The sequence below is a fragment of the Polymorphobacter multimanifer genome, assembly GCF_014205635.1.
GTDB lineage: Bacteria > Pseudomonadota > Alphaproteobacteria > Sphingomonadales > Sphingomonadaceae > Sandarakinorhabdus > Sandarakinorhabdus multimanifer.
Map to the genome: position 1 here is coordinate 1 of NZ_JACIIV010000024.1, position 53,428 is coordinate 53,428.

At 65.2% G+C, this 53,428-nt stretch carries 47 protein-coding genes, 1 tRNA gene and 1 pseudogene; 32 read left to right on the forward strand and 17 right to left on the reverse strand.

What is annotated here, in order from left to right:
- Positions 1-91: 91 nt before the first annotated feature.
- On the reverse strand, positions 92-2,377 hold the full coding sequence (locus tag FHS79_RS14590) for a TonB-dependent receptor plug domain-containing protein (RefSeq protein ID WP_184201697.1): 2,286 nt from the start codon (positions 2,375-2,377) through the stop codon (positions 92-94).
- A gap of 219 nt (positions 2,378-2,596) precedes the next feature.
- Here FHS79_RS14590 and FHS79_RS14595 point away from each other — a divergent pair, with 219 nt between their 5' ends.
- From FHS79_RS14595 to FHS79_RS14675, 17 genes are all read left to right on the forward strand, one after another.
- On the forward strand, positions 2,597-3,187 hold the full coding sequence (locus FHS79_RS14595) for an RNA polymerase sigma factor (RefSeq protein WP_341534467.1): 591 nt from the start codon (positions 2,597-2,599) through the stop codon (positions 3,185-3,187).
- Entirely contained in the window at positions 3,147-4,199 is a 1,053-nt protein-coding gene (locus tag FHS79_RS14600) for a FecR family protein (RefSeq protein ID WP_341534468.1), read from the forward strand. Before FHS79_RS14595 ends, FHS79_RS14600 begins: the two co-directional genes overlap by 41 nt.
- Positions 4,200-4,205: 6 nt before the next feature.
- Positions 4,206-5,540 carry an MFS transporter gene (locus FHS79_RS14605; protein WP_243452924.1) on the forward strand — a complete coding sequence of 445 codons (1,335 nt, stop codon included), beginning with the start codon at positions 4,206-4,208 and terminating at the stop codon, positions 5,538-5,540.
- Positions 5,541-5,632: 92 nt separating this feature from the next.
- Positions 5,633-6,811 carry a sensor histidine kinase gene (locus tag FHS79_RS14610; protein ID WP_184201703.1) on the forward strand — a complete coding sequence of 393 codons (1,179 nt, stop codon included), beginning with the start codon at positions 5,633-5,635 and terminating at the stop codon, positions 6,809-6,811.
- Positions 6,798-7,190: a response regulator gene (locus FHS79_RS14615; protein WP_207792370.1), complete on the forward strand. Its 393-nt coding sequence runs from the start codon at positions 6,798-6,800 to the stop codon at positions 7,188-7,190. Before FHS79_RS14610 ends, FHS79_RS14615 begins: the two co-directional genes overlap by 14 nt.
- A 72-nt stretch (positions 7,191-7,262) precedes the next feature.
- Complete coding sequence (locus tag FHS79_RS14620) at positions 7,263-8,480, forward strand: peroxiredoxin family protein (protein WP_184201707.1); 1,218 nt, start codon at positions 7,263-7,265, stop codon at positions 8,478-8,480.
- Complete coding sequence (ung, locus tag FHS79_RS14625) at positions 8,480-9,172, forward strand: uracil-DNA glycosylase (RefSeq protein ID WP_184201709.1); 693 nt, start codon at positions 8,480-8,482, stop codon at positions 9,170-9,172. Before FHS79_RS14620 ends, ung begins: the two co-directional genes overlap by 1 nt.
- Positions 9,173-9,231: 59 nt before the next feature.
- Positions 9,232-9,666 (forward strand): hypothetical protein, encoded by a 435-nt coding sequence (locus tag FHS79_RS14630; RefSeq protein WP_184201712.1) that lies wholly within the window; start codon positions 9,232-9,234, stop codon positions 9,664-9,666.
- 84 nt (positions 9,667-9,750) lie between these two features.
- Entirely contained in the window at positions 9,751-10,713 is a 963-nt protein-coding gene (gene mdh / locus FHS79_RS14635; protein ID WP_184201715.1) for a malate dehydrogenase, read from the forward strand.
- Entirely contained in the window at positions 10,710-10,970 is a 261-nt protein-coding gene (locus FHS79_RS14640) for a hypothetical protein (RefSeq protein ID WP_184201718.1), read from the forward strand. Before mdh ends, FHS79_RS14640 begins: the two co-directional genes overlap by 4 nt.
- A gap of 49 nt (positions 10,971-11,019) precedes the next feature.
- Positions 11,020-11,238, forward strand: a complete 219-nt coding sequence (locus FHS79_RS14645; protein WP_184201721.1) for an antitoxin — start codon at positions 11,020-11,022, stop codon at positions 11,236-11,238.
- A gap of 164 nt (positions 11,239-11,402) precedes the next feature.
- Positions 11,403-12,602 carry an ADP-forming succinate--CoA ligase subunit beta gene (sucC, locus tag FHS79_RS14650; RefSeq protein WP_184201724.1) on the forward strand — a complete coding sequence of 400 codons (1,200 nt, stop codon included), beginning with the start codon at positions 11,403-11,405 and terminating at the stop codon, positions 12,600-12,602.
- Entirely contained in the window at positions 12,602-13,486 is an 885-nt protein-coding gene (gene sucD, locus FHS79_RS14655; RefSeq protein ID WP_184201727.1) for a succinate--CoA ligase subunit alpha, read from the forward strand. Before sucC ends, sucD begins: the two co-directional genes overlap by 1 nt.
- Before the next feature lie 116 nt (positions 13,487-13,602).
- Positions 13,603-16,431, forward strand: coding sequence for a 2-oxoglutarate dehydrogenase E1 component (locus FHS79_RS14660; protein WP_184201730.1), 2,829 nt, complete (start codon positions 13,603-13,605; stop codon positions 16,429-16,431).
- A gap of 2 nt (positions 16,432-16,433) precedes the next feature.
- The gene (gene odhB, locus FHS79_RS14665) at positions 16,434-17,705 is read left to right on the forward strand and encodes a 2-oxoglutarate dehydrogenase complex dihydrolipoyllysine-residue succinyltransferase (RefSeq protein ID WP_184201733.1); all 1,272 of its coding nucleotides are present in this window, start codon (positions 16,434-16,436) and stop codon (positions 17,703-17,705) included.
- Positions 17,706-17,754: 49 nt separating this feature from the next.
- Entirely contained in the window at positions 17,755-19,146 is a 1,392-nt protein-coding gene (lpdA, locus tag FHS79_RS14670; protein ID WP_207792371.1) for a dihydrolipoyl dehydrogenase, read from the forward strand.
- 1 nt (position 19,147) lies between these two features.
- A complete protein-coding gene (locus FHS79_RS14675; protein ID WP_184201736.1) occupies positions 19,148-19,747 on the forward strand; it encodes a trimeric intracellular cation channel family protein in 600 nt (199 codons plus the stop codon).
- Here FHS79_RS14675 and sppA read toward each other — a convergent pair.
- The 3 genes from sppA to FHS79_RS14690 form a co-directional block, all read right to left on the reverse strand.
- Entirely contained in the window at positions 19,732-21,630 is a 1,899-nt protein-coding gene (sppA, locus tag FHS79_RS14680) for a signal peptide peptidase SppA (RefSeq protein ID WP_184201739.1), read from the reverse strand. The genes FHS79_RS14675 and sppA overlap by 16 nt on opposite strands.
- Before the next feature lie 103 nt (positions 21,631-21,733).
- Positions 21,734-22,768, reverse strand: coding sequence for a DUF3011 domain-containing protein (locus FHS79_RS14685; protein ID WP_184201742.1), 1,035 nt, complete (start codon positions 22,766-22,768; stop codon positions 21,734-21,736).
- Positions 22,769-22,817: 49 nt separating this feature from the next.
- Entirely contained in the window at positions 22,818-23,684 is an 867-nt protein-coding gene (locus tag FHS79_RS14690; protein ID WP_184201745.1) for a DUF815 domain-containing protein, read from the reverse strand.
- Between the two features lie 97 nt (positions 23,685-23,781).
- On the opposite strand from FHS79_RS14690, the gene yajC reads away from it, so the two are divergent.
- The 3 genes from yajC to secF are packed head-to-tail and all read left to right on the forward strand — an operon-like array spanning position 23,782 to position 26,706.
- Positions 23,782-24,135: a preprotein translocase subunit YajC gene (yajC, locus tag FHS79_RS14695; protein WP_184201748.1), complete on the forward strand. Its 354-nt coding sequence runs from the start codon at positions 23,782-23,784 to the stop codon at positions 24,133-24,135.
- Positions 24,136-24,140: 5 nt separating this feature from the next.
- Entirely contained in the window at positions 24,141-25,721 is a 1,581-nt protein-coding gene (gene secD, locus FHS79_RS14700; protein WP_184201751.1) for a protein translocase subunit SecD, read from the forward strand.
- A gap of 10 nt (positions 25,722-25,731) precedes the next feature.
- Entirely contained in the window at positions 25,732-26,706 is a 975-nt protein-coding gene (gene secF, locus FHS79_RS14705) for a protein translocase subunit SecF (RefSeq protein ID WP_184201754.1), read from the forward strand.
- 175 nt (positions 26,707-26,881) lie between these two features.
- Here the strand turns inward: secF and FHS79_RS14710 are convergent, their stop codons facing one another.
- Positions 26,882-27,847 (reverse strand): NAD(P)H-dependent flavin oxidoreductase, encoded by a 966-nt coding sequence (locus FHS79_RS14710; RefSeq protein ID WP_184201757.1) that lies wholly within the window; start codon positions 27,845-27,847, stop codon positions 26,882-26,884.
- Positions 27,848-27,990: 143 nt separating this feature from the next.
- Between FHS79_RS14710 and FHS79_RS14715 the strand changes: the two genes are divergently transcribed.
- From FHS79_RS14715 to FHS79_RS14725, 3 genes are all read left to right on the forward strand, one after another.
- Positions 27,991-28,067: transfer RNA gene (locus tag FHS79_RS14715), tRNA-Met, on the forward strand.
- A 39-nt stretch (positions 28,068-28,106) separates the two neighbouring features.
- Positions 28,107-28,568 carry a YHS domain-containing (seleno)protein gene (locus FHS79_RS14720; protein WP_184201760.1) on the forward strand — a complete coding sequence of 154 codons (462 nt, stop codon included), beginning with the start codon at positions 28,107-28,109 and terminating at the stop codon, positions 28,566-28,568.
- Between the two features lie 89 nt (positions 28,569-28,657).
- A complete protein-coding gene (locus tag FHS79_RS14725) occupies positions 28,658-29,605 on the forward strand; it encodes an alpha/beta fold hydrolase (protein WP_184201763.1) in 948 nt (315 codons plus the stop codon).
- Between the two features lie 24 nt (positions 29,606-29,629).
- Here the strand turns inward: FHS79_RS14725 and FHS79_RS14730 are convergent, their stop codons facing one another.
- Positions 29,630-30,232, reverse strand: coding sequence for an HD domain-containing protein (locus FHS79_RS14730; protein ID WP_207792372.1), 603 nt, complete (start codon positions 30,230-30,232; stop codon positions 29,630-29,632).
- A 79-nt stretch (positions 30,233-30,311) separates the two neighbouring features.
- Entirely contained in the window at positions 30,312-31,304 is a 993-nt protein-coding gene (locus tag FHS79_RS14735; RefSeq protein WP_207792373.1) for a helix-turn-helix transcriptional regulator, read from the reverse strand.
- Between the two features lie 416 nt (positions 31,305-31,720).
- On the opposite strand from FHS79_RS14735, the gene FHS79_RS18970 reads away from it, so the two are divergent.
- Both FHS79_RS18970 and FHS79_RS14745 read left to right on the forward strand, forming a co-directional pair.
- Positions 31,721-32,035: a histidinol dehydrogenase gene (locus FHS79_RS18970; protein ID WP_243452925.1), complete on the forward strand. Its 315-nt coding sequence runs from the start codon at positions 31,721-31,723 to the stop codon at positions 32,033-32,035.
- Positions 32,032-32,796 carry an SDR family NAD(P)-dependent oxidoreductase gene (locus FHS79_RS14745; protein ID WP_184201766.1) on the forward strand — a complete coding sequence of 255 codons (765 nt, stop codon included), beginning with the start codon at positions 32,032-32,034 and terminating at the stop codon, positions 32,794-32,796. The genes FHS79_RS18970 and FHS79_RS14745 overlap by 4 nt, the downstream gene beginning before the upstream one ends.
- On the opposite strand, the gene FHS79_RS14750 is transcribed toward FHS79_RS14745, so the two are convergent.
- From FHS79_RS14750 to FHS79_RS14790, 9 genes are all read right to left on the reverse strand, one after another.
- Positions 32,793-33,344 (reverse strand): SAM-dependent methyltransferase, encoded by a 552-nt coding sequence (locus FHS79_RS14750; protein WP_184201769.1) that lies wholly within the window; start codon positions 33,342-33,344, stop codon positions 32,793-32,795. The two genes, FHS79_RS14745 and FHS79_RS14750, sit on opposite strands and share 4 nt — an antisense overlap.
- Positions 33,341-34,657, reverse strand: a complete 1,317-nt coding sequence (locus FHS79_RS14755; protein WP_207792374.1) for an APC family permease — start codon at positions 34,655-34,657, stop codon at positions 33,341-33,343. Before FHS79_RS14755 ends, FHS79_RS14750 begins: the two co-directional genes overlap by 4 nt.
- Positions 34,658-34,802: 145 nt before the next feature.
- Complete coding sequence (locus FHS79_RS14760; protein WP_184201772.1) at positions 34,803-35,486, reverse strand: SOS response-associated peptidase; 684 nt, start codon at positions 35,484-35,486, stop codon at positions 34,803-34,805.
- Between the two features lie 110 nt (positions 35,487-35,596).
- Entirely contained in the window at positions 35,597-36,481 is an 885-nt protein-coding gene (locus FHS79_RS14765; protein ID WP_184201775.1) for a YsnF/AvaK domain-containing protein, read from the reverse strand.
- Between the two features lie 2 nt (positions 36,482-36,483).
- Positions 36,484-36,912 carry a DUF2382 domain-containing protein gene (locus FHS79_RS14770; protein WP_184201778.1) on the reverse strand — a complete coding sequence of 143 codons (429 nt, stop codon included), beginning with the start codon at positions 36,910-36,912 and terminating at the stop codon, positions 36,484-36,486.
- A gap of 146 nt (positions 36,913-37,058) precedes the next feature.
- Complete coding sequence (locus FHS79_RS14775) at positions 37,059-38,906, reverse strand: alpha/beta fold hydrolase (RefSeq protein ID WP_184201781.1); 1,848 nt, start codon at positions 38,904-38,906, stop codon at positions 37,059-37,061.
- A gap of 164 nt (positions 38,907-39,070) precedes the next feature.
- Positions 39,071-39,298: a hypothetical protein gene (locus tag FHS79_RS14780; RefSeq protein WP_184201784.1), complete on the reverse strand. Its 228-nt coding sequence runs from the start codon at positions 39,296-39,298 to the stop codon at positions 39,071-39,073.
- Positions 39,299-39,302: 4 nt separating this feature from the next.
- Positions 39,303-40,802, reverse strand: coding sequence for a hypothetical protein (locus FHS79_RS14785; RefSeq protein ID WP_184201787.1), 1,500 nt, complete (start codon positions 40,800-40,802; stop codon positions 39,303-39,305).
- Between the two features lie 112 nt (positions 40,803-40,914).
- A complete protein-coding gene (locus tag FHS79_RS14790) occupies positions 40,915-41,583 on the reverse strand; it encodes an alpha/beta hydrolase (protein ID WP_184201790.1) in 669 nt (222 codons plus the stop codon).
- Between the two features lie 556 nt (positions 41,584-42,139).
- Here FHS79_RS14790 and FHS79_RS14795 point away from each other — a divergent pair.
- From FHS79_RS14795 to FHS79_RS14830, 7 genes and pseudogenes are all read left to right on the forward strand, one after another.
- On the forward strand, positions 42,140-42,877 hold the full coding sequence (locus FHS79_RS14795) for a PEP-CTERM sorting domain-containing protein (RefSeq protein ID WP_184201794.1): 738 nt from the start codon (positions 42,140-42,142) through the stop codon (positions 42,875-42,877).
- Between the two features lie 3 nt (positions 42,878-42,880).
- A complete protein-coding gene (locus tag FHS79_RS14800) occupies positions 42,881-43,477 on the forward strand; it encodes a L,D-transpeptidase family protein (protein WP_341534469.1) in 597 nt (198 codons plus the stop codon).
- Positions 43,478-43,742: 265 nt separating this feature from the next.
- Positions 43,743-44,855 (forward strand): annotated as a pseudogene (locus FHS79_RS18975) (PQQ-dependent sugar dehydrogenase).
- Positions 44,856-44,927: 72 nt separating this feature from the next.
- Positions 44,928-45,305: a hypothetical protein gene (locus tag FHS79_RS14815; RefSeq protein ID WP_184201800.1), complete on the forward strand. Its 378-nt coding sequence runs from the start codon at positions 44,928-44,930 to the stop codon at positions 45,303-45,305.
- Between the two features lie 49 nt (positions 45,306-45,354).
- The gene (locus tag FHS79_RS14820; RefSeq protein ID WP_184201803.1) at positions 45,355-47,079 is read left to right on the forward strand and encodes an adenylate/guanylate cyclase domain-containing protein; all 1,725 of its coding nucleotides are present in this window, start codon (positions 45,355-45,357) and stop codon (positions 47,077-47,079) included.
- A 142-nt stretch (positions 47,080-47,221) separates the two neighbouring features.
- On the forward strand, positions 47,222-49,210 hold the full coding sequence (locus tag FHS79_RS19360) for a tetratricopeptide repeat protein (protein ID WP_184201806.1): 1,989 nt from the start codon (positions 47,222-47,224) through the stop codon (positions 49,208-49,210).
- 98 nt (positions 49,211-49,308) lie between these two features.
- A complete protein-coding gene (locus FHS79_RS14830; protein WP_184201809.1) occupies positions 49,309-50,103 on the forward strand; it encodes a PEPxxWA-CTERM sorting domain-containing protein in 795 nt (264 codons plus the stop codon).
- Between the two features lie 112 nt (positions 50,104-50,215).
- Here FHS79_RS14830 and FHS79_RS14835 read toward each other — a convergent pair whose 3' ends face one another.
- Positions 50,216-53,092: a TonB-dependent receptor plug domain-containing protein gene (locus FHS79_RS14835; RefSeq protein WP_184201812.1), complete on the reverse strand. Its 2,877-nt coding sequence runs from the start codon at positions 53,090-53,092 to the stop codon at positions 50,216-50,218.
- Between the last annotated feature and the right edge of the window lie 336 nt (positions 53,093-53,428).

Below are 53,428 nucleotides of genomic sequence, written 5' to 3' on the forward strand. Positions count from 1 at the left end.
ATCAACTCAGGCTTCGTAAGCTGCTCAAGTTCCTCGCGATTCATGGATAGTGTGAATCATAGACGCGACCCCTTGGCAAGGGGGTGGGTAATTACCCGAAAACCGGTTGGCCGCCTACTGTGGCAGTGGCGTTCTGGAAGCTGTCAAACCGCCCGAAGCGATTAACGCGCGTGTTGAGACTCCAGTCACCAATGCGGGTGAAATTAGCAATCAGAAGCTTTGTGCGGGGCAGGTTTGTGGTCAGGTTGGATTGCGCCCGCCGATCAAAGAGCACAAAGCCCGCTCCGAGTGACTGGAGTTGGGACGGGTTGTCAGCAATGCGGCGGATATCAGTTTGATTGTAATTATAGCCGATGTTCCACGCCATTTCTCCATCGCTACCCAAATTATGGCGATAAGTGGCGACGATATCCAAACCACGCGTCCGCGTATCAATTGCGTTGGCATAATATTGGCCACTTATTTCTGGCGAAAGTCCATTTGCAACGAGTATGGCAGATACCGCCGCGCCGGTTAGCGTGCTGGTGATGGTAATCCGATCACGCACATCGATCTGGTAGCCATCAATAGTGATTGTCAACGCTGCCAATGGCGTCAGCACCACCCCCAATGAGAAATTGGTCGACTCCTCGGGCTGGAGCGGGATCGCACCGAGCGCAATCGCTGAGGGCGAATTGACCGGGAGGGTCTTGATCTGCAGCAGATCGAGCACCCCGTTGACAGTGCGGAATTGCCCCGTTGTCGAGGCATAAAGTTGCTGCGCTACCGATGGCGCGCGGAAACCCGTCGAGACGGCGCCGCGGACGCTTATCCAATCTGTCAGTTCCTGCCGTGCTGTAATCTTCCCAATCAGCGTATCGCGGCTGGCATCATCATAATGTTCATAGCGTAACGCCCCCGAAATTGTTGTCCGAGTCGTTGGATCCCACGCCAGATCGACATATGCGGACAAATTGTTGCGCGAGAGCGAACCCGCATCGGCGGGTGTGAAGCCGCTCGCACCCTGCGCGCCGGGCGCGGGGCGGATCGTTACACCGTTTGCCACATAGGTGTAGTTTCCGGCCTGATAAGACTCGAGTTGACCTTCAGAAACTGCATACCGCTCACGGCGATGTTGCAGCCCGGTCGATACCTGCAGCTTGCCGCTCCCCACTTCGAAGCTGCGCGTGAAATCGAGTGAATTGATCCACTCGTTCGAGCGCAGCGCGCCGACCGAAAACTCGGTTGGGCTCGTTGGCCCAAGCGACGCGTTGATCGAATCATAGGCACTCTGACGAGCACGGTTTTGGCCATATACGCTAGAAAGGTCCCAATCCCAGCCGCTAACTTGACCACGCAGCCCCACAGCGAGCTCGAAATCCTCTTCCTGGATCAGAAGCGTTGGCCGGAGACCATTGGGATAGACTTCGGGCAGCGACGCCGCATTGTTGGGCGCGCGAAATGTCTGTGTCAGGTCTGACCGACGCTGGCTGAAGGTTCCGAACGAATAGAGCTCCACTCCCCCGAAATCATACTCGAGATTGTGGCCGACATTGAAGCCGCGCACCGGAAAGTTGCCAAACTGGGTGGTAACGAGCCGGTCGATCGTCGCCTCGCGCGGATCGCGCTGGCCGTTCACCGTGCGATAAAGGTTGATATTGGGGCTGATCGGCACGGCGCGGTTGGAAAGCTCCTGCTGGCGCGCCGAGAGGAACAGGTCGAGAAAGCCCCGGTCGCCGAGACTGGTGCCGATATTTGCGTTGAGGATGTAATTCTCGCCGTCCGACCGGTCGAAGTTTTGGCCGGCACTGAAATTGATCTGCCCGCCCTCACGGTCCGACTTGAGAATGAAGTTGATCACACCGGCAATGGCGTCCGAACCATATTGCGCCGCCGCGCCATCACGCAGCACTTCCACTCGGCCGATCGCCGATTGCGGGATGAGATCGAGATCCACCGGCACCGCGCCATTATAAAGCGCCGAAACGGCGTTGATCAGCGAGGTTTTGTGACGACGCTTGCCGTTGACCAGGATCAGCGTCTGATCTGGATTTAGTCCACGCAGGCCGCCGGTCTGGATAATCGTCGACGTGCCGCCACCGGCGCGCTGCGGCGCGTTGAACGACGGCACCAGCAGATTGAGGGCGGCGATGGTGCCGAAACGGCCGGTGCGCTCGAGCTCGGGGGCGGAGATGACATCGATCGGCGTCGGGCTCTCGGCGACGGTGCGCGCGACGCCGCGGGTGCCCGTCACGATCATTTCCGCCTCGTTCAGAGGCGCCGGATCGGCAGCGGCGACCTGCGTGGGCTGGGTTTGCGCTGCTGCCGAACCTGATGCGAGCACGAAGGCCAGCACCGCAAGACTCGCCGCTGCATTGCGATAATCGATCGTCGGCATGAACGCCCCCTTTTGTCTTCCCACACCCGTCTCAACGAGCGAGTTGAAGGTTTCTGCCAATCCACCACCCGGTTCGCGTGATTTTTTTTCACAGATGCACAATCAGACGTTTCGAACGTTGCGGCTGGACAAGCGACATGACTTGATGTTCCATTACGTTTCGATGACGCAGTTCGATACGGCAGGGCAGGCCTGCCGATGGGCGATGGAGGGGGTGGCTTGAGCAACAACCACGATCCCAGGGTCGCAGGGGCGCAGGTCCGCGCACGGCTCGACTGGTTCAAGGGCCAGGTCCTGCCGCACGAGGCAGCGCTTCGGGCACGTCTGCGCCGGATCATGCCCCGCCGTGCCGATCTCGACGATATCGTAGCCGAAGCGCTTGCCCGGGCCTTCGCCACCGAAGACTTCGCGCGGGTGACTGGCGGCCGCGCCTGGCTTTTCCGCATCGCCCGCAACCTGATCATCGACCAGGCGCGGCGCGACAAGATCATCTCCTTCGAACAGCTGGCGGATTTCGACCTGATCGCGTCGGACGTGAACACCGAGGCGCGGCTGGAAGCACGCGATGAATTGCGGCGACTCGAGGCGATTGTCGATACCCTGCCTATCCAATGTCGCAGGGCGTTCATTTTGCGCCGTATCTACGATAAACCTGTGGCGGAGATAGCAGAAGAGATGGGCTTGTCCGTCTCTACTGTCGACAAGCACATTGCCCGGGCCACCGCCAAGGTGATGGTCGCAATCGGTGAGTTCGAGGAATTTCGCGTTGGTGGCTCGCTACAGCAGGATCGACGAGCGCGAGAGGCTTGAAGACGAAGCGGCGCGGCGGTTCCTCGCGGCGCGGGCATCGGGAAGCGACGACGACTGGGCCGAGGCCTATGCGTGGATTGCCGAGCATCCGGCGCATGGCGTGGCCTTTGCCAAGGCCGAGGCGGCATGGGAGATCAGCGGGCGGCTGAAGGAAGTGGCGCCGCGGATCGACCCCGAGGCGATTGCCGGGCCGGCGGGTCGCTTCGAGGCGGTGGTGGGCCGCCGCCAGGTGATCGCGGCGATCTTTGCCACGGCGTTCATCGGCACGGCGGCGACGGTGGCGGTGCAGAAGGCCAGTGCGGTGGTGCGATACCGGACCGCGGTGGGCGAGGCGCGGCGGTTTCGGCTCGAAGATGGGTCGAGCATCTTTCTCAACACCAATTCGGCGGTGGAAATCGCCATTCGCGAGCGCTCGCGCTTCGTGCGGCTGCTGCGCGGCGAAGCAAGCTTCATTGTGGCGGCCGACCATCCGGCGCCGCTGGTGATCGATGCGGAGGGCACCACGCTGCAGGCCAGGGGCGGCGGCTTCAATGTGCGGCTGCGGCCCGATGTGCTCGAGCTGACGGTCGTCGACGGGATGGTGCGGGTGGCGGGGCTGGAGGGTGCCGGTTCTGAAGGCAGAGGGGATGTCCGGGTGGTGGCGGCGACGCAGGGGGCGGCGATTCGCGGCGGTTCGGTGGCGATGACCGCCCTGTCGAGCATGCAGGCGGCGCGGCGGCTGGCGTGGCAATCGGGCATTGTCGAATTTCGCGGCGAGACGCTGGCGCAAGCGGTGGACGAATTCAACCGCTACCGGGTGAGCCCGCTGGTGATCGGCGACCCCGAGATTGCGTCGGTGCGGGTGGAAGGGCGGTTCCGGGTGGGGGCGTCGGACCAGTTCATCGGGCTGCTTTCGCCGGGGCTGGGCATTCGGCAGGTGGTGGGGGCCGACCGGTCGGTGCTGCTGCTGAGGGCGCCGGGTTTTGCCCCCGATTTGTCCGAGGATGGCAGAAACCTCGCGCTGGATCGTTGAACGGGCATGGACAAGATGCTCGATGCCGACCTGCCCGTTGCTGGCTCCGACCTTGCAGGTGCCGCGAAGGGGGGCATCAAGGTGGGGCGGCTGCGGTCGATCTTCGGCGGGTCGCTCGGCAATCTGGTCGAATGGTATGACTGGTATGTCTATTCGGCGTTCACGCTGTATTTTGCGCCGAGCTTCTTTCCCTCCGACGACAGCACGGCGCAGCTGCTCAATGCCGCCGCCATCTTTGCCGTGGGCTTTCTGATGCGGCCGCTGGGGGCCTGGATCATGGGGATGTATGCCGACCGGCGGGGTCGCAAGGCGGGGCTGACATTGTCGGTGATGCTGATGGGCGGCGGATCGCTGCTGATTGCGGCGACGCCGACCTATGCGATGATCGGTGCCTGGGCGCCGGCGATGCTGCTGTTTGCGCGGCTGCTGCAGGGGCTTTCGGTGGGCGGCGAATATGGGGCGAGCGCCACCTATCTTTCGGAAATGGCGCAGCGCGACCACCGCGGCTTCTTTTCGAGCTTCCAGTACGTGACCCTCATCGCCGGGCAGTTGCTGGCGCTGAGCGTGCTGCTGCTGCTGCAACTGACGATGCCGGTGGCGATGCTGGAGGACTGGGGATGGCGGATTCCCTTCGCGATCGGCGGAGTGCTGGCGTTCAGCGTGTTCTACCTGCGCCGCCGGCTTTCGGAGACGCCGCAGTTCGAGGCGGCAAGCGCCGATCCCGGTCGGCGGGCTTCAAGCGGCACCGCGCTGTTCCGCCATCATCCGCGGCAGGTGGCAGTCGTGATCGCGTTGACCGCCGGGGGCACGCTCGCCTTTTATACCTACTCGACCTACATGCAGAAATTCCTCGTCAATTCGGCCGGCTTCGGGCGCGAGACAGCGACGGGCATCATGGCGGCGGCGCTGTTCGTGTACATGCTGCTGCAGCCGGCGGCGGGCTGGCTTTCGGACCGGGTGGGGCGCAAGCCGCTGCTGATCGGCTTCGGGGTGGCGGGGATGCTGTTCACCGTGCCGATCTTCATGGCGCTGGAGACGGTGTCCAACTCCTTCCACGCCTTTCTGCTGGTGCTGGCCGCACTTGTGATCGTGACCGGATACACCTCGATCAATGCCGTGGTGAAGGCCGAGCTGTTTCCCGCGAACATCCGGGCACTGGGGGTGGCACTGCCCTATGCGCTGGCCAATACGGTGTTTGGCGGCACCGCCGAATATGTGGCGCTGACCTTCAAGAGCTGGGACCTGGAGCGCGGCTTCTACTGGTATGTGGCAGCGACGATCGGCATGTCGCTGATCGTCTATATCCGCATGTCCGAGACGAAGGGCGGTGTGAAGGACTGAGCAGCGACCATGGGGGTGATTGCGGGGTTGCAGCGACATGGGGACGCGGCCATGCGTGCACGTTCACGGCGTGACACCATTCGAGGCACACCATGCTCGACTATCTGAACAACATGCTCGGCAAGACCGGGCTACCGCCGCATGGCTTTTGCCTGTTCTGGGACGAGGAGCTGGTGTGGACGCATGTGATTGCCGATCTGGTGATCGGGCTTTCGTACTTCTCGATTCCGGTGGTGCTGGCGCTTTTCGTGCTGCGGCGGCAGGACCTGGATTTCGGCTGGGTGGCCTGGATGTTCGTGGCGTTCATCCTGGCCTGCGGGGCGACGCACTTCTTCTCGATCCTGACGCTGTGGGTGCCGGCCTATGGCGTGCAGGGGCTGCTCAAGCTGTTCACGGCCGGCGTCTCGCTGCTGACGGCGATGGCGCTGTGGCCGCTGCTTCCCAAGGCGCTGGCGCTGCCCTCCCCGGCGCAACTGCGCGCCGCCAATGACTCGCTGACGGCGCGGATTGCCGAGCGCGACGTGGCGCTGGCAGCGCTCAACCGCGAGATTGCCGAGCGATCGCGGGTGGAGGAGCTGCTCCGCCAATCGCAGAAGCTGGAGGCGGTGGGACAGCTGACCGGCGGCATCGCGCATGACTTCAACAATCTGCTGACGATCGTGATGACCAATCTGGACCGTGCGGCGCGGCTGGCCGAGGATCCGCGGCTTGCGCGACCGCTGGCGCATGCGATGGAGGGTGCGGAACGCGGGGCGCGGCTGACCCAGCAGCTGCTCGCCTTTTCGCGCAAGCAGCCGCTGGCGCCGAGCGCGCAGGACCTCAATCGGGTGATCCTGGGCATGACCGACCTGCTCGACCGCACGCTGGGCAGCGGCATCGAGGTGGCGCTCGATCTGGATGACGCGCTGCCGCTGGTGGTTGTCGATCCGGTCCAGGCCGAGAATGCGCTGCTCAACCTGGCGATCAATGCCCGTGATGCGATGCCCGGCGGCGGCACGCTGACCTTCTCGACCCGCGCCGAGGCCGGGCGGGTGGTGCTGACGGTGGCCGACACCGGCGTGGGGATGCCGACGGCGGTGCGCGACCGGGCGCTCGAGCCGTTCTTCACCACCAAGGGCGTGGGCCAGGGCAGCGGGCTGGGGCTGGCACAGGTTTACGGCTTTACAACACAATCGGGCGGGGAGATTGAACTGGAAAGCGCCGAACATGTCGGGACGCGGATCATGATCACGCTTCCGGCGGTCGAAGGGAATTGGAATGGGGATGGATGAACAGCTGACGGTGCTCATCGTCGAGGACGAGGCGCTGGTGATGATCATCGCCCAGGAAGAGCTCGAGGATGCAGGCTTTTTGGTGCTGACGGCGTGCGATGCCGATGAGGCGATGCGCCATCTGGAAAGCGATGCGCGGATCGATGTGCTGTTCACCGACATCCGCTTTCCGGGCGCGCTCGATGGCTGGGCGGTGGCGCAGCGAGCGCGGGCCTTCCGGCCGGGGATCCGCGTTGTCTATGCCACCGGCTACAGTGCCTCGCGGCCCGACTCGGTGCCGGACAGTGTGCTGTTCATCAAACCCTATCGGCTTTCGGACATCATCGATGCCATCAGGCGGCTCGGCGAGCCGGGGCTGCGCGACAACCAGGATGCGTGAAGCGCTGCTTGGCGGGGGGCAAGGGCTTCTTTGTCGCCTTGCAGCAGGGGGTTTGGCATGGGGCTTGGCATGATGAACAGATTTCGCATTCTCCTGGCGCCGTTGCTGGTGCTGTTTTCGGTGGTGGCGCTGGCGCCGGCCGCGGCGGCCGGGCTCGACGGCAAGTGGCGGGTGACGCTCGACCATCCAGGTGGCGAATTGCCGTTCGGCGTGGAAGTGGGCCGGGTGCGCGGCAAGCCGGCGGCATGGCTGATCAATCCGCCCGAGCGGCTGGCAGTGGAGGCGGTGAGCGTGCAAGGCAACACGCTGGTGCTGGGCTTCCCTTCGTACAATGCGAAGCTGACGCTGACGCTGGGCGCCGATGACAGGCTGACGGGCACCGCGGATTTCGTGCGCGCCAATGGCCCGGTGCAGTTGGCCGCCAGCGGCACGCGCGGCGCGTGGCGCTTCGCACAACGGCCGGTGAAGGCCGCGGCGGATTTGACCGGGCGCTGGTCCCTGGTGCGGGGGCCGCGCGGCGAAAAGGGGCTGGCGCAGCTTCGCCAGCAGGGCAATTCGGTGACCGGATCGATCCAGTTTCCGAGCGGTGATGTGCGCTATCTGGCGGGAGATATCAGCGGCAATACGCTGAAGCTTTCGCACTTCGACGGCTCGACCTCGGGGCTGTGGGTGGCGAAGCTGGTGGGTGGCAAGCTTGATGGCGAAGTGTTTTATGCGACCTCGCGCAGTGCCACCTCGTGGAGCGCCGAGCGCGCCAAGGGCGCCGATCTGGAAGCTGTGATGGTGGAGAAGCCGGTGTCCGACCGGCTTGCGTTCAGCTTCCCCGATACCAGCGGCAAGATGGTCTCGCTGAGCGACCCGCAGTTCAAGGGCAAGGTCGTCGTGATCACGCTCGGCGGCGCCTGGTGCCCGAACTGCCATGACGAAGCGAAATTCCTCGGGCCTTATGCCAAGGCGAACAAGAAGAACGGGCTGGAGGTGATCAGCCTCAACTTCGAATATGGCGACGACCAGGCACGCGCATTCCGGCAGATGGACAGCTTTGCCAAGCGCTACAACCTTGCCTATCCGCATCTGCTGGCGGGCCAGCCCACACCCGAAAGCTCGGCAAAGGCGCTGGGGGCGCTGGGGCCGATCAAGGTCTATCCCTCGACGATCTTCATCGGGCGGGATGGCCGGGTGCGGGAAGTGCATGTGGGGTGGGCGGGTCCGGCGACGGGTGCGCTCAATGCCAAGGCGAAGAAGGATTTCGACCTTTACGTGCGCAAGCTGCTCGCCGAAAAGGCCTGATGGCAGAAGCATCGCAGGCGAAGTTGCACGAAAGCTGGCGGGAGCCGCTGGCGGAGACGCTGGCCGGCCCGCGGATGGCGGCGCTGCGGGCGTTTCTGCTCGCCGAGCGCGCGGCGGGGAAGCGGGTTTTTCCGCGCGGGGGCGAGTGGTTTCGTGCCCTTGATCTGACGCCGCTCGACAAGGTGCGCGTGGTGATTCTGGGGCAGGACCCCTATCATGGCGAGGGGCAGGCGCATGGGCTGGCGTTCAGCGTGCGGCCGGGGGTGCGGGTGCCGCCGAGCCTTGTGAACATCTACAAGGAGCTGCAGAGCGACCTTGGCATCGCTCCGGCACGGCACGGGTTTCTGGAGCATTGGGCGAAACAGGGCGTGCTGCTGCTCAACAGCGTTCTGACGGTGGAAATGGCGCGCGCGGCAAGCCACCAGGGCCAGGGTTGGGAGGCGTTCACCGATGCGGTGGTCCGGCTGGTGGCGGCGCGGCCACAGCCTGCTGCATTTCTGCTTTGGGGGAGCCATGCGCAGAAGAAGGCGGGGTTTGTCGATGAAAGCCGGCATCTGGTGCTGAAGGCGCCGCACCCCTCCCCGCTTTCGGCGCACAACGGGTTTTTCGGATGCCGGCATTTTTCGCGGGTGAACACTTGGGCGGAGGCGCGAGGGGAGCCGCCGATCGACTGGGCGCTGCCGCCGGTTTGAGGGCAATTGGCAGGCTGGTAATTTCTGTTACAATTCGGCCATCCTTGGGGGAGGGTCGAATGACGACAACAGCGCGTACACCTTGGCATTTCTGGCCGGTGGCAGTGGTGGGGCTCGCGTGGAACGCGTTCGGGGCCTATGACTATTTCATGTCGATGACGGTGGGTGCGGCCTATTACCGGCAGATGGGCATGACCGACCCGCAGATTGCGTACATGGACGCTTTTCCCGGCTGGATGACGGCGATCTGGGCGACCGGCGTGTGGTGTGCCTTTGGCGGGGCAGTGCTGCTGGCGCTGCGGCGGCGCTGGTCGGTGCCGGTGCTGCTGCTGTCACTCGCGGCGTTTCTGGTGAGCCTGCTCTATTCCTATCTGCTTTCGAACGGGGCGGAGGTGATGGGCGACGCCGCAGCGATGCAGTTCGTGGTGCTGGCGGGGTGCATTTTCTTTGCCATCTACAGCTGGCGGCAGGCGCAGACGGGCGTGCTGCGGTAGGGGTGCCGGGCTGAGGTTGCGGCCTGTCGCCTGCCGGTCTATCGCCTGCGACAACTTCGACTCACAGCAGCAGGACGACAGACCATGGCACGCGCAAAAATCGCTCTCATCGGCGCCGGCAACATCGGCGGCACGCTGGCACATCTGGCGGCGGCGAAGGAGCTGGGCGATGTGGTGCTGTTCGACGTGGTGGAAGGCGTGCCGCAGGGCAAGGCGCTCGACCTGAACCAGTGCGGGCCGGTGGAGGGGTTCGACTCGCACCTCAAGGGCACCAATGATTATGCCGATATCGCCGGCGCCGATGTGATCATCGTGACCGCCGGCGTGGCGCGCAAGCCGGGGATGAGCCGTGACGACCTGCTCGGCATCAACCTGAAGGTGATGAAGGCGGTGGGCGAAGGCATCAAGGCGAATGCGCCGGATGCGTTCGTGATCTGCATCACCAACCCGCTCGATGCGATGGTCTGGGCACTGCGCGAGTTTTCGGGGCTGCCGCATCACATGGTGGTTGGGATGGCGGGCGTGCTCGATTCTTCGCGCTTCCGGCATTTCCTGGCGGACGAGTTCAAGGTGAGCGTGAAGGATGTGACCGCCTTCGTGCTCGGCGGGCATGGCGACACGATGGTGCCGGTGGTGGAATATTCGACCGTGGCGGGCATTCCGATCCCCGATCTGATCAAGATGGGCTGGAGCACGAAGGAGCGGATCGACGCGATCGTGGCACGCACGCGCTCGGGCGGCGGCGAGATCGTGGGGCTGCTGAAGACCGGCAGCGCCTTTTATGCGCCGGCGACGAGCGGCATCGAGATGGCGGAAGCTTTCTTGAAGGACAAGAAGCGCGTGATCCCGTGCGCTGTGAACCTGACCGGGCAATATGGCGTGAACGACCTGTATGTCGGCGTGCCGTGCGTGATCGGTGCCGGCGGCGTGGAGCGCGTGGTCGAGATCGCGCTGGGCGACGAGGCGCAGGCGAACTTCACGGTGTCGGTGGATGCGGTGAAGGAGTTGCTGGCGGCGTGCCGGGCGATCGATCCTTCGCTGGGGTGATCTGGCGCCGCGTCCTTGATTATCTCAAGGAGTTGCGCTCCGCTGAGGCGGCGCAATGGGACATTTTGCCGAAGTGGTTGCAGATACTGACGTATGCACTGGCTCTGCCGGCGTGGTTGTATCTGGCTTCGGGTATTATGTCAGGCGAACCTCGATCCGGGTTGGGCGCTGACATAGCCATTGGGCTGTTTGTGTCGACGGGCGTGCTGCAAATCGTCCTGATCATAAGAGCGTATTGGCGGGGCGATATTCTGTAGTCGTCCGGTTGGGCTTGAGTTTTTGGCGCATTTCTCGAATACATAAGCGATGACTTCTGTAACGGTCCGCACCTTTAAATCCGGCAATTCGGAAGCCATTCGGCTGCCGAAGGGATTTGGGTTCGGCATCGGAACCGAGGTCTGGATCGAGCGCGACGGAAAACGGGTGGTGCTGACGCGGGCCGACGCCCACGCCGAGCGTGTGCAGCCCTCCAACGCGATGCTGGACACGATAGAGGCTATCAGCCCAGCATCCGGCGATTTCTAGGGGCCGACACCGTCTGGTAGCAATACTGCGTTGGCCTCTTATAAACATCGACGCCAATAACGCAGTCAGCCTGCTCGCCTGGCGATGGCGCCGGGTTGCGGCGCAGCATCGCAGTCGCCATAGAAGCGGCGCACGAATCTTTGGCCTTTTGCGAGGGGACACCCATGAACATCCATGAATATCAGGCCAAGGAGGTGCTCGCGAAATTCGGGGTGCCGGTGCCGGCCGGCGTGGCCGCGATGACTGTGGAGGAGGCGGTGGCCGCCACGAGCACCCTGCCGGGGCCGCTTTATGTGGTGAAGGCACAGATCCATGCCGGCGGGCGCGGCAAGGGCAAGTTTGTCGAACTGCCGCCGGAAGCCAAGGGCGGCGTGCGGCTGGCGCGATCGGCCGATGATGTGCGGGCGGCCGCGACCGACATGCTCGGCAACACGCTGGTGACGGTGCAGACCGGGCCGGCGGGCAAGCAGGTCAACCGGCTTTACGTGACCGATGGCGTGGATATCGAGAAGGAATTCTACCTCGCCCTGCTGGTCGACCGCGCGACCGGGCGGATTGCGCTGGTGGTCTCCACCGAAGGCGGCATGGACATCGAGACGGTGGCGCATGACACACCGGAGAAGATCACCACGCTGACGATCGACCCCGCGACCGGGATCATGCCGCACCATGGCCGCGCCGTGGCCGCCACGCTGGGGCTGACCGGCGACCTCGCCAAGCAGGCCGAGCATGTGGTGGCGACGCTGTATGCAGCGTTTGTAGGCACCGATGCTTCGCAGATCGAGATCAACCCGCTGGCGGTGACCGGCGACGGACAGTTGATGGTTCTCGATGCCAAGGTCGGGTTCGACCCCAATGCGCTGTATCGCCACCCCGACCTGGTGGCGCTGCGCGACCTGACCGAGGAGGACCCTGCGGAAGTCGAGGCGTCGAAGTATGACCTGGCGTTCATCAAGCTCGATGGCTCGATCGGCTGCCTGGTGAATGGTGCCGGCCTTGCGATGGCGACGATGGATATCATCAAGCTGAATGGCGAGGAGCCGGCCAACTTCCTCGATGTGGGCGGTGGGGCCGACAAGGAGAAGGTGACCAACGCTTTCAAGCTGATCCTCAAGGACCCGGCGGTGAAGGGCATTCTCGTCAACATCTTCGGCGGCATCATGCGCTGCGACATCATCGCCGAGGGCATTATTGCCGCGGCCAAGGAAGTGAACCTTTCGGTGCCGCTGGTTGTGCGGCTCGAGGGGACGAATGTGGAACTGGGCAAGAAGATCCTCGCCGAGAGCGGCCTTCCGATCATCTCGGGGGACAATCTGGGGGATGCCGCGGCGAAGATCGTCGCTGAAGTGCGGAAGGCTGCGTAATGTCGATTCTCGTAGGCAAGAACACCCGGGTCATCACCCAGGGCTTCACCGGCAAACAGGGCACCTTCCATACCGAGGCTTCGATCGCCTATGGCACGCAGGTCGTGGGGGGCACAGCACCGGGCAAGGGTGGGCAGACGCATCTGGGGCTGCCGGTGTTCAACACCGTGCATGAAGCGCGCGCGGCGACGGGCTGCGATGCCAGCGTCGTCTATGTGCCGCCGCCCGGTGCGGCCGATGCGATTTGCGAGGCGATCGACGCCGAAGTGCCGCTGATCATCTGCATCACCGAGGGCATTCCGGTGCTCGACATGGTGCGGGTGAAGCGCTCGCTCTCGGGTTCGAAATCGCGGCTGATCGGGCCGAATTGCCCGGGCGTGCTGACGCCGGGCGAGTGCAAGATCGGCATCATGCCGGGGAACATCTTCTCCAAGGGCTCGGTGGGCGTTGTTTCGCGCTCGGGAACGCTGATCTATGAGGCGGTGCACCAGACGACGGCGGTGGGCCTTGGCCAGACGACGGCGGTGGGGATCGGCGGCGATCCGGTGAACGGCACAAACTTCATCGACATGCTCGAGCTGTTCCTCGCCGACGAGGCGACGCAGAGCATCATCATGATCGGCGAGATCGGCGGCGATGCCGAAGAGCAGGCGGCGCAGTTCATTGCCGATGAGGCGAAGCGCGGGCGCAAGAAGCCGATGGTGGGGTTCATCGCCGGCACCACGGCCCCTCCCGGCCGGCGGATGGGCCATGCCGGCGCCATCGTTTCTGGCGGCAAGGGCGATGCTGGATCGAAGATGGCGGCGATGGAAGCCGCCGGCATTCGAGTCTCGCCGTCGCCATCGCTGCTCGGGATCACACTGGCTGAACTGTTGAAGGGCTGAAGCCGTTAACGGTGGACAGGGGGCTGGCCCCCTGCCCGCCCACGGCATAGCAGCCATGCCGGTGACATGCAGGCCGCACCGGTCTATCAGGGCGCGGCAGAACGAGGACGAGTGTGATGGCAGACGAGGCGCTGTTGCCGACGGCGGCGGACCGGGCGGGACCGAGCTGGGCGAGAAGTGACTGGCCACCGCGTCCCGATGATGCGCTGACGCGCGGGCTCGATGCGGCCGACATGCTGATGCCCGCCAAGGCGGCATCGAAGGCGGCCGAGAAGGCGGCGAGTTCGGGTGCAACGCCCGAGGACATTGCGCGGGCGGCGCGCGATGCGGTGAATGCGCTGATGCTGATCCGCACCTACCGGGTGCGCGGGCATCTGGCGGCCAATCTCGATCCGCTGGGGCTCTTGAAGCGCGACCTGCCGGCCGATCTGACGCCGGAATATCATGGCTTCGGCGAGGATGACCTCGACCGGCCGATCCATATCGCCGGGGTGCTGGGAATCGAGACGGCGACGATCCGCGAGCTGGTGGAGATCTTGCGGCAGAATTACTGCGGCAAGGTCGGCGTGGAGTACATGCACATCAATGATGTGGAGGAGCGGCGCTTCATTCAGGAGAAGATCGAGGGTCGCAACAAGGAGATCCACTTCACCGCACTCGGCAAGCGCGCGATCCTGAACAAGCTGATCGAGGCCGAGCAGTGGGAGCGGTTTTTGGGCCGGAAATATGTCGGCACCAAGCGCTTCGGGCTCGATGGCGGGGAATCGATGATTCCGGCGATGGAATCGATCATCAAGACCGGCGGCCAGCTCGGGATCACCGAGATCGTGTTCGGGATGCCGCACCGCGGCCGGCTCAACATGCTCGGCAATGTGATGCAGAAGCCGTTCCGGATCATCTTCCACGAATTTGGCGGCGGCTCGGCGAACCCCGATGATGTCGGCGGCTCGGGCGATGTGAAATACCATCTGGGTGCCAGCACCGACCGCGAGTTCGACGGCAACAAGGTGCATTTGAGCCTGGCGCCCAACCCTTCGCACCTGGAAGCGGTCGACCCGGTGGTGCTCGGCAAGGTGCGCGCCATCCAGACGATGGCGGACGATGTGGACCGCGCCCATGCGATGCCGGTGCTGCTGCACGGCGATGCGGCCTTTGCCGGCCAGGGCATTGTGGCGGAGTGCTTCGGGTTTTCCGGCATCGGTGGCTACAACACCGGTGGCACGATCCACTTCATCGTCAACAACCAGGTCGGGTTCACGACGAGTCCGCAGTTCGCGCGCTCGTCCCCCTATCCGAGCGATGTCGGCAAGATCGTGCAGGCGCCGATCTTCCATGTGAACGGCGATGACCCCGAGGCGGTGACCTTTGCCACCAAGGTGGCGACCGAATTCCGCCAGAAGTTCAAGCGCGACGTGGTGATCGACATGTGGTGCTATCGGCGCTTCGGGCACAATGAGAGCGACGAGCCGAGCTTCACCCAGCCGCTCATGTATGCCGAGATCGGGTCGCATGCGCCGGTGAGCGAGATTTACGCCGAGCGGCTGATCAAGGAGGGCGTGATCGACGCGCGCTTCGTGCCCGAGGCGATTGCGACCTACACCAAGACGCTGGAGAATGATTTCGAGTCGGCCACGACCTACAAGGCCAACAAGGCCGACTGGTTCGAGGGGCGCTGGGCGGGGCTCAACAGGCCGATGGAAGCGGTGGACAGCCGGCGCGCGGCTGACACCGGCGTCGCGACTTCGGAGCTGCGCGCGATCGGCCAGGTGCTGACCTATGTGCCTTCGGGGTTCAACATTCATCCGACGTTGGGGCGCATCCTCAAGGCCAAGGCCGAGATGATCGAGACCGGGCAGAACATCGATTGGGCGACGGCGGAAGCATTGGCCTATGGCTCGCTGCTGCGCGAGGGCCAGGGGGTTCGGCTCTCCGGCCAGGATTCGGGACGCGGCACCTTCAGCCAGCGCCACGCGGTGTGGACCGACCAGAAGACCGGTGCCCGCCATGTGCCGCTGAAGGGACTGGGGGCATTCGAAGTGCTCGACAGCCCCTTGTCCGAATTCGGCGTGCTGGGCTTCGAATATGGCTATTCGCTCACCGACCCGCGGACGCTGGTGCTGTGGGAGGCGCAGTTCGGCGACTTCGTGAACGGCGCGCAGACGATCATCGACCAGTTCATCACCAGCGGCGAGATCAAGTGGCTGCGGGCGAATGGCCTGACGATGCTGCTGCCGCATGGCTATGAGGGCCAGGGGCCGGAGCATAGTTCGGCGCGCGTGGAGCGGTTTTTGACCGCCTGCGCCGAGGACAATATCCAGGTGGCGAATGCGACGACGCCGAGCAATTATTTCCACCTGCTGCGCCGGCAGATGCTGCGCGACTTCCGCAAGCCGCTGATCATATTCACGCCGAAATCGCTGCTGCGCCACAAGCGGGCGGTGAGCTCGCTCGCGCACATGGCCGACGGCACCAGCTTCCACCGTGTGCTCGACGACCTGGCGCCGTGTGACCCGGACAAGGTACGGCGGCTCGTCCTGTGCACCGGCAAGGTCTATTACGACCTTCTGGAGGCGCGCGAGACGACGGAACGCAACGATGTGTATCTGTTGCGGGTGGAGCAGCTCTACCCCTTCCCCGGCGACGCGGTGCAGGAGTATGCGGCGCGCTTCCCGAACCTCGAAGAGGTGGTGTGGGCACAGGAAGAGCCGAAGAACGCCGGTGCCTGGAGCTTCATCAACCCGCTGATCGAGGATGCGCTGGGGCAGCGCCCGACCTATGCCGGGCGCCCTGCGGCGGCAGCGACGGCGACCGGGCTGTTGAAGCGGCACGCGCTGGAACAGGCGAAGCTGGTGGCAGAAGCGCTTGGCGCTGGCCGAGAAACGGCGAAGGTCGCGGCCGGCAATGAACTCGAAACCTCGAAGCAATCGTTGAAGGAAGTCAGCTGACCATGGCTCAGGACGTCATCATCCCCGCCCTTGGCGAATCGATCACCGAAGCGACGGTGGGCGTGTGGCTCAAGCAGGTGGGCGAGCATGTCGCCGCCGATGAGCCGATCGTGAGCCTGGAGACCGACAAGGTGGCGGTGGATGTGCCGTCGCCGATTGCCGGCGTGATCATGGCGCATCTGGCGCAACCGGGTGACACGGTGATGGTGGGAAGCGCCATTGCGGCGGTCGAGGCGGGCGATGCGCCGGCGGCCTCGGCGGCAGCGCCTGCTGCTGCGGCGGCACCGGCTGCGGCACCAGCACCCTCCCCTGCCCCGGCTCCTGCTGCCGCTCCGGCACCGGCACCGGCAGCGCCCGCTGCTGAAGCGCAGGCGCTCGACGCGATGGGGCCGGCGGTGCGGAAGATCATCGAGGATTATGACCTCGATCCCGCCAGCATCAGCGGCACCGGCAAGGATGGCCGGCTGACCAAGGGCGATGTGCTGGCCGCGATCGAGGCTGGCACCGCGAAGCGGGTTGGCAAGGCTGCGGCTGCCCCGGCTGCGGCTGCGGCTGCGGCTGCTCCTGTGGCCGAGCGCCGCGAGGAGCGGGTGCGGATGACGCGGCTTCGGCAGACGATCGCGCGGCGACTGAAGGAAGCGCAGAACACCGCCGCGATGCTGACGACGTTCAACGATGTCGACATGACTGCTGTGATGGCAACGCGCACCCGCTACAAGGACCTGTTCGAGAAGAAGCATGGCGTGCGGCTGGGCTTCATGAGCTTCTTTGCGCAGGCGTGTGTGCTGGCGTTGCGCGATGTGCCGGCGGTGGGGGCGAGCCTCGAGGGCGATGAGATCGTCTATCGCGACTATGCCGACCTCGGCATTGCGGTGTCTTCGCCGGGCGGACTGGTGGTGCCGATCCTGCGCAATGCCGACAAGCTGGGCTTTGCCGCGACCGAGCGGGCGATTGCCGATTTCGGCGCGCGGGCACAGGCTGGGCAGTTGAAGCTCGAGGAACTGCAGGGCGGCAACTTCACCATTTCGAACGGCGGCGTGTTCGGCTCGCTGCTGTCCACACCCATCCTCAACCCGCCGCAATCGGGCGTGCTCGGCATGCACCGGATCGAGGAGCGGCCGGTGGTGCGCGACGGGCAGATCGTGGTGCGGCCGATGATGTATCTGGCGCTGAGCTACGACCACCGGATTGTCGATGGCCGCGAGGCCGTGACCTTCCTGGTGCGGATCAAGGAAGCGCTGGAAGACCCGGCGCGGCTGCTGGTCGATCTCTGACAGGGGAGGCTGTCGCCTCAACACCGATCTTGCGTAATTGGATGAAATCATGGCCACAGACTTCGACCTCATTGTCATTGGCGCCGGCCCTGGTGGCTATGTGGCGGCGATCCGGGCGGCGCAGCACGGGCTGAAGGTGGCGTGCATCGAGAAGCGCGGCACGCTGGGGGGCACCTGCCTCAATGTGGGGTGCATTCCCTCCAAGGCGCTGCTGCATGGCTCCCACTTCTTCGAGGAGGCGGGCAGCGGGCATCTGGCCAAGTTCGGCGTGAAGATTGCCGGGGTGGAACTGGACCTGGCTGCCTTGCTCGCCGAAAAGGACAAGGCGGTGAAGGAGTTGACCGACGGGGTCGCGTTTCTGTTCAAGAAGAACAAGGTCGAGTGGATCAAGGGCGAGGCGCGCTTTGTCGACGCGAAGTCGATCACCGTGGGGGACCGCACGCTGACGGCGAAGGACTTCATCATCGCCACAGGCTCCGAGCCGACGAGCCTGCCCGGCGTGACTCCCGACGGCGAGGTGATCGTGACAAGCACTGAGGCGTTGACGCTGGGTGCGGTGCCGGGACATCTGGTGGTGATCGGCGGCGGTTATATCGGGCTGGAGATGGGCTCGGTGTGGCGGCGGCTGGGATCGAAGGTCACCGTGGTCGAATATGCGCCGCGGATCGTGCCGGCGATGGATGTCGAAGTCGGCAATGCCTTTGCCAAGGTGCTGAAGAAGCAGGGGATGGTGATCCATACCGACACCAAGGTGACGGGCGTGGCCCGAAAGGGCACCGGTGCGGTGGTGACCGTGGAGCCGGTAGCGGGTGGCGCGGCGACCGAGATCGAGGCCGATGTGGTGCTGCTTTCCACCGGGCGGCGGCCGAACACTGATGGGCTGAACATCGAGGCGACCGGGCTGGTGCTGGAGCAGGGGCGTGTGCCGATCAACCATGATTTCAGCACGAGCGTGGCGGGCATCTGGGCGATCGGCGATGTGGTGGAAGGGCCGATGCTGGCGCACAAGGCCGAGGACGAGGGCGTGGCGGCGGCCGACAATATCGCCGGGCTGAACGGCCATGTGAACCGCGATGTGATTCCGGCGGTCGTCTATACCGACCCCGAGGTGGCGACCGTGGGGCGGACCGAGGAAGAGCTGAAGGCGGCCGGCATCCAATACAAGGTGGGCAAGTTTCCTTTTGCTGCTAACAGCCGCGCCAAGACCAATCGCGACACCGAAGGCTTTGTGAAGGTGCTCGCCGATGCGGTATCTGACCGGATTCTGGGCGTGCATATCATCGGCCCGATGGCGGGGACGATGATCGCCGAAGCTGCACTGGCCATGGAGTTTGGTGCTTCGTCGGAAGATCTGGCGCTCACGTGCCACGCGCACCCGACCCACCCCGAGGCGCTCAAGGAAGCCGCGATGGCGGTGACGGGCAAGCCGATTCACATGTAGCATGTTGACCGAACTGCTCGACATGGCCGGAGTGGCGGTGTTTGCCATCTCCGGCGCGCTGGCGGCAGCACGGGCGCGGCAGACCATCGTGACCTTCGCGTTTTTCGCCGCGGTGACGGGTGTGGGCGGGGGCACGTTGCGGGATCTGCTGATCGGGGCGCCGGTGTTCTGGGTCGGGCGGTCCGACTATCTTGGTGTCTCCCTGGTGGCGGCGGCGGCGGTGTGGCTCATCCGCGCCGAGCGCTGGCCGCTGGCCGCGCTGCTGTGGTTCGATGCCATCGGCATGGCGGCCTATGCGGTGATCGGCGCCGACAAGGCGCTGGGCTATGGCCTCCCTGCCCTGCCGGCAATCGTGATGGGGGTGCTGACCGCCAGCTTCGGCGGGATCATCCGCGATGTGCTGGCGGGCGAGCCTTCGATCCTGTTGCGACCGGAGATCTATGTGTCGGCCGCCGCACTCGGTGCCACGGTGCATGTGGGTGCGGTTTTCCTCGGCGCGCCGCTGCCACTGGCGGCGGGGCTGGGCGTGGCGGCGGGCTTCACGCTGCGCGCGCTGGCGATTGCGCGCGGGTTGAAGCTGCCGGGCTATGGGCGGGACTGAAGCGCCCCCGACGCCAGTGCCTTCATCGCGGTCTCGACGCCGGCTGCCTTGGCGGGGCGCGGCGAGCCCATGCCGGCGCATTCGAGGCAAGTGGCGCGCATGGTGGCGCCGGTGCCGAGGGACTGGACATCGCCGAGCATGGCCAGCGCCCGCATCCGGCTGCGCGACGCGAGCGTTGCCCAGGGGTCGGTTGCCACTGCGGCGTCGCCGGGACCGAACAGGCTTTCGAGCAGAGCCGAGACGGGTGAGCGCGCAGTCTCGATATCGACGGTTCGCACTTTGCCGTCGCTCTTGATGCCGGCGCGGCGGGCAGCTTCCGCGATGGCCATGTCGAGGCCGCCGAGCTCGTCGACGAGCTTGAGCTTGAGGGCAGTGCTGCCGGTCCAGACCCGGCCCTGGCCGATACGATCGACCTCGGCCACCGGCAGGTTGCGCGACGTGGCGACCATGCTGATGAAGCGGCCATAAATGTCTTCGACCGAGATCTGCAGCAGCTGGCGGGTCTCGCTGCCGAGGCCGCGAAGCAGGTCGGGCTCGCCCGAATAGGGGGTGGACTTGACGCCGTCGCGGCCGATGCCGAGCGCCTCGAGGGCGCGGGGGAAGGTGGGGAGCACCGCGAAGACGCCGATCGAGCCGGTGACGGTGCTCGGCTCCGCATAGATGCGGTCGGCGGCGGTGGCGACCCAATAGCCGCCCGATGCCGCCACCGGGCCCATCGAGGCGATGATGGGCAGCCCCGATTCCTTGGCCGTGGTGATGGCGCGGCGGATCTCCTCGCTCGCGAGCACCGAGCCGCCGGGCGAATCGATGCGGACGACAAGCGCCTTGAGGTCGTTGTTGCTGGCGAGGGCTTCCTTGACGGCATCGGCGATGCTGGTGCCGCCGGCAGTGCCGCGTGGTGCCTCGCCATCGACGATTTCGCCGCTCACATAGAGAACGCCGACAGCCGGGCCGGTACCGGTCACCAGCGAGCGGTTGGCGCGCGAATAGGCGCCCAGCGTGGTCGCCTTGAAGGGATAGGGCTCGTTGGCATCGGCCTCGCCGAGCTTCTCGACAAGGGCGGCTTCGAAATCGGTGCGGCTGCCGAGGACATCGACGAGCCCGGCTGCGCGTGCGGCCTCGGCCTGGTTGCCCTTTGTGGCGGCGATGCGCTGCGGGAGGGCCCGCAGCCAGGCATCGATATCGGCGGCCGGACGTGCGGCCCGGGTATCGGCCTTCCAGCCGGCCCAGATGCCATCGACGAGTGCTTGGTCGGCTGCGCGGGCTTCGGGCGAGGCATCGTTGCGGACAAAGGGCTCGACCGCGGCCTTGTAGGTGCCGACGCGGAACAGCTCGATGTCCACATTGAGCTTTTCCAGTGCCCTGGCGAAATAGAGACCCGTGCTGCCGGGGCCGGAGACGAGCACGCCGCCGAACGGATTGAGCCAGACGCGATCGGCGCGGGCAGCGAGATAATAGCTGTCGTCGGTGTAGGCGGTGGCATAGGCCTCGATCGGCTTGCCGGATTTCCTGAACGCCGTGAGCGCGCGGCCAATAGCTTGCAGATTGGCCTGACCGCTGCCGATGAAGGTATCGAGATCGAGCACCAGCGTGCTGATCCGATTGTCGGAAGCGGCATTGTCGATCGCGATGACGACATCGCGCACCTGGATCTCGCGCAGGCCACGGCTGCCGAGGAGCGCCTGGGTCGGATCCTGCTCGCTCGCCTGATCGACGATCACGCCTTCGAGATTGAGGACCAGCGCACCGCCGCCGGGCACGGTGACGGCCGTGCTCTGGCTGAGCACCGCCCAGAGGATTCCGAAGAAGATGAGCAGCAGCAACAGGACCAGAAGGTCCTTCACGCCGACCAGGAAGCGCCACGTGCCGCGCGCAAAACTCATGAGGGTGCCTTAAGACTGAACAGGATGCGACCAATATAGGGTGCGGCGTCGGGCCCACAAGCGGGGCAGCCGGTCGCGGCGCACGATTGCCGATCGCTCGGCGCTACTGGAAATCGAGCTCGATGACCTGGGTGGGGGTGGCGCGGCAAAAGGCGCCGATGGTGCGCTTCTCGTCGGGCCAGCTGCCATCGAGGCGGAAGCGGAACCGATAGCCGCCGTTGCCGGGCTCGATCTCCTGCATCTCTGAAAGCGCGATGGCGGTGCCGCCGGTGGCGCCGATCTGGCGCGCGGCTTCGGCGAGGCAGGTCTGGAATGCCGGGCGCGCTGCCGATGGCACGGCGGCGAGATTGACGTCGATGCTGGCCGGGCCGCTGCCACCGCCATTGGCCGGGCCGGCGGGGAGCGGACCCGCCTCGGGCATCGTGGCGGCATCCGGGGTCTTTTTCCGGGTGGCCGCGGCGATGATGGCGGCGAGCCCCGCGGCGACCGCGACACCACCGATGATGGCGCCCGTGGATGGGCCGCCGCCGCCCTGATCGGGCTGCGGGCCCGCGCCGCGCACCAGGAACTCGGCGCGGCAGCCGCGATCGACCCAGATCTCGTTGTCTTGCCAGCCCCAGTTGCCGCGGCTGCAATTGCCGCCCAGCACGCGGCTTATCTGAACGCCACCGCGCGCATCGGCGCGACAGCTCTGGCGACGGTTGTTGCGCGATTCGCAGCGGACGGTGCCGGTCTGCCAGTTGTTGTTGCCGCCCCAGTTGTTGCCGCCGCCATTGCCACCCTGCCAGCCGCCGCCCCAATTGCCACCGTTGTTTCCGCCGCTGCCGCCAAAGCCGTTGCTGCGCACGCCGAATTCGGCGCGGCAACCGTTTCGCACCCACACGGCGTCGGTGCGATAGCCCCAGTTGTTGCGTCCACAATTGCCGCCGAGCACGCGGAGAAGATCGGCGCCGCCGCCGGCATCGGCGCGGCATTCACGGTAGCGGTTGCCGCTCGACGAGCAGGTGATGGTGCGATCATATTGGCTGTTGTTCCAGCGGCGCTCGTCATTCTGTTGCGCCATCGCGGGCGGCAGCGGTGCCATTGCGAGCAGTGCCGTCCAGCCGATCAGCCCCCGTATCGTCATCTTCGCCCCCAAGGCATGTGTTCCGGCAATTGTGCCGAACCGCCCTTTGCGAGTCGAGAGGCTAAAGCCGGACCCGCTGCGCGCCGGCGGCATCGACGATGAAGTGCCAGGCGACGCGGCCCGAGCGCGCACCCCGGCCGGCGGCGAAGGCGAGAGCGGCAGCAGGATCGAAGGCGAGGCCGTGCGCTGCGGCATAGGCCGAGCACATGGCGAGATAGGTCGGCTGGTCGCAATTGTGGAAGCCCAGCCGTAGCCCGAAACGGTCCGCCAGGGCCAGCTGGTCGTCGCGGGTGTCTCTTGGATTTGCATCGGGGGGGTTGGCATCGTCCGCATCGGCGGCGGCGAGCGTGCTCGGCAGCAGGTGGCGGCGATTGCTCGTCACCATCAGCCGCACCTGCTCGGGACGCGCCTCGATGCCGCCATCGAGGAGCGCGCGCAGGGCGTGGACCTCGGCACCCGAGGCATCGAAGGCGAGATCGTCGAGGAAGACGGTGAAGGGGCGATCGATATCGGCGAGCCGCTCGAACAGCCGGGCCAGCCCGGCGACATCCTCGCGTGCGACCTGGACGAGCGCCACCGGCCCGGAAGCGGCGTCGGTTGCCGCGGCATGGACGGCGCGGACGAGCGAGCTCTTGCCCATGCCGCGCGCACCCCAGAGCAGGACATCGTGCGCCGGAAGTCCGGCGCCGTGGCGGCGGACATTCTCGACAAGGGCGGCGCGCTGCGCATCGACGCCCTGGAACAGTGCGAGGGGCGTGGTGCGTGGTCGTGGCACCCGGCGCAGCGCGCCTTCGCTCCAGACGAACCAGTCACCCTCCGCCGGATCGGCGCCGCGTGCCACTGGCGGGGCAAGGCCCGCGGCGAGCGCCTGCACGGCGGCGGCGATCCGGGCCAGAGACTGGGCAAGGGCTGCTTGACTGTCGTTCATCAGCAACCCGGTGCCACGGTTGCGAGGCTGCTTGCAACCCGCTAGAGCCACCCCATATCGCGCTGCACCACAGCCGCAACGAAGAAAGCTGCTCCTCATGTTTTCAACCCCGGCCTATGCCCAGGCTGCCGGTGCCGCCAGCACCGACCCGATGGTGATGATCATCGGCTTCGCCCCCTATCTCGCCATTTTCGCGATCTTCTACTTCCTGCTGATCCGCCCGCAGCAGCAGCGGGTGAAATCGCACCGCGCGATGGTGGATGCCGTGGCCAAGGGCGATGAGGTGGTGACCGGTGGCGGCATCATCGGCAAGGCGATGAAGGTTGAGGGCACCGAAGTCGAAGTCGAGGTGGCGAGTGGCGTGAAGCTGCGGGTGCTGAAGGCGACGCTTGCCGATGTGCGCAAGCCGGGCGCTGCTGTCGGATCCAACGCGACCGCCGCCAAGGCCTGACGCGCTTGCTCGACTTTCCCAAATGGAAGATCTGGACGATCGCCGCCACGCTGCTGGCGGGGCTGATCTTCGCCATGCCGAATTTCGTTCCGGCGAGTGCCTGGCCCGAGCCGCTGCCGCAGGGCCAGCTCAACCTGGGGCTCGACCTGCGCGGTGGCTCGCACCTCATGCTCGAGGCCACCGCCGATGATGTGCTGAAGGCGCGGCTCGAAGCGCTGGAGGAAACGGTGCGCACCGAGCTTCGCATTGCAGAGGGCGGCGCCATCGCCTTTACCGACCTGTCGCAAGGACGGGACCGGGTGAGCCTGACGGTGACCAATGCCGCCGATCTCGACCGCGCCCTTTCGGTGCTGCGGCGGGTTTCGACGCCGGTGGGGGGCATTACCGGCACCCGCGAGACCGAGGTGAGCAACAACGGCCCGCGGATCACGCTGCAGGCAACGCAGGCCGGTGTGGCGCTGGCGGTGGACAGTGCGATGGCACAGGCGGTGGAAGTGATCCGCCGCCGCATCGACGAGCTCGGCACGCGCGAGCCCAACATCATTCGCCAGGGCACCAACCGCATCGTCGTGCAGGTGCCCGGGCTGCAGGACCCCGATGCGCTGAAATCATTGATCGGCAAGACCGCCAAGCTCGAGTTCAAGCTCGTCGATGTCGACGCCGATCCGGCGCTGGTGGCCGAGGGGCGGGCGCCTCCGGGAAGCCAGATATTGCCGAGCATCGAAGGCGGCACGGTTGTGGTGAAGCGCCGCGCGATCATCACCGGGGACCAGCTGATCGACAGCCAGGTGAGCACCAACGAGAATGGCCAGCCGGCGGTGAGCTTCCGTTTCGACAGCACTGGCGGGCGGCGCTTCGCGCAGGCGACACAGGCCAATGTGGGGCGGCCGTTCGCGATCATCCTCGACAATACGGTGATCTCGGCGCCGAGCATCAACGAGCCGATTCTGGGCGGCTCGGGCATCATTTCGGGCAGCTATACGGTGGCGACCGCCAACGAGCTGGCGATCCTGCTGCGCTCGGGCAAGCTGCCGGTGGAGCTGAAGGTTGTCGAGGAGCGCACTGTCGGCCCCGATCTGGGGGCGGACAGCATTCGTGCCGGCGCCATTGCCAGCGTGCTGGCGACCATCTTCGTGGCGGTGTTCATGATCATCACCTATGGCCGCTTCGGCGTCTATTCGGTGGTGGCGCTGATTGCCAATGGCGTGCTGGTGATGGCGATCATGTCGGGCCTCGGCGCCACGCTTACCTTGCCCGGCATTGCCGGCTTCGTGTTGACGGTGGGGGCGGCGGTGGATGCCAATGTGCTCATCAACGAGCGCATCCGCGAGGAACTGCGGCGTGGGCGCGCTGTGGTGGGGGCGGTCGAGACGGGGTACCGCGAGGCTTCGCGCACAATCTTCGATGCCAATGTGACCAATGTGATTGCCGCTGCGATCATGTTCGCCTTCGGATCGGGGCCGGTGAAGGGCTTTGCCGTGGTGCTGACGATCGGAATCATCACCTCGGTGTTCACCGCGGTGACGATCACCCGGTTGATGGTCGCGGGCTGGCTGCGCAGCCGGCCGAAGTCGCTGGTGCTGTGAGGATCTTGTCATGCGCCTGCTGAAACTCGTTCCCGACAACACCAACATCGGCTTCCTGCGCTGGCGGAACGTCGCGGTGGGCATTTCGGTGCTGATGATCATCGCGTCGTTCGCACTGGTGGCGATCCGCGGCCTCAACTTCGGCGTCGATTTTTCGGGCGGACTGATGATGGAGGTCCGCTTCGAGCAGGAAGCGCGGATCGAGGAGCTGCGGCGGACGGTCAATTCGGCCGGGGCGGGCTCGGCCTCGATCCAGACCTTCGGCGATGCCAACACCGTGTCGATCCGGCTGCCGCTGCCGCCGGGCGACGAGGCCGCGGTGCAGCGCGTGGTGACGCGAGTGCAGGACGCCGTTCGCGCCGGCAACCCCGATGCCAGCTTCCGCCGCACCGAAACCGTGTCGGGCAAGGTTTCGGGCGAACTGGTGACGGCCGGCGCGCTTGCGATCCTGTTCGCGATGATCGGGATTTCGGTCTATATCTGGTTCCGGTTCGAGTGGCAGTTCGGGGTGGGGGCGCTGTTCGCGCTGCTCCACGACGTCGCCCTCACCCTCGGCTTCTTTGCTGTCACCCAGTATGAGTTCGATCTCAACATCGTGGCGGCGGTGCTGACAATTGTCGGCTATTCGCTCAACGATACCATCGTCGTCTATGACCGGGTGCGCGAGAATTTGCGAAAGTATCGGAAGATGGGGATGGCCGAACTGCTCGACCTGTCGCTCAACGAGACGCTGCCACGCACCATCGTCACCTCGCTGACGATGATCATCGCCTTGGCGACGCTGGTGGCCTTCGGCGGGTCGGTGCTGTTCGGCTTCTCGGTGGCGATGCTGCTGGGCATCGGTGTGGGCACCTATTCCTCGATCTTCATCGCGGCGCCAATTCTGATCTGGCTCGGTGTCGGCCCGGGGTCGTTCCTGCCGACCGAGAGCGGGGGCGAGGGCCGGCTGAAGCCGAAGACCCGCTCGGAGCGGATCGGCGGCTAGGCTTTGAGGAAGGGCCTCCGGCGGCTGGGGCCGCAGGCCCCAGACCCCATCAATCAGCTTTCTCAATGTGATGACGGTTGTTGCTTCTGCATGGACCTCAAAATGGGGCCTGGGGCCTGCGGCCCCAGCCGGGCCCCATCGAAGCTTGCTTCGATGGAAACCCTACGCCGGAGGCTCACTCCGCCGCCATTGCAGCAGCCACCGGCGTCCCGATCCGCGCGCGGGCGGCTTCGTACTCGCGGATGAGGCGCGCGATGAGGGCGGCGGCGGGGAGGATTTCCTTGACGGCGCCGATGCCCTGGCCGCAGCCCCAGATATCTTTCCAGGCCTTGGCATCTGAGCTGCTGCCGCTGCCGAAGTTCATGGTGCTGATGTCGCCTTGCGGCAGCGCATTGGGGTCCATGCCGGCCGCCGCGATCGAGGGCTTGAGGTAGTTGCCGTGCACGCCGGTGAAGAGGTTGGAATAGACGATGTCATCGGCCTTGGAGTCGACGATCATCTGCTTGTAGCCTTCGACGGCGCGGGCCTCGGCCGTGGCGATGAAGGCCGAGCCGATATAGCCGAAATCGGCTCCCATCGCTTGCGCTGCGAGGACGGCATCGCCGGTGGCGATCGAGCCCGAGAGCGCCAGAGGGCCATCGAACCATTGGCGGATTTCCTGGATCAGCGCGAAGGGCGAAATGGTGCCGGCGTGGCCCCCTGCCCCGGCGGCCACGGCGATGAGGCCATCGGCGCCCTTCTCGATGGCCTTGCGGGCGAATTTGTCGTTGATGATGTCGTGCATCACCACGCCGCCATAGCTGTGGATGGCCTCGTTGACATCTTCGCGGGCGCCGAGCGAGGTGATGATCATCGGCACCTTGTACTTCACGCACAGCTCGAGATCGGCCATCAGCCGGTCGTTGGAGCGGTGGACGATGAGGTTGACGGCATAAGGGGCATCATCGGGGCCGAGCTCGGTGGAGAGGCGCTGCAGCCACTCCTCGAACTGGGCGAGCGGGCGGGCGTTGAGGCTGGGGAAGCTGCCGATGATGCCGGCCTTGCACTGGGCGATGACGAGCTCGGGGACCGAGATGATGAACAGCGGCGAGCCGATGACCGGCAGCTTGAGGCGGTGGGCGAACTGGGCTGGAATCGACATGATGGTATCCCCGAATGATCTCCGCGCCATGGCTAGGCGGGCACGCAAGGCTTGGCAAGCTGGCCAAAATGGCGTGACGGTTGACCGCGCCGCAGCCGCATCCTATAGCGCCGCTTCCCCGCGCGGGTGCGCCATTCTGGTATGGCGGAGTAGCTCAGTTGGTTAGAGCACGGGAATCATAATCCTGGGGTCGGGGGTTCAAATCCCTCCTCCGCTACCACGCGCAGAATGGAGAGGCCCGGATATGGGAAATCAAGCCATGATGAAGCGCTTGTCGGTGCTTGGGGTCCTGATGATGCTGGTGGCACCGCTGCCGGCGCTCGCCATCGATGCGCCGCGGTCTGCCCCTGTCTGGCAGGGCGCTTCGGGGACCGAGGCGGCGGTGGGCGGGCATGACCCGGTGGCCTATTTCAGCGGCTCGGCGATACCGGGCGACCCGGCGATCAGCGCCGACTTCGGTGGTGCGCGCTATCTGTTCGCGACGATGGCGAACCGCGATGCCTTTCTGGGTGACCCGGCGCGCTATCTGCCGGCGTTCGGCGGCCATTGTGGATGGGCGGCATCGGAAGGGCGCAAGGCCGGCGGCAACCCCAAGGTGTTCCGCATCGAGGATGGCGTGCTGGTGCTGAATTGCAGCCCCGACGCCGAAGCCAAATGGATTGCCGGGCTGCCCGGCACGCGCGAGCGCGCCACCGCCTGGTGGGCGGCACAGGACAAATAGGCGTCGCTACAGGGATCGCGCCCCCGGAACCATCGGGGTGGCTGCCGGTTGCCCGGCATTGCCCAAGGCGTTTTTCCGAGGTTAGCGACATGACAAACAGGATTTCGAAGGGCGCCGCATGGCTTGCCGGCGGCGCGGTGGCGCTTGCCGGTGCGGCGGTGTTCAACCATGTGTCGGCGCGCGCGGCCGAGAAGAAGTTTCCGCCGGCCGGCACGCTGATCGATGTCGATGGCGTCAAGGTGCATTACACCGATACTGGCGGTCCTGGCGATGCGATCGTGCTGATCCATGGCAATGCCTCGCTGGTGCAGGATTTCGAGGTGGCCGGGCTGGTGTCGCGGCTGGCGGCGACGCACCGGGTGATCTCGTTCGATCGGCCGGGCTATGGCTATACCGAACGGCCAACCGACCGGGAGTGGACCGCCGAAGCGCAGGCCGAGCTGCTGGCGTCGGCAGCCCGGCAGATCGGCGTCGTGCGCCCGGTGGTCGTCGGGCACAGCTGGGGCACGCTGGTGGCGATGGCCTGGGCGCTGGCGCATCCGGGCGAGGTCAAGGCGCTGGCGTTGCTGGCGGGCTATTATTATCCGACGTCGCGGCCTGATTCGCGCGCTGTTGCGGTGGCCGAGCTGCCCGGGATTGCCACGGTGTTCAACAATGCCTGGGGGCCGCTGCAGACACGGATCGTGGGGCCGCTCGGCAACAAGATGATTTTTGCCCCCGCCGAAGTGCCGCCGGCGTTCAACGACAACATGCCGTTCGGGCTGATGTTGCGGCCGCAGCAGATCCGCGCTTCGGGGGAGGATGGCGCGCAGATGCCCGCCAATGTGGCGCGGCTGAGCGCGCGCTACAACAAGTTGCAGATGCCGATCGTGGTGCTGTGGGGCGATGGCGACAAGCTCGTGGGCCAGGCCGAGCAATCCGAACGGCTGGTGGCAGAGCTGCCGACGGCAGCAGGTGAGGCGATGCCGGGCGTGGGGCACATGATCCACCATGTGCGCCCTGCGGCGGTGGCGAGCGCGATCCTGGCGCTCGCCTGACGCCGGCCGGGACGGCGTGATTGGTCAGCGGCGGTCGTTGGCCAGCAGCGGCGGCGGCGCGGGTGCCACGCTCCCGGCGACAAGCGCGGCTTCGAAGGCTGCCAGCAGCGCCTGGTTGTCACAGCCAAGCCGGGCGACGACACGCGCGGCCCAGGTGCAATATGCCTGGCGGCGCTCGGCGGTCCAGTCGGGCGGCGGCTTGCTGGCGAGATCGCGCAGGGTGCAGGTCTTGTCGACAATCTTGACCAGCCGGGCGCGCGCCGAAAGATAGGGCGCATGCTCGATCTCGCGTGACCTGCGCTCGGCCTTGCCCAGCGTCGTGTCGTCGGTCACCTCGCGGACGACGTCGGCAATCTCGCGGCCGAAGGTGGCAACAAGCTCGTCGTGGGACGTCTCGGTATCCTCGATCGTGTCGTGGAGCAGGGCGGCGCACAGCACGACATGATCGGTGACGCAGCCTTCATTGACCAGCAGATCGGCAAGTGCGATCGGGTGGTCGATGCAGGGGGACGCTTCGACATCCCTGCACCGCTGGTCGCTGTGCTTGCGGGCGGCGAAGGCGAGGGCCTGGAAGACCTTTCGCGTTTCGGTGAAAGACAGCCCGATGATGGGGTTGGTGGCAGACAATGGCCGGATCTCCCTGTTGGTCGCCGCATCGATACGTGTCGACCGTGCCAATGCGGGTCAGGGACGATTCAAGAATGTTTCAGGGCAGTGCCGGCCAGTTTGGCATGGTTTCGGGAAGCAGGTCGCGCAGCGCCTGCGGGGCGAGCACTTCGACATGGCGGCCCCAGGTCATCAGGTGCCACGCCATTTCGAGCAGCCCGCCGGCGTGGAAGCGCACGAACAATGTGCCATCGTCGCCCGCCTCGGCCGTCTGGCTGGGATGGAACTGGAACTGGCGGGCGATGGGCGCGGCCTCGGCGCTGAACCGCCACACGACATCGACGGGCGCTTCCTCATAGACCCCGAAGGACGGTGCCACGAACGCGCGCAGGTTGAAGTCGGGATCGCGATCGAAATTGTCCGGCAGCAGGCGGAGCTTGGTGATCTGGGGCATGCTGAAGAAGCGCACCGGGGCGCGAGCGGCAGCAGCATCGTCGTTCTGCGCGACCAGATAGTGGCGGTGGCCATAGAGAAAGCCGAGCGGGCGCACAGTGCGGGGCGCCTGCGTGCCGCTGATGCGCCCGGCATATTGGAAGGTTACCTTGCGGCACGACTTGATCGCGGTGCGCAGTGTGGCGAACAGCGAGGCAGGGATGGCGGGGCGCGGCCCCGGCCGCATTGCCAGACCCTCGGCTTCTGCCAGCGCGCCGAAATCGGGGTCGATCCGGCGCATCAGCTCGGCGGCGAGCGAGGCGCGGATCTTGGAGGCGACACCGCGCAGCTCATCGGCCTGATCGACGAGGTTCTCGCGGATCAGCAGCGCAGCGGCATTTTCGAGCGAAGCGAGATCGTCGGCGGTGATGCCGAGCAGCGGGCGGACGGCACCACCCGAGAGCCGCCAGCGTTTGGCGCGATCGTTGGACGGCACCTCATCGGCCTGGGGAAACGCGGCGATGACGGCATCGCGCATGCGGATGGCGGTGCGGCGGCTCACGTCGAAGCGCTGCTCGATATCGGTGAGGGTCAGGCCGCCGCGGGCAGCCTGCATTTCGAGCGCGAGCTGGATGAGCCTGTCGGCACGAGCGTAACGCAAAGCAAACCCCCTGAAATGTCTACAGGGAGGACGTGCCGTGGCAGCGGCGCGCCTGCAAGGGAAGTTTAGCTTTTCGAAACAACCGTTCCCGTTTTGAGCATGCCAAACGGGGTCATGCCTGGCCTGGGACGCTCGCAAGAGGGCGTGCCGGATGTGACCCCGATTGGCATCCAAGGGCTGCACGACATGGGGAGTCGGACAGGCAAAGGTGGCGGCGGCGGTGCCTGTTCGAAGCCGGCAGGCCATGGGTGCAAGCCCTGGCATGCCGGCGCTTCGCTGCCGGGATCGGCGTGTACTGCAGCGCCGGGACCCGACCCGTGCCGGGCGACCCTCCGCCCGGCACGGGGCTGCGCGCGGGACGTTGCACCGTATCCTGTGCAAGCAATGACCCGCGACCCCGATCATTTCCTGGCAACATGACCAAGGATGGCGCGCTTTTCCTCGGCGCCGGCGCCAACGTGTCCTATGGTGACACGGTGATCGGCACCAACCACACCCTCCCCATGCGCAAGGCGGCGCGCTGCACCGGCGGGCTTTGGGTGGGCAAGTTCATCAGGACCTGCACGTGTCGGCGCGTGCTCACCGCCGAAGCGAGCGCGATGATCGGCGAATGTTGCAGCCGGTTGTGCGCGCTCAAGGGCTTTGCCGGGCATGGCGAACAGGCCAACATCCACGTGCGCCGCCATGGCGGCCGCCAGATGCCCTGTGGCGGAAAAGCCGAAGCCGCATGATCCTGCCCGCGACCCCGAGCTTTCGCCTCGATGGCAAGCGTGCGCTGGTGACCGGGGCGGGGCGGGGTATCGGATTGGCACTGGCAGCAGCACTTGCCGGCCAGGGTGCGCATGTGACCTTGGTGGCGCGGAGCTGGGACGGGATTGCCGCAGCAGCAGAAGCCATCGGCGCCCGCGGCGAGGCGGCGACGGCGGAGATGCTCGATGTTTCCAGGTTCAGCGCCGTCCAGCGCTTCTTCGAGGAACGGCCGGCGTTCGACATCCTCATCAACAACGCCGGCACCAACCGGCCGATGCCGATGATGGCGGTGGGCGAGAGCGATTATGACGCGGTGATGGACCTGAACGTCAAGGCGGCGTTCTTCGTGGCGCAGGCGGCGGTGCGGCGGCTGCTGGCGGAGGGCAAGCCCGGCAGCCTCATCCATATCGGCAGCCAGATGGGGCATGTGGGCGGGCCCGACCGCTCGCTCTACTGCGCCTCCAAATGGGCGCTGGAGGGGATGAGCAAGGCCTTCGCGCTCGACCTGGCCGAAGCCGGCATCCGATCCAACACCATCGCGCCGACCTTCATCGAGACGCCGCTCACCAGGCCGTATTTCGAGGACGCTGCCTTCAAGGCGCGTGTGATCGAGAAGATCAAGCTCGGCCGGCTGGGGCAGGTCGAGGACGTGATGGGTGCGGCGGTGTTCCTGGCGTCGGAGGCTTCCGCACTGGTGACCGGCACGAGCTTGATCGTCGATGGGGGTTGGACGGCCGATTAGCGCTTCGGGACCGTCCAGAGATAGACGGTCCGGCCTTCGAACGTTTCTTCGCGCTCGGGCTTCCAGTCGCTCATGTCGAAGGCATGGCTCACGATTCTCGTCCCCGGCTTGAGGCTCGAGAGCAATTTGGGACGCAGCTTCAGGTTCAATTGCGGCAGCAGGTACAGGGTGACGACGGTTGCGCTGCTGAAATCGACTTCGAACAGATCCTCGTTGCGAAACTCGACGAGGTTGGTCACGCCGGCTTCCTTGGCCTTGGCATTGGCTTCGGCGATGCGCTCGGGGTTGATGTCGATGCCGACGGAGCGTGTTCCGAACTTTTTCGCCGCCGTGATCGGGATGCGGCCATCGCCCGAGCCGAGATCGAAGAGCACGTCGTTCTTGCCGACCTTGGCCATCGCCAGCATTCCGTCCACGGCCGCTTGCGGGGTGGGCACGAACACCACGTCGGGCTCGCGCAGCTTGCGTGAAGACTGGGCGGTTGGGGTTTGCGCGAATGTTGCAGCGGGAACGGCAGCCAGCAGCAGCGCTATGATCATCGTCTTCATCCGACAGTCTCCTTCAGTTGGGTTGGACGTACAAACAGCAAGAGCATCGCCCCGATCGCCAGCACCCCGACACCGACCAGCGCGCCGGCTTTGGTGTATTGGAGGCTGGACCAGAGCAGCCACGCGTTGGTGGCGCAGAACAGCGCCGGCAGCAGCGGATAGAGGGGGACCCGGAAGGGCCGGGGAACTTCGGGCTCACGAATTCGCAGCACGAACAGGGCGACACCGACAGCCAGGAAGAACAGCCAGAACACCGGCGCCGTATAGTCGACGGCCAGCTGGAAACCGTCGCGCGCGAAGCCGCCGGCGATGGTCAGTGCCAGCGCCACTGCGCCCTGCAGCAGCAGGGCATTGCCGGGCGTGCCGCGCTGGCCATCCCATTGCCCGAGCCAGCGCAGCGCCGGTGTGTCGCGTCCCATCGCCCAGTTGCTCCGCCCACCGGTGAAGATCGTCGCATTGGCGGAGGTGAGGGCCGCAACGGCGATCGCTACGCTGATCATGACTGTGCCCGGTGCCCCGAACACCCGGCCCATCAATGTCGCAGCGACGGCATCGGTTCCTGCCATGCCACCGAGCCCCAGCCCGCGGAGATAGGCGAGATTGGCCAGCATGTAGAGCAGCGTGACCACCCCGAGGCTGAGCATCAGCAGCGGGGCGATGCGGCGCGGTGCATCTGGGAGTTCGCCTGTCACATAGACGATCTCGTTCCAGCCGCCATAGGTGAGCAGCACGAGCACCATGATCGTTCCGAAGTCACTGGTCGCGACGACCGGCAGCGCCGCTTCGGCGCTCGGCTCGGGGGCCAGCACCAGCCCGGCCGCGATGACCATCAGCACGGCGGCGACCTCGACGATGGTGAGGACCAGCTGGACCCTGGTGCCGGCCCGCACACCCAGCCAGTTGATCGCAGTCAGCCCGACGATGACGATCGCTGCCCAGATCGTCGAGGACAGCGGACCGAAGCTGTAGATTTCGCTGGCATAGTCGCCGAACACATAGGCGAGCAGCACGGCCGATCCGGTCTGGATGACCGACAGCCTGGCCCAGGCGTATAAAAACCCCGTGCGGACGCCATAGGCCCTGGTGAGGAAGCCGTAATCGCCGCCTGCTCCAGGATAGGCAGAGGCGAGTTCGGCATAGCAGAGCGCGCCCACGACCGAGATGACGCCGCCTGCAACCCAGGCGAGCAGCATCATCGTCTCGCTGGCGGCCATGCCGGCAATGAGCGAGGGCGTGCGAAAGATGCCGGCGCCCACGACGATGCCGACGGCGATCGCGACCGCATCGCGGCCACGCAGCCGCGCCTGTGGCAAGGTGGCAGATGAAAAAGAGATCTTATCCCCCCTCGCCGGACCAATTGTGTCCGAACGCGGGAGGTGGCGATCGGTTCCATGGGTGGCGAACACGTCGGGGGATGCGGCAGACAGGGCGGCCGGAGCGGCGCAGCGGTGGTGCAGTTCAACCCGCTGGCTGAACCTCATCATTGGCGGCACCATCCAGCAGCGCGCCGCGGGCGACGATTGTCAGTGCGCCGTCGGGGAGCGGCTTCTGCAGCCGGCTTGCTTCCGCCCAGGGTGCGGTCAGCCACGTTTCGAGCTCCTCCTTGCTCGAGAGGATGACCGGCATCGCCTTGGGGTGGACGCTGCCGACCTCGGCACTTGGGTCGGTCGTCAGAAAGGCGAACAGGTCGCAGCTGATCTCGCCTTCGGCAAGCTTGCGAGTCGAGGTCCAGCCGGTCCAGATGCCGGCGAAAAAGGCCAGCGGCCGGACATGATCACGCGCGAACCACACCGGCTCCGGCTTTCCATCGGCATTGCGCCCCGACTCGCTGAAGGATGTGAACGGGACGAGGCACCGCGACGGCTGCGCCAGCCACCGCCGCCAGTGCGGGCTCGCGGTGTTGCGGACGTTGGTGATGCCCCTGTCGACCTTCTTGCCCTGAAGGGCGAATGTCGGGCTGGGCATGCCCCAGCGCGCCATGGCGAGTTCGCGGACACCATCGGTGCCGGTGCGGACGATGGGAGCGGCATTGTCCGGGAAGATCGCCGGCAGCATGGGCAGGTTGCCGCTGGTGTCGCGCATGGCATCGGCGAGCGCGCGGATTGCCTGTTGTCCGCTGGTCAAGGCGTAGAGATTGCACATTGCCGCTGTCTTACGCCACCCGGGCAAATCATGCACGGCATTGGCGCGGATGCCAGGCAGGGAAGCGGAAGGGTGCAGGCCGCGATGTGGCAGCCTGCCCCCCTGCTCCGCTATCGACGGTTGATGTCGTCCCGGTGAAGCGAATGCCCAGCGGAATCGACGCCGTGACCGGTCTCCTCCTCGCCGTGCAGGCGTTCGACTTCGACCTCGGTGTGGCGGACGGTATTGTCGACCTGCTGGACTCTTTCACCGACAGTCTTGCCGATGACGACTTCCTCGCGAACCTCGGCGTGCTTGTCGATGACGGCTTCTTCGGATGTCTCGATGACCTCGATGGTGCGTTCGCGGAGCAGATCGCCAGCGTCCGCGACATGGTCACCCGACACCGGGCGGCGATCGATGGTCACATTTTCCTCACGCAACCGGACCGACTCGTGCACCGGCTCTTCGACGATATAAGACCTGACGCGGACACCGCCGCGGGCGATCTCGCGCTTGCCGACCCGCAGATGCTCCTCGACGATGGGGATGCGGGTCTCGTCGGGTTCACCGAGGTCGGCGCGGCTTTCCCGACCGGCCAGGCCGCCGGCGGCCAGGGCGGAGGCGGTGCCGCCATGGGCAAGTGCGTCCGTGTCCCGACGGTCATCGGTCCATCCATCGTCGCGCCAGCTTGCGGTGCGCTCGTCGAGATCGACGGCGCCGTCATCATCGAGGATATCGATGGCGCGATCGACGTCGGTGTCTTCGACGCGGGCGGTGAGCAGATAGGCGCCGCGGCGCAGACCCTCCTCATAATGATGCTCGTCGCCGGTGAAGAGCGCCTTGATATCCTCCCACAGGCTGCGGTCCTGATGTGTGGCCGAGGTGCCGGCGGTGCCGAGACTGCCCTGATCGAGGATGGTGACATTGTCGTTGCTGATTCCGACGTCCGAAAGACGATCGCGAGCGCGCTCGGCGTCGGCGCGACTGTCGAACATGGCGGTGAGTGTACGCATGACTAGACTTCCTTTTCCGGGGTTGGGGAAGGGGTAGTGTCGGGTTCGACGCGCGTGACGATGGCACGCTGGTGCGTGAGCCTGACGGTTTCCTGGTGCTGATCGACGCGAGCGCTGCGGTGAATGTGGATTTCCTCGCGCAGGATCAGGCGTTTTTCGACTACGAGAACTTCCTCGACGACGGGGATGATGATGGTGGTGCCGTCGTCCTGGATGTCCGGGACGCTGTCGACGTGGCGGTCGATGGCAACGCGCTCGACGGTGACGGAGCCGCGCAGCAGGGCCTCGTCGACAAGAACATCGTGATGATCGTTTTTGATATCGACGCGGACACGACCGGTCTCCACCTCCCGCCGGCCCACCCGGAGTCGCTCCTCGATGATCGGGATGACGACTTCGTCGGTTGCTGCGGGGTTCGAGGGCGCGGCCATGCAGGTCCAACGGTGCGATACTTCAACCGTTCCGGCGTATGAGCATTTGATTTCGGCAGAAGCAGCTCCGCGCCCGTCGACATCTTGCCGCCGACACCTGGTTCATTGCCCGGGAAGACGCCCCTGGTCCGCCGCATCCGGACGCGTCATGCAGACGCAATCCGATCGAGCGCCGAGACGACGCGGTCGACATGGCTCAGGTGCAGCCATCGACCGCCGTCGGCGACGATTTCGATCTGCGCGCCCGGAACGGTGCTGCGCCAGGAGTTCGCACTGTCTTCGAAATCATAGAGCGGATCGCCGGCGCCGGCCATCACGATCCATCGGCGGCCATCGATGACCGGCAGCACATGGCCTCCGCCCTGCGCCTGCATCTCAGCGAGGAAGCCCCACATGCCGAGTGCTGCTTGTCGCGACGCACGAATGATATCGGCGAGCTTCTCGGGATCATCGAGCACGGCTTCGTCGACTGCGCTGCCGGCAACGCTCTGGCGCTGCATGCGAGCGATCTGCGCCGAGCTGGTGCGCCGGGAAAGGATGTTGGCGAAGGCTGTGGCGAGGGTGCGATTGCCGAGGAACAACGCCTTGCCGCGCCCCATCATGCCGACGTGACGGCGATCGAGATGTGCCGGCGGATCAGGCGCGACCAGAATGCCGCCAGCGATCCGGGCAGGCATGGCGGCGGCGACCGCAAGTGTTGCTGCACTGGCTGTGCGCCCGAACAGGGTGATGCGATCGATGCCGAGCGCATCGACGATATCGATGGCGTCCAGCGCAGCTTCGGCGAACGGGCATGCGCCGTTCACCATGGTTGTCAGGCCGAAACCGGGACGATCGAAGCTGATCGGGCGCCAGCCAGCGGCTTGCAGTGCGGCCACGAGATGACGCGACTGGTGGCGGCCGCCGACGGCGGGGTGCATCATCAGGAGCGGTTGTGCCTTTGCGGGGCCGCAATCGGTGACGGCGATGCTGCCGATGCCGCGGCGGCGGGCGATCAGGCGCAGCGGTTCGGCACGGGCTGCCTCGCCGCGCGGCTCGAACTCGACGCTGCATGCGGCAGCGAGGCCGGCAAGCGCATCGATTTCGGCTGCGATCCGCGCCAGGTCCACGGCACTTGCGACGCCGCATGACTGGAAGACGATCCGCAGATCGGCCTTGGCGCTTTCGCTCGACGTGCCGACCGCCATGGCGGCTGCATCGCGCGTCGCGCCGCTGGCCACGGCCTGGGCAAGTGCGGCCTGGCGCATCGACAGCCCGAACAGATCGGCGAACAGCCGTGTGCTGTCCTGGGGTGCCCGCAGATCACCGGCAGCGACGCCGAGGATGCGACGGACGAGATCGGTCTGCCGTTCGGCACCGACCTTGCGCATGGCGCTGGCGACCAGTTTGCGCGCGGTGCCATAGGCAACGCCAGTGGCGGCGGATGCTTCCTTGAGATCGCCACAGCGAGCCAGAGCGGCAGTAAGCCGGGATTCCTGTCGGGACAGGCCGAAGGCTTGTGCGGCCTTAGCCCAGACATCATCGGCGGGGCGGAATGCGATTACGGCAAAGCCGGCAGTGCCGGCGCACAGCGCCGCGCGCACATTTTCGGCCAGGGGCCAGTGCTGCGCGGCGGCGAGCCTTGCGGCCGCGAGGGCAACGGGCCGGCCGTTATGATCACAGGCGATCGAGGATGCGCTGATCCGATCCTGTCCGATGCTGCCGACCACCGCAGCGAGGGGATCGGGTCCGCCGAGCCAAGCGTGGAAGCGCGCGTCGGCGACGATCACATTGCCGGCGCCATCGCACGCGGCGGAGGCAAAGCTGTCGGCATGCAGGTTGGCCGGCGGCCCCCGCGCGACAATCGCATCGTCTGCAGCGGCCAGAAGGTCTTCGGGGGCGGCCTGGATGGCGGCGTAAAGCCCGTCATAATCATCGACCAGCAGGTCGAGGATGGCGTCATTGCGACGGGCGCTGCGGAAATGCTCGAGGAACGCTGCAGCACGTGATTTCATCGTTCATCGATTGTGTCACACGATCCCGTGCGGGTTGATAGACACGGCATGAAAAATTGTGGTCGTGGCCTGCGTCTGGACCTCGATGGCAAACGGCCGCCGTCCCGGACGACGACGACGATGCATTGTTTGTTCCGCGCACGATCAGGGCGCAGCGGCTGCCATCAGCGCTCGATGCAGATCAATCCCACGCCCGGAACATAGGCCCATTGCTTGCAGTCGCTTTCCGCCGCGTCTGAAGCAGCGTCGGCAGCCGATTGCGCGGCGCCGAGGGCCTTCAGGCCGCGCGGCACATCCGATACCCCGATGGTGAACGGCTGGTCCTGCTTCAGAAGCTGCCGCACCAGTGTCAGGACTGCAGTCTTGCCGCTATCGTCTGCCTTCTTCGTCATCAGCTTACTCCGGCTTGCGTGTTGTGTAGGCACCCACCGCCACGACGGGTGTGGCGCCTGCTTCGACCGATTGTGCGGGGGCCTCGAGGATGAAGGCCTGGTTGGTCGTCACCCTGTTGATCGGATTGAACGCAATCCTGGCCTTTGTTCCTGCGGGGATCGACAACCTGTTGAAGCGGCCGGTCCCATAGCCGATGACCTTGCTCGCTTCGTCGAGCACCGAGAAGCTTGCGTCGTCTTCATTTGCAAGAACCGTGAGGTTGAAGTTCTCCGCAATCTGCGCGAGCGGAATGTTGTTGAAGGACCAGAGCGGCACAAGCATGTCGCGAACGACCACCTCGCGGAAGACATCGTCGTTGAGCGGCTCGGGCGCCTTCTTGAAGATCCCTGTCTGGCCGGAACGCGCGACGTGACGGATGATGCCGACGACGCGGACCTCCGCCATCACCTCCGTCTCCTGGGGATTGCTGAGCGTGTAGGCGACCGGCGATTCGGCGGTGCTCTTCTCGATGTCGCTCGGCACCTCGAGCATGACGTCGAAATTGTAGGTGCCGGCGATGCGGCGTTGGTCGTTGCTCCGCAGTTCGACGAGGAAGAGCTTGCCATTGTCGAGAATTCCGGCGGAACGCGCCTCGAGCGAAGACCGGAGGTCCCTGGTGAGTTCGTCCGACAGGGCGAAGTTGAGGCCTGCGCCAAAACTGGCGCCGCGGGTGCTCTCCTGCGCCGCCGTCGATCCGACGGCCGGCGTGGAGCCTGCCTTCTCGACGTCCGATCCCGTTCGCCCGGCGTCTGCCTTCGCTGTCGCACTTGCGCTCTGCTTGAGCTGGCCGAGCGTGAAGTCGAACAGGTCGGCCGCCTTTGGCGCGAAGTTGATGAACCGCGCCTTCGAATTGCCGGGGATGCGGATGGCCGCAGCGATGAAGTCGAAACGGTCCAGCGCGTCGGCGGACTGGAGGGTGCCGGTAAGGTCAAGCGTCAGCTGCGGAAAATAATGGTAGACGATCGATCCGGTGGGCGTTTGTCCATGCTGCACAAGCCGCGAAGGACTTTCGGGCGCAGACAACAGGCTGTCGCGCAGCTGGATGATGAGCTTGTCTTTCTGCTGCGCGGAGAGCTTCGGGTCGAGCAGCACCTTGGCGATGTCTCCGGTGTTGCTGCGGATCGCGTCCAGCGGCACGATCGCCGGGGTGACCGACTGGTCGCGCGCGCTCACCGCGATGTTGGCCGCAGTCCCGGTTTCGTTGCCGTAGATGGAGCGACGATATTCACCCCAGGCTTGCTCCGAGATCTTTCCCGTCAGCTTTCCCGAAAATTTCGGAGCCGGCTGGACCAGCAGATGGTCGAACTCGCGGCCTGTGTAGATCGTCTGGCCACTCTGGTCGACGGGCCGGTCCGCCCTGATCAGCGTGGCGCGGCCGGTGCCGATTGCGGTGCAGGAAGCGAGAAACAGCGCGCCCCCGACCAGCAGCACCGCCATGACAAGCGTCCGATATTCGAAATCCATGCCGGCCCCCACTCTGGCTTCAACGGTCTGGCTCTATTTCTTCCGATCTATACTTAACGCAAAGGCTCATGACACAAAAGACCCGATTGTTCGGGACAAGTCCTTATCAAGTTCAGGGCGTCGACTGGCGTGGCTCGGCGCCGAAGCCCCTGGCGATGAATTCGACACCGAGCCTCAGGCCGACGAGATCGACGCTGTGCCCCAGCCCTGCGCTCACATGCGTTGCCGCTTCGATGCCCAGCTTGCCGAGCTCGGCTTTGGCGGCATGCAAGGCGGCGACAGGAATGATGGGATCAGCAGAGCCGTGGACCAGCAGGACCGGCGGCTTCGGTGGATCGAGGTGCGCCAGATTGGCGGCGCCGACAAACAATCCCGAATAGCCGACGATGGCGGCCGGCGCGGCCGGTCGCCTCAGCCCGACCTGGAACGCCATCATCGTGCCCTGGCTGAAGCCGACGATCGCCATTTCGGCGTCCGACAGCCGATATTGGTCGAGCTTTCGATCGATGAAGGCGTCGATCGCGGGGGCTGCGAGAGCAGCACCGGCCGCAAGGGCTTGCGGCGTGAAATTCTGGAGCGGCCACCATTGGTAGCCGGCCCCTGTGCGCTGCGGCGCGTTCGGGGCGAGGAACAGCGCGTCGGGCAGGCTTTGACGCCAGTGCGGCGCCATTGCGATCAGGTCGGCTCCACTTGATCCATAGCCGTGCAGCAGGAAGACGATGTGCTTTGGTGGTGCCCCGGAAAGCGGCTGCAAGCTGGCGCCATTCACGATCTTCGACATTGGCATGATACTCGGCTCGGGGTCGGTCTGCAGAGTCATGCGGGCCTGTGACGTGCGCCGAGGCCTCGCTGCGGACGGTCGTGCATGGCTGGGGTGGCGACCGCAAGGGAATGATGACCTCGCGGGCGCGTCAGAAGTGAATGATCTCCTCCGCGGCCTTTCAGGGGCGTTGGAAAACTGCTGACCGACTTCGGATGAACATGCCCGCTGCACCACTCATGAAGGGATCACACGGATTTCGAGGGCCAGCCGGCGGCGTTGGGGATCGGCAACCTGCAGACTTGGTCGAATAGGTAAACATACTCAATCTGCTTGTGAAATTACGCTCTCCTCCACGCCGTTAAGTATAATTTCGTGCAGAATTGCATGACGACTCCATCCGCTTGCCTGCGTGACTCCAGATGAAATGTCGTGATGGCCGGCAAATTAATCGTTTTACATCATCTTAACTTGGTGGTAACCAATTGCACTGCGATTCGCTAAATGCTTTCTGTCCGTTCAGAAAGGAATAGCGACAATGTGGGTTGGAATTGGCGTGGCGAGATCTGGCGCAATAATGATGTTGCAAGCAAAACTGGCGCAAGTCGGCATGTTTCGACTCATGAACTCCAAAGTCCCGCGTCGTTCCTGTGCTGCTCTTTTGTTCGTTCTGCTTCCTGCCGGATATGCCGGTGTAGAGGGCGCAAATGGCAACGCTGCGACGCGATCGGCCACGGCCGATCCGCTCTCCGTGTTCGCAAGTCGCTCTCCTGGCGTACGTAGCTTTGGAGAACTTGCGCAGACAAAGCCTATCTTCGGTGTCGTGATGCATTCGCCCGGTGACTTTGCTGGACCGGCTTTGGCCAGCGCTGTTCCTGCTGATGAAGAAGACTTTCTTCTGGGGCCGCTGCTCGGTTCTGAATATGGTGGCGAGCCTTTGCTGGCATTGACTGATGCCTCCCTTGCAAGCGAAATGCCCCTTTTCACCGTGCTGCCGTCGGCTGGCCCGGCAATTCCTCCCTTCTCTCAGGGCCCGTCGGGCGATGACAGCGCTTCCGGCACGTTGCCCGGAGGCGGAGGCGGTGGCGGTGGAGGCGGCGGTGGCGGTGGCGGTGGAGGCGGTTCGCCTCCGCTGCCGGACCCAAGCTTCCCGGTGCCTACGCTGCCGGGCTCGGCGGTCCCGGAGCCGGGCACGTGGATGATGATGATCGTCGGCTTTCTTTCGGTTGGATGGGCGAAGCGGCATGCGCAGCGCGAGACGCGCAAGCGCGCCGGCGGCGTCCCCGCCAGATTGCCCTTCGCAGCGACGCGATAGCCGGTGCGCCTCGCCATTGCTGTGCTCTGCGCCATCCTCATTGGGGGAGGATGGGCGGCGCAAAAACAGGCCGAAGTCGTCATGCCCGTTCCGGTGCCTGTGGTCCCGATCGAGGGGGACCGCATCGACTATCAGAATGGCCGAAATCCCGCATTGGTGCTTCCTGACGGACAAGTTCGCGTCGTGCGAAGCATCATCAACACCCGGCGGCAGCTGGCGTTCGGAGACTATGTCTGGAACGACGAGGGAGTCGCGGAAGGGCCGGTGTGGGCGCGTGTCGATCTGAAGCGGCAGACGCTTTCGGTGTTCCGGGCCGGCCACGAGATCGGAACCACGGTCATCCTGTTCGGCGCCAACAGCAACCCGACCCCGTCCGGCGTCTTCCCCGTGCTTGCAAAGGCGCAGAAGCATCGGTCGTCACTGTACGACGCCGAAATGCCTTTCATGATGCGCCTGACGAACGATGGAGTGGCGATCCACGCGAGCGCCGTGCAGGAGGGCTCCGCCACCCATGGCTGCATCGGCGTGCCGCTTGAATTTGCCCGTCTTTTGTTCGGACAGATGCAGGTCGGGGATGAAGTCGCCATCTTTGCGGCCTGACAGGGCAAGGCTCGTTACAAGCATCGTTGCTCATCTGCCGATATCATGTGGCGGACAGATATAGTCTCGATCAATGCTTGTTCTCCCACCACTGGCGCCGACTGTGCCGTGGAACCATTTCGATGCTGCGTCGGTTTACGGGAAACTTCATATCGACAGGAGACATGCTGTGCCTATTTCAACCAAGGCATGTGCCGGCCGCGCGCTGTTCGCTATAACCGTTGCAGCAGCCTGCGCATCGGCAGCCTTTTCACAGCCGCGCACGGTGTCCTCCGAGGCTGGGGAACTTGCACTGGAGACGATTGCCAGGGGGCTCGACCATCCTTGGGCGCTGGCATTTCTGCCTGATGGCCGGGTGCTGGTGACGGAGCGCAATTCCGGCAACCTCAGGATCGTGTCACGCGATGGCGCGCTGTCTTCCCCTGTTGAAGGCGTGCCGAAGATCTTTCGTTACAAGGGCGTGACCGGCCGCAGCCAGGCAGGGCTGTTCGATGTGCGCCTGCACCCCGAATTCGCGTAAAATCGCACGATCCTGCTGAGCCTTTCCAAGCCGACCGAGCATGGTGCGGCGGTTGCCGTCATCAGTGGTCGGCTCGCCGAGCAGGGGCAGACGGCGCGGCTGGAGAATGTGCGTGAAGTGTTCGAGATGAAGGAAGACGATCAGGATTCCAGCGGGCTGCACTTTGGCGGGCGCATGGCGCTGGCGCCCGACAATCGCCACCTGTTCCTGTCCATCGGCGAGCGTCGCAACATTTCCCGCGCGCAGAACGCTGCCGACCAGGCGGGCTCCATCCTGCGGATGACGCTCGACGGCGAGGTGCCGGGCGACAATCCGCGCATGCCGATCGGTAAGGACGATGATGACGAGCCCAAGCCGGCGGATCCTTATGTTTATGCGATGGGCAGTCGCAACAGCCAGGCGCTTGCCATCGAGCCGGGCTCCGGGATGCTGTGGTCCGCCGAGCATGGCCCCAAGGGTGGTGACCGCGTCGACCCCGTTCGCCCCGGCGTCAATCTGGGCTGGCCGTTCATCACGGCCGCAACCGATTATTCGGGCGCGCCGGTGGGGGAAGGCCTCAGCAAGGAAGGCATGCAGTCGCCCGTTCATGTCTTCAAGCAGACTGTCGCGCCCTCTGGTGCCGCCTTCTACACCGGCGATGCGATCCGCGGCTGGCGGGGAAGCTTGCTGGTCGGTGGGCTGGCGAACCAGGCGCTGATGCGAATTTCGACAAAGGGGCAGACGGTGCAATCGGTCGAGACGATCGAGGTCGGGCGCCGGGTCCGCGACGTCCGCGTGGCGCCGGATGGTGCGATCTGGATGGTGACCGACCATGAGGACGGCGAGCTGCTCCGGCTTGCGCCCCCTGCCGGACGATGACGGGGCGCTGAAGGGGTGCCGAGGACACCGATGTGCATTGCGGTGGGAGTGCTGCAATGGCAGGAAAGGTCCATGCTGAAACTCTCCCTTGCAATGCTCGCTTCGGCGCTGATGCTGTCCCCGGCCGCTGCGCAGCAGGTGGGCGCATGGATGCTGGCGCCCTCCCCGCTGGGTGGCTATCTCGTGCCGGGCAAGGTGAGCGCGGTCAGTGGCCAGTCGGTCACCCTGACGTTCGACGGCGCTAGCCGCACCCATCTCTTGGCGGAGCTGCAACCGCTCGCCTGGACGGTCGCCTCGAAGATCGAGTGCGGCACGGCCGGAGGCGACTGGCAGGATGTGACGATCACTGCGCTGGGCGCCGGCGACGGAACCTTGACAATCCGGCAGGACACCGATGCGGTGGTGCGCGGCACCACATTCGCCGGGTGCCGCGTTCCCCAATATCCGTAAGCGCAGGGGTATGTGCTGATGGGTGAATGACGCGCCGGGAGATCGAGACATGCCGCTTGAGCAGACCCGGAATGCGATCAAGGCCGGCGATCTGCTGGGGGCATATGATGCTGCCGTGGCCGGCATCGCGTCCGGACACGAGAGCCGCGAACTTCACTATCTGCTTGTCCTGACATTGGCCCGCATGGGCGATACCGAGCGTGCCTATGCGCTGTTCCTGCAGCACGATCTTGCGTCCGAGGCGAGCGAGGACATTCTGTCGTTGCTTGCCCGCATCCTCAAGGATCGCGCGATTGCAGACAGCGGATCGACACGCAACGCCCTGCTGATGGCGGCGAGCCAGGCATATCTCGATGCGAATGCCAGGTTTGGCGGCTATTACAGCCTGATAAATGCCGCGAGCCTGTCCTGCCTGGCGGGAGATATCGACCGCGGGACCGAACTTGCCCGGCGTGTGCTCGCCGACCCGGAGGTGGCAGATCCCTCCTCCTATTTCGCTGCAGCGAGCGCTTCGGAGGCCTGGCTGCTGCTCGGCGATGCCGAACAGGCAGTTGCCGCGGCAGAGCGCGCCTGTGCCCTGCCCGATGCCGCACTCGGGCCAAGGGGCTCCACCGTGCGGCAACTGCTTTTGCTCGGCCGCCAGGCCGATGTCTCCACCGAGCTTGCCGAGCGCCTGTGCGTGTTGCTGCGGCCGCCGCCGATCCTGTTCTATTCGGGCCATCTGTTTGTCGAGGATGCTGCCGTCGAAGCGGCCATCGCGACACGGATCGACGCCGAGCTGGCGTCATCCGGGACGGCAATTGCCTATGGAGCGCTGGCGTGCGGAGCGGATATCCTGTTTGCCGAAGCCGTGTTGCGACGTGGCGCCCATCTGCATGTCGTCCTGCCCTTCACCACCGCCGACTTCATCGCAGAATCGGTGCTGCCGGGGGGCGAAGGCTGGCTGCCCCGGTTCGAGGCCGCGCTTGCCGCCGCCAGGACCATCACCTTCGCCAGCGAGGCTGCCTATATCGGGGACCCGGAGCAATATCATCACGGCAACAATCTCGCGATGGGGATGGCGGTCCTTCGCGCGTCGCATCTTCATACCAGTGCCGAACTGGTAACGGTGTGGGACGGCGCGCCGGCGCGGGGGGTCGGTGGCACCGGTGCCTATATCGCGCACTGGCGCGAGCTTGGTCACACCGCGAAAGTGATCGAACCCGGTGCCATTGCCAGGCCGCCCATCGGCGCGAGCCGCCGCATCGCAGCAACGACGCAAGCGACGCGATGCCAGCGCGCCATTCTCTTCACCGACTATGCCGGCTTCTCCCGCATCGCCGAACATGACCTGCCGCCTTTCTGGGCCGATGTCATGGGCGCCGTGGCCAATGTGCTCGCAGGGGCCGGTTCCGCGGTCGAATTCCGCAACAGCTGGGGGGACGCCGTCTTTGCGGTCATCGACGACCTGAAGGTGGCGGCACGCGTCGCGATCGACATCGTGGCTGCGATCGAGGCGCCGGCAGACGCGGGCGGGATGCGCGTGGCACTGCACTATGGGCCGGTTTACCGGATGATCGATCCGATCACCGGCCTTGCCGGCTATATCGGCACCGAAGTCACCCGCGCAGCACGGATCGAGCCGGTGACGCCGATCGGCCAAGTCTATGTCACCCAACCCTTTGCCGCGATGCTGGCGCTCGAGAAGGAATCCGCGTTCCGCCTCGAATATGCCGGGCAGGTGACGCTGGCGAAACGCTATGGCACAATGCCGCTGTATCGCCTGTCGCCTTGAGGCCGAACAGAACCGCGGAGACGGCACCGCCACCCTTGCTCGCTCCTTGTTCAGGGGCGGGGAGCGTTCAACCAGGAGTGGCTTTCTGCACAAGCTGACCAGACCCTGCGCTGCCACGGCCTGGTTGTAGCCCGACCGGCCGGTGCGCTACTCCGCCTTCATCAGCTACAACCACCGGGACCGCAAGGAAGCGTCGTGGCTTCTCAAGGCGCTCGAAAGCTACCGGGTGCCGAAACGGCTGCATGGCCAGCCGAGCGCCGTCGGCATCCTGGGCAGCAGGTTGCCACCGGTCTTCCAGGATCGCGCCGAGCTCGCAGCCTCGTCCAATCTCGCTGAATCGGTCCGCGCTGCCCTGGTTGAATCGGCGTCGCTGATCATTGTGTGCTCGCCCAATGGCGCCAGATCGAAATGGGTGAACGAAGAGATCCGCGCCTTTGTCGCCATGGGGCGGCGCGACCGCATCCAGTGCCTGATCATCGGCGGCGAACCCAATGCCGCCACCCTGCCGGACAGCGACCCGGAGCTGGAATGCCTGCCGCCCGCGCTCTTCGAGAACGGCGGCACCGAACCGCTTGCGTCCGACATCCGGCCGGGAAAGGACGGGCGCGCTGCTGCGCGGCTGAAGCTGCTCGCCGGCATCATGGGGGTCGGCTATGACGAATTGCGTCAGCGCGAGGCAAGCCGCCGGCAGCGGCAGCTGGCGATTGTCGCAGGCGCTTCTGCAATCGGCTTCGTCGTGATGGCGGGGCTGGCCGTGAGCGCGGTCCTGGCCCGAAACGACGCCATCTTGCAGCGCGACATCGCCCGGCAGAAAACGATGACCGCGGAGCGAACCGTCGAGTTCGTCCAGTCGCTGTTCGAAGTGTCCGACCCGTCCGAGGCCAAGGGCTCGCAGATCAGTGCGCTCGCGATCCTCGACAAGGGCGCAGCGCGCATTGCCGACTCGCTCGGCGACGAGCCGAGCGTCAAGGCCGAGCTGATGACGACGCTCAGCAACGTCTATCTCGGCCTTGGATCGTTGCGAAAAGGCGATGCGATCATCCGCAATTCCCTGCGGCTGCAGGTCGATGATCCGGGGGTGGCGGCGCGCCAGCTGCTGGCGCTGGGCAATTCCGAGACCCGGCAGGGCGAATATGCCGCCGCTGCGAAAACATTTTCCAGAGCGCTGCTTCTGGCCCGCGACAGCCAGCGGGGCAATCCTGCGCTCATTGCCCCCATTCTTGTCGGCCGGGGGGAAGCTCGCTCTGCAGCCGAAGACACCAAGGGTGCCGATGCCGACATCAGGCAAGCGCTCCAGGCTGACCTTGCGACCTTCGGCCCCCGCCATCCGGCCGTTGCCCGTGATCTCGAGGCGCTTGGCCTCAACGCGCTGGCGGAGGACCGGCTCGACGACGCCAGGTCGATGTTCGAAAGGGCGCTCGCAATTCGGATCCCGGTGCAGGGGCTTGCCCATCCCCGCGTTTCTGAAAACTACAACGAGCTTGGTTCGATTGCCTATCTGCAGCGCGACTCCCCGGCCGCAGAAGCGCTTTGGTCCCGAGCCCTGAAGTCCGACGAGCTGGTGCTTGGGCCGGACCACCCCGATGTTGCCATTTCCATCAACAATGTCGCGCGCGTGATGCTTGAAAGACGAGGCTTTGCAGAGGCCTGGAAGCTGCTGGTGCACGCGCGCGACATCAGCTTGCGGCAGCGCAGCGCCACGCATGACGATCTGGCGTTCATCCTCGGCAACCTCGGCTTGGCGGAGCGCGGCCTCGGCCAGGCGGCGGCGGCAACAGCCACGCTGCAGGCAGCGCTGGTAGCGGCCGAGATCCACAAGCATCGTAACCGCGCGCCCATTCTCGCCGATTTGGCCGATCTTGCCTGCGACCAGGGGGTGCCGGTCCGCGGCCTCGCCCTGCTCGACCGCGCGGCCCCGCTGATGCTGGAGGACTATCCCGATGACCCCTGGCGGCAGGCCTGGGTGACCAACACGCGGGGGAAATGCCTGCTCGCCGCGGGACGGAGGCGTGAAGGAAAAGCCGCCATCGAGGCCAGCATGGCCGACATCCGCGCGCGTTGGCCGAAATCCACCCTGTTCGGCGCCCTGGCGGAAAAGCGTCTGCAAGGCACGATGACTTCGGCAGAGTGAATACGGCAGAGCGGGCCACTCGTATAGAAAGGATGAAAGAATTCTGTCCATTCGGACTATGGGCACATGGGCCCGCATCGTCGAGTAGAGGAAGCTTCATGCATATGCGCCTGGTATCCGTCTGCCTGCTCGTCGCAATGACGGCTGCCACGCCTTCCGCCGCACGGCGCACGGCCATCGACCAGGATGCTGATGGCAACCCGATCAACTTTTCCCTCGGCGGTTATTGTGATCTCAACGGTGATGACTGCGGCAGTGGCATGGCGTTGGGATACACCGCCAGGATCGGATCGGCCGATGCAATCAACAATGTCATCACCCATGGCAATGGCTTGTTGACCTTCGGAAGAGCCGTCGATTTCTTTTCCGGCCCGGAAGGCAGCGACCTCGGCTTTCAGGGAATGATCTATTCGGGCACCGTGCCGCGGTTGACAGACTATGGCGTCAATCTCGTCAGTGGCGGGCAGAACATCGATCTCGACTTCGACGGCGTCTTCTACCAGAGCTCGAAGGTCTCGTTGGGACAGCGCGGTGTCATCCAGGTTGAGTGGTTCACCTGTTTTGCACCGACTTCGCGCACCACATGTCCTGGGTCCAATCAGCAGTTCCTTACGCTTACGCCTGGCCGACTGGGATTTACCGGCGTGTTCACCGGCAATGGTCGTGAAGACGCGCCGGGTTTCGTGATCGACGGTGTGTATAACTCCGTGGCGCTCAACCAGCCGTTCCTGCTTCCGGCGGAGATAACCGGTCTGGACTTCCAGTCCTACATCCCCGAGCCCTCGTCATGGTCGTTGATGATCATCGGCTTTGGACTTGTCGGCTGGGCGACACGGCGGCGCCGGCAGCATGTCGGTGAGTCGATGCCGCTTGCACCTGCGCCAGCTGGCTGAACGCCGACAGGGCAGCGTCAGCACGAGCGGGCGACCTGATCAGGCCATTCGGCGATACTGTCAGGCCGGGGATCCCGCGCTCCCCGGCCTTTCAGTCATCGACAGTCTTGCGTCAGAGCCGCAATGCGACCCGAAGATAGCCGAACTGGCCCGGGATATCATAGGTAGTCGGGTCGAAGTTCGGGCCTGTGCAGCTGAAGCAAGGCGGCGGGCCCGAGTTGAAGACGTTGTTGACGCCCACCGTGAAGGTCATCCGGTCATCGAGAAAGGATGGTGTGTAGCCCAGCTGCACGTCCCCATAGAGGATGCGATTCAGCCGCCGGGCATTGGCGCTTTCCGTGACTCCGCTGATGTAGCGGCCGGTGAACGAAGCCGTGAACCCGGCAATCGCCCAGTCGAGGATCGCATTGGCCTTGTAGCGCGGATAGGACTGGACCGGGCTGCCGCGGGTTGTTCCGGTCCGATCGATGACGGTGAAGCCGCCGGTGGAAGGAACCGACTCCTCGTAGCGAAGCAACCAGGTGTTGTTCCAGGTCAGCCCGAACGAGCCGACCGAGGTTTCCGGCGAGCGATAGGTGAAGTTGACGTCGATCGCCTTGACGCGGATCCCGCCGATATTCTGCAGGATACCGTTGACGACCCCGACAAAGCCTGCGGGAGTGCGCTGGATGTTGCCGCAGCTCAGCGGATCGCCGGTCTGTGCGCAACGTGCCAGCGTGAGATCGGCAGGCACGGACGCAATGGCCCCGTCCAGCTTCACATCGGAGTAGCTGCCCTCGAGCACGAGCGTGCGGGCAAAGCCGCTGTTGCGCGCCCAGGCCGGGCTGTAGGCGCCACCGAAAGCGATTGTGCGCGAGGTTTCCGGCTGCAGGTTGATATTGCCGCCGGTCACCACCGATGCACCCGCGGCGTCCACCGCATAGCTTCCGTTGGCCGGCACGCCATTGGCGATGCAGTTGGCCCGCACCGTTGCAGAGGCCGGGACGTTGCCGGGCAAGGTGCCGTTGATGTCGTTGCATGGATCGAACGCGCCACCATCGAAGCGCGACGGCGCCCCGAACAACTCGCCGATGCTGGGCGCACGAAGTGCCGTTGCATAGGACCCGCGAACCAGCAGGTCGCTGAACGGCTTCCACAGCACATTGCCCGTGTAGGTCGTGTTGTCCCCGAAGGTGGAGTATTTCGAGTAGCGGATGGCACCATCGACCTCGAGCGAGTTGATCAACGGAATATCGGACAGCAGCGGCACGCGAAGCTCGCCGTAGACTTCGTCCACCTTGAAGGCGCCGCTCGACCCGCGCGCCGGAATGTCGGCCGAGAAGCCGGCCTCGACGATCGGATCGGGGGTGAAGCTGCCCGATTGGTTGCGGTGCTCATAACCGACCGCGAAGCCGACCGGTCCGGCCGGCATGTCGAACAATGTGCCGTTGAGGTTTGCGGTATAGTCGTTCAGCTTCTGCTGGCTGCGCGATTGCTCGGTGAAGCCGACAAAACCGAGCATGGCCGGGGTGATCGACCCGACACCGCCGAAGATGTTGAAGGGCACGCACGCCCCGGTGCACTGCGAGATCGGGCCGAGCGCCTGGCGCAGCAGGGAAGTGTTGATGTTGCCGGTGAACACCTGACGGGCATAGTTGTAGCCCAGCACCGCGTTGACATCCCAGTACCAGGTCCGCGCGCCGACATCGAAGGCACCGTCGAGGGTGCCGGTCACCGACATGGTGTCGACCTTCTGCGAGAAGCTCCGTGGCCCCGCCTCCACCACGCGCCGGGCGATGAAGCCGTAGTTTGCGGGCGGCTCGCCGGGGCCACCGGCGGAGAGAGTGACGCCGAAGGGGTTGAACGGGTTGGTCGCATCGATCGAGAAGGTGTCGGTGACCGTGCCGGAGCCTGCATCGGGCCCTAGGAACAGCGGCAGGAACGCTGCCTGGTTCTGCGAGTTGCGGCGGTTGTACAACGCCTTGACGCGGAAATTCACCCGGTCCGACAGCGCCTGCTTGATGCTCACGAACCCGCCATAGCGTTCGGACGGGGTGATGAAGAAGTTGAAGGGTGCGAAGTTGAAGCGATCACCGGTGGTGAAGGGCTTGAAATCGCTGTTCGGTCCGGTCGGGTTGGTCGCGTCGAAGCGCGGCCGCCCGGCCACTGGCGCTTTCAGCGTGAGCACCTGTGACGGGCTGAGGAAGAACTGCCCGAGCGGGGTCGCGCCCGAACAGCCGCCCTGCAGGCAGCTTGTGGCACCGGGGTTTGGAAACTGCGACAGCGGACGGTCTGCCGTCGAGACCAGATCGGCCTTCACATAGCTGACGCCGACCACCACGCTCGTCGCTTCGCCCTTGATGCCATAGCTGATGTTATAATCCTGCGTAGCGCCATCGCCCTGGCGGAACTGGCCATATTGTGCCGATGCCTGCAGCCCCGCCTGCTCGGACTTGGTGATGATGTTGACCACGCCGGCAATCGCGTCCGACCCGTAGAGCGCCGATGCCGCCGATTGCAGCACTTCGATCCGGTCCACCATGCCGGCGGGCAGCGAGTTGAGATCGACCGATGCGGGGATGCCGCTCGCCGATGAGCCGTTGACGAAGCGCATGCCGTCGACGAGCACCAGCGTGCGTCGCGAGCCGAGATAGCGCAGCTCGACTTCGGCCGAACCGGCACCGACACCGCCGCCATCGGGCGGATTGCCGAGGTTGCCCGAGTTGTTGAAGCGGCTGTTGAGACCACCCGAGGCCGCCGGGATACGCTGCAGGATGTCGGCGACCGAGGATAGCCCGGTTTGCGCGAGCGACGCTGAATCGAGTACCTGCACCGGCGCGCTCTGCGAGAGCGGATCGCGGCGGATGCGCGACCCGGTAACGACAATGTCTTCTAGAGCCCCGGTCTCTTCCGCGGTAGCTGCCGGTGGTGTTGCCACCTGCGCCTGGGCGGCAACGCCGAGCAGCGCCGCAATGGCAGCACCTGTCAACTGGACTGTTCTTACTCGCATGCTTGCCCCCTGCAAAACGTCAGGTCATCAGCATCCGCTGCACTGCAGCGGAATACAATCCCATGACGCCGGCAGGTATGACAAGAAAAGTTGGTGTTGCCCGGAAAGCACATTCGCGCACGACAGGGGCAGCTGAAATAGTTTGTTAATCGTCCATCAAAAGTTCGCTGGAATATTACTTGCAGTGATATACAGTTGATCCACACCCAAGCGGGCCACTTCCGTCAAACATCATACGAATCGTAATTACCCACCCCCTGCGTTGAGCTATCCGGCGGAGACAGCGCCGAGGATGGTGTTGTAGGGATTGGCCCCGGACAGTCGCGCAGTATCGAC

Bases quoted from the DNA above. Each gene is read 5' to 3' on its own strand.
- FHS79_RS14690 (WP_184201745.1), bottom strand. From the start codon at position 23,684: ATGAACGACAGTCAAGCAGCCCTTGCCCAGTCTCTGGCCCGGATCGCC.
- FHS79_RS14660 (WP_184201730.1), top strand. From the start codon at position 13,603: ATGGCAGACGAGGCGCTGTTGCCGACGGCGGCGGACCGGGCGGGACCG.
- FHS79_RS14745 (WP_184201766.1), top strand. From the start codon at position 32,032: ATGATCCTGCCCGCGACCCCGAGCTTTCGCCTCGATGGCAAGCGTGCG.
- FHS79_RS18970 (WP_243452925.1), top strand. From the start codon at position 31,721: ATGACCAAGGATGGCGCGCTTTTCCTCGGCGCCGGCGCCAACGTGTCC.
- lpdA (WP_207792371.1), top strand. From the start codon at position 17,755: ATGGCCACAGACTTCGACCTCATTGTCATTGGCGCCGGCCCTGGTGGC.
- FHS79_RS14710 (WP_184201757.1), bottom strand. From the start codon at position 27,847: ATGTCGATTCCAGCCCAGTTCGCCCACCGCCTCAAGCTGCCGGTCATC.
- FHS79_RS14630 (WP_184201712.1), top strand. From the start codon at position 9,232: ATGACGACAACAGCGCGTACACCTTGGCATTTCTGGCCGGTGGCAGTG.
- FHS79_RS14750 (WP_184201769.1), bottom strand. From the start codon at position 33,344: ATGAAGACGATGATCATAGCGCTGCTGCTGGCTGCCGTTCCCGCTGCA.
- FHS79_RS14830 (WP_184201809.1), top strand. From the start codon at position 49,309: ATGCATATGCGCCTGGTATCCGTCTGCCTGCTCGTCGCAATGACGGCT.
- FHS79_RS14725 (WP_184201763.1), top strand. From the start codon at position 28,658: ATGACAAACAGGATTTCGAAGGGCGCCGCATGGCTTGCCGGCGGCGCG.
- FHS79_RS14785 (WP_184201787.1), bottom strand. From the start codon at position 40,802: ATGGATTTCGAATATCGGACGCTTGTCATGGCGGTGCTGCTGGTCGGG.
- FHS79_RS14835 (WP_184201812.1), bottom strand. From the start codon at position 53,092: ATGCGAGTAAGAACAGTCCAGTTGACAGGTGCTGCCATTGCGGCGCTG.
- FHS79_RS14765 (WP_184201775.1), bottom strand. From the start codon at position 36,481: ATGCGTACACTCACCGCCATGTTCGACAGTCGCGCCGACGCCGAGCGC.
- FHS79_RS14610 (WP_184201703.1), top strand. From the start codon at position 5,633: ATGCTCGACTATCTGAACAACATGCTCGGCAAGACCGGGCTACCGCCG.
- FHS79_RS14820 (WP_184201803.1), top strand. From the start codon at position 45,355: ATGCCGCTTGAGCAGACCCGGAATGCGATCAAGGCCGGCGATCTGCTG.
- odhB (WP_184201733.1), top strand. From the start codon at position 16,434: ATGGCTCAGGACGTCATCATCCCCGCCCTTGGCGAATCGATCACCGAA.
- FHS79_RS14645 (WP_184201721.1), top strand. From the start codon at position 11,020: ATGACTTCTGTAACGGTCCGCACCTTTAAATCCGGCAATTCGGAAGCC.
- FHS79_RS14675 (WP_184201736.1), top strand. From the start codon at position 19,148: ATGTTGACCGAACTGCTCGACATGGCCGGAGTGGCGGTGTTTGCCATC.
- FHS79_RS14605 (WP_243452924.1), top strand. From the start codon at position 4,206: ATGGACAAGATGCTCGATGCCGACCTGCCCGTTGCTGGCTCCGACCTT.
- ung (WP_184201709.1), top strand. From the start codon at position 8,480: ATGGCAGAAGCATCGCAGGCGAAGTTGCACGAAAGCTGGCGGGAGCCG.
- FHS79_RS14780 (WP_184201784.1), bottom strand. From the start codon at position 39,298: ATGACGAAGAAGGCAGACGATAGCGGCAAGACTGCAGTCCTGACACTG.
- sppA (WP_184201739.1), bottom strand. From the start codon at position 21,630: ATGAGTTTTGCGCGCGGCACGTGGCGCTTCCTGGTCGGCGTGAAGGAC.
- mdh (WP_184201715.1), top strand. From the start codon at position 9,751: ATGGCACGCGCAAAAATCGCTCTCATCGGCGCCGGCAACATCGGCGGC.
- FHS79_RS14720 (WP_184201760.1), top strand. From the start codon at position 28,107: ATGATGAAGCGCTTGTCGGTGCTTGGGGTCCTGATGATGCTGGTGGCA.
- yajC (WP_184201748.1), top strand. From the start codon at position 23,782: ATGTTTTCAACCCCGGCCTATGCCCAGGCTGCCGGTGCCGCCAGCACC.
- FHS79_RS14590 (WP_184201697.1), bottom strand. From the start codon at position 2,377: ATGCCGACGATCGATTATCGCAATGCAGCGGCGAGTCTTGCGGTGCTG.
- FHS79_RS14795 (WP_184201794.1), top strand. From the start codon at position 42,140: ATGATGTTGCAAGCAAAACTGGCGCAAGTCGGCATGTTTCGACTCATG.
- FHS79_RS14775 (WP_184201781.1), bottom strand. From the start codon at position 38,906: ATGAAATCACGTGCTGCAGCGTTCCTCGAGCATTTCCGCAGCGCCCGT.
- FHS79_RS14760 (WP_184201772.1), bottom strand. From the start codon at position 35,486: ATGTGCAATCTCTACGCCTTGACCAGCGGACAACAGGCAATCCGCGCG.
- FHS79_RS14790 (WP_184201790.1), bottom strand. From the start codon at position 41,583: ATGTCGAAGATCGTGAATGGCGCCAGCTTGCAGCCGCTTTCCGGGGCA.
- FHS79_RS14770 (WP_184201778.1), bottom strand. From the start codon at position 36,912: ATGGCCGCGCCCTCGAACCCCGCAGCAACCGACGAAGTCGTCATCCCG.
- FHS79_RS14620 (WP_184201707.1), top strand. From the start codon at position 7,263: ATGAACAGATTTCGCATTCTCCTGGCGCCGTTGCTGGTGCTGTTTTCG.
- FHS79_RS14615 (WP_207792370.1), top strand. From the start codon at position 6,798: ATGGGGATGGATGAACAGCTGACGGTGCTCATCGTCGAGGACGAGGCG.
- FHS79_RS14815 (WP_184201800.1), top strand. From the start codon at position 44,928: ATGCTGAAACTCTCCCTTGCAATGCTCGCTTCGGCGCTGATGCTGTCC.
- secF (WP_184201754.1), top strand. From the start codon at position 25,732: ATGCGCCTGCTGAAACTCGTTCCCGACAACACCAACATCGGCTTCCTG.
- sucD (WP_184201727.1), top strand. From the start codon at position 12,602: ATGTCGATTCTCGTAGGCAAGAACACCCGGGTCATCACCCAGGGCTTC.
- sucC (WP_184201724.1), top strand. From the start codon at position 11,403: ATGAACATCCATGAATATCAGGCCAAGGAGGTGCTCGCGAAATTCGGG.